Raw genomic sequence first — 56,447 nt, forward strand, 5'->3', positions numbered from 1 at the left:
GCCGTTCAACTGCTCAAGGCGAACGGTTGTAACGTAATTGGTACCGATCTTGATCCTTCACTGGTCGCACGCGCAGAAGGTTACGGCGCTGTTGCCGTTGCTCCTGGTGGGGATGTAGTCGGTATTTGCCATTCGTTGACCTCCGGGCATGGCGTTGATGGCGTATTGGTCTGCGCTGGCACCTCCAGTAATGCCGTTATCGAGATGTGTGGTGCGGTCACCCGTGAAAAAGGTCGGGTCGTGGTGGTCGGTGCTGTGCGCATGGATATTCCACGCGAGGATTACTTCAAAAAAGAAATTAGCGTCGTTATTTCTCGTTCATACGGCCCTGGGCGTTATGACCCTTTCTATGAAGAAAGTGGCAATGACTACCCATATGGCTATGTTCGCTTTACCGAACAACGCAACATGGAAACTTTCCTGACTCTGGTGTCCCAGGGACGGTTGGATATCAAAGGGCTTATCACTCACCGTTTCTCAGTGGATGAAGCAGATCAGGCCTATCAGCTGATTGAAGGCAACAAGACTGAACCGTATCTGGGCATTTTGCTCCAGTACAACCCAGTTGAGCTAAAGCTTGATGAGTCGTCTCGTATCAGCGTTAAACCCGCCGTAGTCAGCTCTGACAAGGTCAAACTGTCCTTTTATGGCGCCGGAAACTACGCCACTGCCAGCCTGCTCCCGCCTTTGCAGCAGAGCAATCAGGTTGTGTTCAGTGGCTTGGTCACTGCCAGTGGCCGTTCTGCCCAGGGCGTTGCCAAACAGTTCGGCTTTAGTTTCTGTGCAGGCAGTTATGAAGAGTTGCTCCAGGGCGATACCGATGCAATTGTGGTCACTACCCGTCATGACACTCACGGTGTAGCCGTTCGCGACGCGCTGAATGCAGGCAAGCATGTTTATGTGGAAAAACCACTGGCCCTGTCTGTGGAGCAACTGGGTGAAATCCACTCGGCTTATCATCGCGCTGGCAAATGCCAAGTCATGGTTGGCTTCAATCGCCGCTTTGCACCTGCCACTCAACGTGTCATTGAGCATTTTGCCTCGGTAAAAAGCCCGCTGGTTGCCAACATCCGCATTAACGCAGGTGCCATCCCAAGCAATCATTGGATTCAAGACCCGCAGGTGGGTGGAGGCCGCATGATTGGCGAAGGCTGCCACTTTATTGATCTGGCGTCGGCTCTGGTTGGCAGCAACGTAAAAACGGTCTATGCCGTAGGCACGAGCAAAGCAGAAAAGTCAGCCATGCTGAATGACAATCTGTGCCTGTCGCTGACCTTTGATAATGGCAGCATTGCCAACATCACCTATACCGCTGATGGTTCCAAGGCGATGGCCAAGGAATATATTGAAGTGTTTGGCGGCGGTTACAGTGCCCAGATCAACGACTTTAAAGAGGTTACGCTCTTCAGTGGCGACTCAAACGCCAAGCAGCACAAGCTGGGCGTTCAGGACAAAGGCCAGAAGAACATGATCGCTGCATGGCTGGAAGGCCTTAAGTCCGGTACTCCATGCGTGGATTACGCCTGTTTGATGGCAACCAGCCTTGCTACCGTGATGGCTGTCGAGTCACTTGCGCTAGGCGTATCCCTGACTGTCGATACCGATGTTCTGACCGCCGCCGAATAATATGGATCAAGGGGCAGTAATGCCCCTGTAGCCGATATGGAAGACCTGATTTCACTAAACTCGAAGCTTCTGCACTCTATTCAAGCTGATGACTTCGCGGGCTACGACCCCTTCGACTCCCTGAATAGTACGTTGCTGCAAGCCACTCCCCTGTACCGCAATGAATGGGTGCGTTTGGCATGGCTGCAAATCGGGAAGCGCTCGCCTATAAACTTTCGCCCGCTTCTGCGAGTGCCTAAAAAGCGCAACCCTAAAGGTGTAGGCCTGTTTATTTCGGGCTTGCTGCAAGATTATCGCCGTACCGGTGCTGCTGAGTATCTACATCAGGCGCAAGAGCTGGCGGCATGGCTGTTGACACAACGTAGCGATCCGCAGCAATGGAAACACAGTTGCTGGGGGTACCATTTTGACTGGCAGGCCCGTGCATTCTATGTGCCTGCTGGCAAACCCAATATCATCACGACCTGCTATGTCGCACGCGCCCTGCACGAGTTAGGGACGCTTACAGCGGATCAGTCACTGATCGATGTTGCACTGGATGCTGCGCGTTTTATTTCAACAGAGCTGTACACCGAAACCGGAGGGCGCAGTTTTTATGCGTACATCCCCGGAGAAAAGGCTTTTGTGCATAACGCCAGCCTGTGGGGTGCTGCCTGGTGCGCAGTTGCCGGCAAACAACTGGGCGATGAAAAACTGGTAGCTCAAGCACTGCAGGTGGCTCGTCAATCGGTTCAGGAACAATCTGCTGATGGCTCCTGGGTTTATGGCGCCCTTCATCACCACCAGTTTATTGACGGATTTCATACAGGCTACAACCTCGAAGCTTTATGCCTGCTGCGTGATGCTACGGCTGACAGCGAGTTTGATCATTGTATTCGAGACGGGTACGCCTATTACGTGAAGACTTTTTTCACTGAAGATGGTACCGCTCGTTATTACAATAACAATGTCTACCCCATTGATATGCACAGCTTTGCTCAAGCCGTTTTCACTTTACTCAAAGTGGGCAGCACTGCTGAAGACTTGAAGCTGTGCGACAAAGTCGTTCAGCGCGCCATTGATTTGCTTTATCTGCCTGACAAAGGCCAGTTTGTTTACCAACAAACTCGCTGGGTAACCAACCGCATCAACTACACACGCTGGACTCAAGCCTGGGCTTATTGCTCCATGGCTTTCTACAACAGATATCGCGCTGAGATTGATCATGCAAAGAATTGAATTTTTGGGCTGCCCTATGGATGTCGCATCCATGGACGACACCGTCGAGACCATTCGTAGTGCGATTACTGCAGGGCAGTTCACCCAGCATGTGGTGGTCAATGTCGCCAAATTGGTCAATATGCGTGACGACCCCCAGCTCAAAGAGTCTGTCCACTCCTGCGACATCATCAATATTGATGGTATGGGCGTAGTACTGGGCGCTCGTTTTCTTGGGCATTCAGTGCCTGAACGGGTGGCCGGTGTAGACCTGTTCCATGAACTGTTGAAAATGAGCAAGACCAATCAATTCTCGGTATTTTTGTTGGGGGCCAAGGACGAGGTGGTGTCCCAGGCCACCAGCAATGTGCTGGCGCTCTACCCTGGCCTTAAAGTAGCGGGCTATCACCATGGCTACTTTTGGGATGATGAGGCGGCTCTGGTTGAGAAAATCCGTGCCTCCGGTGCACAGCTATTGTTCGTTGCCATTACGTCGCCCAAAAAGGAAAACTTCATTAACCGCTGGCGAGACCAGTTGGGTGTCGACTTTGTAATGGGGGTGGGCGGTACATTTGATGTGGTGGCTGGCAAGGTCAAGCGAGCCCCTAGGTGGATGCAACAATACGGTTTGGAATGGCTATACCGTGTGATTCAGGAGCCCGGCCGCATGTGGAAGCGCTACCTCACCACCAACCTTAAATTTGCCTTGCTGCTGATAAAGGAAAAGTGGAAACGTTTGTTCCGTTAGTCCAAAAAACCAACAGCGTTATAAATCGTCAGCTACCCAAGCCGCTCTGCGCGGGTATTCTTGAGCAGATATTGCAAAATAAAATGCCTGTAACGAAACCACTTGAGTGGAATGCATGTCGTATAATGTTGGAATGTTCACGGTTTGAATTGTGGATTTGTAACCGCAGCTACACACTCAAGTACTACAGCAAATACAGACTATTCATCAAAAGGATTTCCCATGACTAAATTTCTCGTTTCTGCACTGACCCTCGCCCTGAGCGCATCTGCTTTTGCTGCTGAGCCTGTTGAAGCCCCAACTGCTGAAGCAGCACCGGCTGAAGCTACATCTGCTGCTGGTGCAACGACTGGCACTTCGCTGGCCGAGACAACCGGCGTATTGGGTGGTGTTAGCACAACAACCGCAGTTGGCTTAGGTGTTGCTGCTGCTGCTGGCGTTGCTGCTGCAGCATCGGGTGGTGGCGGCGGTGGTGGTGGTAATGGCGGTACCACAGGTACAACTGGCACTACAGGCACAACTGGCACTACCGGTACTCGTTAAGTACCTGCCCGACTGCTGGTACCAAACCACCTGGAGCACTCCAGGCATTTGATTTTGATGTGTTTCCTTTACAAGTGTCCTCAATGATGATTCGTAGTTTGTCGCTCGCGGTACTTGCAGGGCTCGCCCTGCAAGGTTGTATGTTTGCGCCCGGTCAGTACCTGGATACCAGTGAGATCGGAACCGAAGACTCACCAGAAAGCAGTCGGGTCGAGCTGATCCCTATCACCCCCAAGCTGATTGCGCAAAACGCGGCGACACACGTCTCAAGCTCGGTGCCAGCAGCTTTGCTGGCATTCAAGCCTGCTGCCTACAGAATCGGCGCCAATGATGTTTTGTACATCACCGTTTGGGATCATCCAGAGTTGACGGCGCCTTCCGGCCCGCAACAACAGATTGATGCCAACGGCCGTTTGGTGCGCCCGGACGGCACGATCTTTTACCCATACATTGGCAACGTCGATGCAGCGGGAAAAACCATTGAAGAGCTGCGATCGACCATTGCTGAGCGTCTTAAGCAATACGTCGACAGCCCCCAGGTTGATTTGAGCGTTTTACGTTTCGCCAGCCAAAAGGCCATTCTTGCCGGTGCTGTATTGAAAGCTGGGCCAATGCCGATCACTACGTCTCCATTAAGCGTGGTCGAGGCTCTTGGGGCGGCCGGTATTGAGCCAGCAAATGCCGACCTATCCGGACTGACACTCACACGCAATGGCCAAGAGTACGTTCTGGATTTTGATAGTCTCAATAGCAGCGGTTCACAGTTGCATGACGTTTTTTTGAAAGACGGCGACCAACTGTTCCTACCTTACAATGACCGTAAAAAGATTTATGTCATGGGCGAGGTATTGGTTCCGCAAGCTATCAAGTTCAAAACAAAGCACATGAACCTGGCTGATGTTGTGGGCTCGGTTGGGGGCTTGAATCAAACCACTTCTAACGGCAATGCACTTTATGTCATTCGCGGTGCAGAGAACCTTGAGACGCAACCGGCCAAGGTTTTTCAACTTGATGCCGAGTCACCGGTAGCCTTCGCAATCGCCAGCCATTTTGAGCTTAAACCTCAGGATATCGTGTACGTGGGCCCTGCCCAAGTCACTCGCTGGAACCGCCTGATCAGCCAATTGCTGCCATCGGCCACCATTCTGGGTACTGGCGCTGCTGCAGGCAATAACCTCAGTGAAGCCAACAGCCGATAAGGTTTGAGCCGTTTTGAAAACTCTTCGTAACCGCTCATGCTTGGTCGCGTGCCTGCTGCTGTGTGGCTGCAGCCCGCTGATGAAAGGCTCCATCGATACCTTCAAGGCTGCCGTCCAAAACGCCGAGCCGCTGCAACTGACAGCGGCAGACGTTGCGGCTGTGCCGTATGCGCAAATACTGGTCACGACCCCTTCCAGCGAAGGGGTTATGGCCAAGCTGCGTCAACAGGGTGATCTGCAGTTCTGGGTTGCATCAGGCAAGCAGGTGCTGTTGATACGCGACGGTCTGGTCGTACGTTCGGTCGGGCTTGAGCCCAGCCTGGATGGCACCCGTTTTGACGGTGATTCACCTTTCAAGCGTGGCTTGCAGCACGTCGTCGATGGTGACACCAGTACGCGCTGGATCGACATCTATAAAGGTGAGCAGGTAGGGTTGGCTGTCAACAGTCGTTTCCGCCGCAAAGGCCTGGAAACCGTGACCATTCTCAACCAGCCCCATGTGCTGCAGCGCATTGATGAGAAATTCGAGATCCCGGCACTGGGTTTTAGCGCAACCAATCACTTCTGGATCAGGCCTGGCGATGGCCAGGTGATACAAAGCGAACAATACCTGACACCGGAGCTTGCGTTGACGATTGTGCATCTGCGTCCAGACTGGGAGGCAACCCGGTGAGCCACTTGAAGAAACTGAGTGCTTGTCTGTTGCTGAGCCTTTCTATATTGAGTGCGACCACCGAGAGCCAGGCGGCCATAACGGTGAGTGGTGATGTTCTCAAGCCAGGAACCCTGGGTTTTACACCCGGGATTCGCCTGCTGGATGCCATTAACCAGGCCCAACCTGACCCTGAAAGCTATTGGATAGCTGCCGCATGGCTGCACACACCTCTGGTTGAGCAGCAGATCCGGCTCAAGGTCGGAGTGTTGTTTGACCTTAAAATGCTGCAGCGTGGCGCGTTGCTGAACAACAATGAAGCCCTCGCTGCACTGGCCGCACGCTTGTTTGATCAGATTAGTCGCCTGCCGGTGACGGGGCGCAAGGTGGCGGTACTTGACCCCGTTGCGCTGGAAGTAGGCTTTGCACGCAACTATGCGCTTAGCGATGGCGACAAACTGATTTATCCGATGCGGACCGATACCGTTACGGTACTGGGGGCGGTGCAACAACCTTGCACCCTGCCTTACCACGCCCAGCAAGAGGCGCGCGATTACCTCGACAATTGCCAGCGCCTGCCCGAAGCCGAGGCGGATTTTTTGTGGCTAATTAACCCTGATGGCCGTTACCAGCGCGTGGCAATCGCTGCCTGGAATCGCCAGGACGGAGTACATGCGGTAGCTGGCAGCACTATTTTGGTGCCCGTACGCAATGACAATGCCGATTTGCCCACACCCGATTTGAATGAGCAGCTGGCCCAGTTTCTAGCCACTCAACCGCTGGCCGAGGTTGCCCCTTGAAGTTACGTTTTGCTGCTGTCGTATTACTGCCTTGCAGCCTGGTACAAGCCGAGCCGCGCTATACCCAAAATGATTTTGGTGGCGTTGGCTTGCTGCAGACTCCGACGGCACGTATGGCCCCTGCGGGCGAATTGAGTCTCAACGCCAACCGCACTGATCCATACTCGCGCTACAGCCTTTCTTTGCAGCCTCTTGACTGGCTTGAGGGCACGTTTCGCTATACCTCCATTAGCGATATAAAATACGGGCCCGAGTCATTTAGCGGTAGTCAAAGCTATAAGGACAAAGCCGTTGATGTTAAAGCCCGACTATGGCAAGAAAGCCATTGGATACCTGAAATTGCTCTGGGCTTTAGGGACGTCGGCGGTACAGGCCTGTTTTCCAGCGAATACTTTGTCGCCAACAAACGTTATAAAAATTTGGACTTTAGCCTTGGGATTGCCTGGGGCTACATCGGCAATCGTGGCGACTTCGATAATCCACTCGGTTACATCGATGATCGTTTTGACTCCCGCCCCGCAAAGACGGGAGCAGGAGACGTCAATACCAGTTCATACTTCCGAGGACCGACGTCGTTATTTGGTGGGGTTTCTTATCAAACACCGTGGTCCCCTCTTAGCTTGAAACTTGAGTACGACGGCAACGATTACAAGAGTGAGTATCAAAGCAATACAGACCGAAATATGCTGCCTCAAGACTCGCCAATCAACATCGGTGCCGTCTACAAGCTTAACGAAAATATTGATCTAACCGCAGGTTGGGAGCGCGGCAACACTGCGTTGTTCGGCATTACTCTGCATACCAACTTTGTCAGCCGCAAGGCACCGGCCAAAACCTACGATCCGCCTGCCCAACCATTGCCAACCAATACGCCAACTGTAGGGCTGGACCAGGTGGAGTGGGCCGAGGTGTCGAAAAAACTGGAAAGCAATGCCGGCTATAAAGTCGAGCGTATCGCCCAGCGAGATTCCGAGCTTTTGGTCTATGGCGAACAATCCAAATACTTCTACTCTGCCAAGGGCGTGGGTCGGGCTAGCCGGATTTTGGACAATAACGCCAATGACGAGATCCAGTGGTTTACCCTGGTGAACAAGCGTTATGACATGCCGGTGGAAGAAACGAGCGTGCCCCGCTCAACCTTCCGCAATGTGATCAACAACGATCAAGATCTCGTGGATCTGCACCGCACAACAGAGGTCAATCGCGCTACGGCCCATGTTGAAAAAACCTTGTATGAGCAAAAGCCAGACCCATTCACCTATGGTTTTGGCTTGGGCTACCAGCAAAACCTGGGCGGTCCCGACGGATTCTTGCTTTACCAGATAAGCGCTTACGCTGAAGGCCAGTACCGCTTCACACCTAGAACTTGGGCGAGCGGTGGTATCAGCGCCAACCTGCTTAACAACTACGACAAGTTCAAATATGACGCTCCAAGCAACCTGCCACGGGTGCGTACTGATTTGCGCCAGTATGTCACTACATCTGAAGTGACCATGCCAGCCTTGCAACTTAACCATGCCAAGCGCCTGGATCAGGACCTGTTTGGCATGGTCTACGGCGGCTATCTAGAACCCATGTATGCGGGTGTGGGTGGCGAGGTGCTGTATCGCCCCATGGGTGAGCGCTGGTCCATCGGTGCAGATTTAAACTATGTGCGACAACGAGCCTTTGACCAGGGCTTTGGTTTGCGCGACTACAGAACCGTGACCGGTCATGTTACCTCCTACACCAAACTACCTTTCGATCTGGATGCCGCAGTCAGTGTGGGGCGCTATCTTGCACGCGACTGGGGTACAACCATCGATATTTCACGCGAGTTTACCAATGGCGTGAAATTCGGTGGCTGGGTGACTCGTACCACTGCCTCATCAGAAGAATATGGCGAAGGTAGCTTCGACAAAGGGATTTACATCTCGATTCCGTTCGACGAGATGATGAGCGTCTCGACCATGAACCGCGCCAATATTGCATGGGCTCCGCTGACACGAGACGGTGGCGCAATGCTTCATCGCCAGTACTCGCTGCATACGATGACCGACGGCCGCAACCGCGATGCGTTTTATGAGAACTTTGAGAAGATCACCGAGTGAGTCGATTGATTCAACGCCTGGTTGACCTGCCCTTCTGGCTGCGCGCACTGCCTTTTTTAGCAGTGTGCGCCGGCCTGCTGTTCGCAGGGTTACGCTCCCAGCCTATTGCGCAGCATTTTACCCAGGAAGACAAACTGCATCATTTTGTCGGTTTTTTCGCCCTGACATTGAGCTGCAGCCTGGCGTTTATGAACGTGAAACTGCGCTGGATAGCCTTCGGTTGCGTGCTGACGGGCGTGCTGATCGAACTCGCTCAAGAACTTGAGCCCCTGCGTAGCGCATCGGTCTACGATGCGCTTTCCAACTCGCTTGGGGTGGCCGCAGGGCTATTACTGACTTGGTATTGCACCCGCAAAGGCAAGTAAACATTGAAAACAGCTCGGCGACATGATAGCCAGCAGTTTAAAAGCCATCATTTAAAGCTTGTATTGCCCGTATCAACATAAAAATCGATCCTCGATACCATCTCCTGGGGAATTACCAGCAAAAACAACACCTCGCGCGACAAATGTTACAAAATGTCGATTTTCGTGTAGGCTTCTATGGCAAAATCCTACAGCCTCTTGGTATTCGGGTTAGGTGATATGCTTTTCGCAGGATGCAAAACCGACATTCAGACCCCAAATGCGCTTCATTTTGTTCAAAGCAAAGCGTTGGTCGACAATATCAATCAACTTATCACCGCCGATGTGAGCCATATCCACGCCTTCGATATCATCGCGAACCTGAGCTGGGACTTTAGCTTGGTCAAAGCTGTTTTTATTGAGGTTGATATCCCGGATAACATGAACGACAGCCTGGAGTTGGTAAAACATATCCGCCAAACTAATCAGGCTGCGTGCATTTTCATATTGGTTACACATAATAAATCATTTACCAGTATTAATTATTACCTCGCAGGGGCTGATCACTGTATTAAGTTACCGGCCGACCCGCAGGAAAAACTGACACTCCTGTCGCGCACTATCGAAGAATCGCACTGGAAGGCATCGGCCCAGCTCACGCTTGACCGTACACGGCTGTTGCTGTGCAGCCCCACGGGCAAACTTGAAATCTCGTATACCGAAATGATAATTATCGACGCCCTGATACAGGCACCACAGCATGTACTGAGCCAAGACAGCATTGCTAAAACCCTGGACCCCAATATCGTTTTTTATGATCCTCGAGCGCTGGAAAAAACCATTAGCCGCTTGAGAACCAAGATTAAGAAAGCTTATAAACTTGAATTGATATTCAGTGTTCGCGCGTTCGGTTATCGGCTTCGCCGGGGCACAATCACAGGATAACTATTGTTGCAACCTGTCGCTTCATGCGCTGCTCAGCAGACAGCTGTAGTTCGCCAATTGGCATCAGACGAATATCGACGAATGGAGACGTTGAAGCATGAAGGTAACACTTAGATTTTCGCGAAACATAAATGCTGTCAATGACCATTACAGCAAGACAAGACTTCGATCTGCAGCTATTGAATTCAATGATACGTGTTGGCACACCCCCCATATCCTCACTCCGGGGAGCTGGTCAAACGCACAGCCCGGCGCACCCAGCCAATACAAGTACGCCACCGACCTCTGCAGTTTGATGATGACAAAGAAGCCTCATCTATTGAAAAAGCATCCCACCCCTACCGGAATCAGTGCCATTCCCACCCTTAAAGCTACCGCCAGCCCAGCAACCCGCTCAGCATCGGTGCAATACTCGAACAGCCCTGAAGTCTGGCTGTTCTGTTCGGCATCACACTATTTGTGCAACAACTCGACTTGCATACAACTTACAGCCATTGAGTCACTGCTCGTTCAGACGCTGTCTCGCAGCGATGAGCGCATATGCAGCAAACAAGAACTTATTCTCGGTATCAATAAAAACGCTCACAGCTATTGCGGCCTGGAAATGTGCCTGAGTCGGTTCCAGAGCAAATTCAAAGGCGCATTTGGCGAGCGTCTTTTTCGCTCGGTGCGCAATCGCGGTTATTGCCTGGTGCAAGATGTACAAATTATTGACTGATAGGCCATCGCACTCTGAAGGCGACCGCGCATAATCAAATAGCCATCATCGAAGTGCTCAATATTCTTTAATCCCACTGAATTCCACCCTTGGGAGCATTGTTATAAAACGTCGAACCCTTGTGACAGATAACCTTTATCATTAGGGTTTCGTGCGCCTTTACAGTGATTGCGCTGCACGACGCCTGCACATGGAAGATAGTGCTGCGACTCAAGCCCGTCAGCAGCTCCCATCATAGTCAAGTACTTATCACAAGGCTGCTACTTTGATACATACACGTCTAGATCGTAAAACCGTGGCCAGAGGGCTTACTTTTTGGGGTCAGTGGTCGATTGCCATGACCTTTGTAATCGCATTGTTATTCGCAATGGTCTATACCAAGTTTGGCGCCATCGATTTCCATTATCGCATGCTGGCCATTCTAACCTTACTTGTCTCCGTACCCGCTTATTCAATCACTCACGTTTATTATAAAAGACACAAGGCCTTCAATGGTTCTATCCGTTTGTTTTTTGGATGGATGCTGACACTGGCCTGCTTGAGTACCATTGGGTTCATTACAAAATCCGGTGAACTTTTTTCCCGCGAAACCCTTATCAGCTGGGGGTTGCTGGGTTACCTGATCCAGGTCCCGCCCTATTTGATACTGCACCGCCTCTCCAAGTTTTATCATCAACGCAACAACCACCACTACAACAGCCTTATTATCGGTTCCGATGGTGTTGCCCTAAAACTGGCCGACAGTTTTATTCAACAAAATCATTTCCCACTGATTGGCGTAGTTAGCGCATCACCCTTTGAAGACTCGACCAACTCTCCGCTGATTGTTGGCGAACTGGCGCAGTTGCGCTCACTGATTGCCGAGCACAATATACGCAGGCTTTACATCTCCTTGTCCCTGCAAGAAGCCCAGCGAATTGAAGCGCTCTACATCGACCTGCTTGACTTGAATGTCGATGTTGTCTGGGTGCCGGACCTGGACAGCATGATGCTGTTGAACCACTCCGTGAGTGAAATTGGTGGCCGCCCGGCCATCCACCTGAATGAAAGCCCACTGACAAGTTATCCAACTGCTGCCATAAGCAAGGCACTCATGGAACGCTCGCTGTCCCTGGCAGCCATTATTTGCCTGAGCCCCTTACTGGCTGCGATCGCACTGGCAGTAAAGCTTTCTTCACCCGGTCCGATTCTGTTCAAACAGCATCGCCATGGCTGGAACGGCAAGGTCATCAAAGTATGGAAGTTTCGCTCCATGCAAGTTCATGACGACAAGCACGTCAAACAAGCCAGCCGCAATGACTCACGGGTAACTGCAGTAGGCCGCTTTATTCGCCGCACTTCGCTGGATGAACTGCCACAACTGTTCAACGTGCTACATGGCGATATGGCACTTGTCGGCCCACGCCCTCACGCAGTGGCTCACAACGACTATTACACCGGAAAAATTCACGCCTATATGGCACGCCACCGTATCAAGCCCGGTATTACTGGCCTGGCACAGATCAGCGGTTGTCGCGGTGAGACCGACACGATTGAGAAGATGCAGAAGCGGGTTGAGATCGACCTCGACTACATCAACAACTGGTCGCTATGGCTCGATATCAAAATCATGATCAAGACCCCGCTTACCTTGATCTCAAAAGATATCTACTAACACTAAAACCCCCTCCCCGGTGATGTCAGTTAGTTAAGGGTAACTGTGGGAGCGGGCTTGCTCGCGATGCAAGCGACACGGTCAGACAGTCAAACCGCGTTGCTCCATCGCGAGCAAGCCCGCTCCCACAAGAGCTAACTTCACACACTAAACAACCTGCATCACCCCCTCCGGTTTTTCTTTTTAGACTTATAAGTCCCCGCCTCTTCCTCCCTCCGACATACTAAATTCAAACTTCCGCAAACTCAGCATTCATCACCCAACAATCAGCAACCTCCGTATCCCCATACAAATATTTCTGCCACCCCTATCCGCAGCCATTTTATTGGCGTCAATATATATCCAACTTAGCACCCACCATCCTTACACCAAAACAACCTGAAATCCTCGACAGAAAATCTATATGGCCATATGATATCATCCGATAAATTTGCCATCACTCGAACAGGATGTTTTGTGTGCCTAAGTTCTTCAATACGGACTGTTTGATATCCGGCCTTAAACCCATCGACTTTCACAGTGACGAGTTCAGTGCGCGCATTAATGGATGCACAGTCAAGCGCCTGGCAATGTCCAATGAGATTTATCACCACCTGACCGGTGCCAACAACACTACAAAAAGTCGAGTCTGGTATTACGATCCTGGCTTCAATAAAGCGCTCACCATTGCGGCCGTACAGCCTGCAGGCACTGGGCACAAAGTGCTGCGCAATCGCTCAATCAGCAGCCCAATCAAATTGATTGCCAGGACTCTGCTGGCCGGTCTGCTGGCCTGGTTTGCCACATGGGTGTTGATGGCGATTCCAGTGCTGTCCTGGTACGGCGCCAATGCGCAAAAAGGCGTACCGCTGCTGGAAACCCTCAGCATTCAAATTGGGGTTGCTGTCGCGGTCTTGTGCTTCAGTTATTTGCTATGGGTCAGGGTCAAAATAAACCAGCTTGAGAAATGGCAATCCGGGGATATATCGCTTTATACCCAGGCGATACCCCCAGAACCGGAGCCAACTCCGCCGACAAAGCCGACAGCTGTCAGAGAGGCAGCACGCGAATTTGTCGAGTGATCAGTGCCAGGTTTTAACGTCTGCTGTTATTTCGTCAGCCGACACCCTTCCAATACGTCCGGGTGCCGAGTTCAGTTAAAACAGTTCATTGGGGACAATGGATGGTAATTCTCTCGTTCCAGATTTTAATTATTTTCACTATTTACCTCGCGAGTATCTTCGGCAAAAAGTCATTGGTTATTGTCTGTGCAGCATGGACTGTATTTACACTCGCGAATGCGTTTATGCCCGGTTTGATCCTGCTCCAGCTGATTACCATCTGGGCATGCTATTGGTTTCTTAAACGGAAAAAAAACACCGCTGTTGAGCCTCACCCCATCGCACCGACCGGTGAAAAGCCCTCAGCCTCCAATTCATCGCCTCAACCCCCTACTTTGGCTTTAAAGCCTGCAGTACTGACGCCCGCTGAAAGCGCGCCTGCGGGTGGCGCTTTTCTTCGTTCCCTCGATTCGCTAAACACTGCCATTACGTCCTTCAGCGACTCGGTATCCTTGAGTCTTGACGTCCAAAAGGCTACTGCCTCACTGGAAGCAGTCATTTTCACGGAGAAGCTCTGGACTGAAAAAGCGTTGGAGCGCGCGCAAAGCGCCTTGAAACTGGACGCCTGGCGCCAGGAACATGGCGAGAAAGCCTGGGCGCACTACCAGCAAGCCCATGCCCAGTTCACAAAGGCGCTTGAATCCAGCACAACAGTCGCCGTGACAGCGCTTTCACCTGTGTGGGCGATTCCGGATTTTTCCTGCGTACTCGTCGCTGGCGATCCCCCTCTGGCGACCGCCTTAGGAGCAAAAAAACGCCAGCTCCAACACGAACGTGACACGTTTTTCAGCGATATCGTTCAGCAGGTCTGGTCGAACGTCCCCCTTCGCACTGCACTGCGTGATGAGCTGTACAAGCTGGGGGGGCATGACACCTGGGACTGCATTTCCCGCAAAGCTGCGCAGGGCAACAAACCGTTGGCGCGGCTTACGTTCGGGGCCGTGCTGGGCAAGATTCAGGCATCAAGTGCTGGCCTCCAGGAGCCGGAGACACAGAATCGCGGGCTCACCGCATACATTCCCGGATTCCTGCGCAAGCAAGAGCTGGAGACACGGGTGCGCGCCCTTGAACTGCCCTATCTGATTCATTTCACACGCGTCGAGAATTTGCCTTCGATCATGCAGCATGGTCTGTGCCCCATCACCACCCTCACCGACCGGAACATCGACTTCAGGTTTAACGACCCTCTGCGCCTCGACGGACACCCAAACGCCACTAGCCTGTCTATCGGCCATCCCAACGACAAGATGTTCGCCAGTTATCGCTGGAAGAGCCCCGAGCAAGGCTGGGCCGTACTGGTGATTGATCGCTGCGTTTTATGGTCACTGGATACGGCGTTCTGTAATCACAATGCGGCAGATAACCGTATTCGCCAACAGCCACTGGCAGACCTGAAGACGGTCGCGGCTTTCGACAACCTGTTCAGCCCCCAGAGCAACTTGCCTTCTCGAGAAGAAAACAGACTTCTGCCATGGGACCCCTCCGATGTTCAAGCCGAAGTCTTAGTGTTCGACACATTACTGCCGACGCTTATCAACAGTGTGATTTTCAGTGACCCGAGCAGCCTGCAAAAGTATAAAGGCTGCGTAGCAGACAAGCCTGTGCACATACACACTGAAAGCCGTGGTTTTCTCGGCGCACGAACTTACGCGCGCAAATCCGGATGGACTTATTGATGGCCAGCAGACCCGTTTTTATCCCTGCCCCTGACGGGCAAGCGCTCGTGAGCACTCAGATCGTAGACTTCCAGTGGTTTGCAGGTCTCTCCGTGTCTCAGAAACAAAAATCCATCACCTCACTTCACCAGGCGGCACATGCATTGCCAGGCATCGGTAAAGTGCTGGAGGTCTCCACAAAATCCCCTGAGCGTCTCGGCGCTGCACTCAGCGCTTTTAATCTTGCCTTTGATAGCTCGATGCTCGGTCACCCTTTGAGTGTCGAATGCGCCTTCCAGGGCAGCAAAGTATTCGAACAAGGCGGCCCTTTTACCGACATTTATGCAGTGACCTCCAGTGAGGCAAAGCGTGACGAACGGCTACGCCTGTCAGGAAGGCTCACAGGCTTTGACTTCGCGAACGTTCAATGGCCACTGGAGCCGCAGACTGCTTTTTACGACTGGCTGTACATCAGCGCCCTAAAATATCGAAGAGATCTGGCGGATCAACTGTCCGAATACTCTGCATTCACTGACATTGAGTTCAGCCCGCAAAAATCCATTAATTGCCAGGCCTACTCGGTTGCGCTTTTCGTGTCCCTGCAAAAAAGAAATTGCCTTGAACAGGCCACCGCATCACCCGCGGCATTTCTAAGTTACCTGGCGTCCAGGCCTGTTGTGAATGCACGCCAGGATGACGTGTCACAAGGTCAGCTGTTCTGAGTGTGCCCGGGACTTCCGTGCGCACGGCTGCGGTCGAGCTATTCAAGGCCGCGAACCAGCAATCCGGAAATCCAGGCTCCCTGCAGGCTTTGGGGGCCTGAGAATCGCCCATCAACAGTGCGCCCCCTGATGATTTAACGTTTGGTTACGTTGACGCGTATCGAAGCTGCTTGAGGTGTGATGAACTCTAGCCCCCTCTGGTGTAGAGCCGTCTTGAGTCGAATACCTCAATGATAAAATTCAGCAGTGTTGTGCGAGACGGATACCCTGACAGGCTCTCCGGATTTGTAGAAAGAATGGTTGAGGATAATGATACTCGCGATGTATTAAGGATCAGGCAATCCTTGCATGTTGAATCCCGCGCGCAGTCATTACCAGAACAACTGAGCCTCAGTGATCTGACGCGTATTGCTGAGTTTGTGAACTTTACAACACTGCATTACTCGGCCAATTGTGCGCTGCTGGCAGCCTGTGTTCATTACAACATAGAGAAAGGCGCCTCCCTTCTTAGTGCCAAAAATACGACATCGCCTTATATGGGCATGGACCCCGATATCGTGGCGAAGGTTATTTTCGGAAAGGCACTCAATCCTTCCCGTAACCTGTACTTGCTCGAGGAAGTCAATAACGAAGTCCTTAGAAGGTTCGATATCAACGGCAATAAATCCTGTATTGTCGGCGCACAGAACTACAGAGTTCCCCTCATTGGCGAGAGTGGTCATGACTTCAATGCTGTTGTGTTACTGGACTCAAACAACAAACCCTATGTTCAATATCTAGATGCCTGGAAAACGTCCAACACCACCCCGGACAGAGCAACGTTTGAGCACCATTTCCCCTTGGGCGCGATCTTTACCGTTCGCTCCTGCACGTAATTCAGCAAATGTTCGAGCTGAGCCACCTAACATCCAAGGTTGTACCAGAAATGATCAACGCCCCCATACTCATGGGCTGTCAAGAACTCCGCCCGGCGCAGCCCAAAAAGAAGAGCGCCGGGTCTGAAAGCTCGTCAACTGCTCACTGAAATTTCAGCCCTGAACATTTATAAGAACACACTAACCCAAGCAGTGTTTGCAGCCGGTCAATAATTTCATTATTTATTTGGCTCTTATATTCAGCGGTTTCAAACCCAACTCAGGGCAGAAATCAGTTTTCGGGGTCGGCCCTATCGGGCGAGTGTCGTGATTAAGCTGAGCCTGGAACAATCTCCACTCACGCGCAATAATGGAGTAAGGGACAAAGATACTCACCCTCTCAGCACCTCTTAAATCGGTCTGAGCAGGTATATCGTGTGGCGTCACCGAGTAGTAGCCTTCATTGATACCTACCACACTTCCGTCAACGCCGATGACCGGCCCACCCGACATCCCTTTAATCACTGGGGCATCGTGGATACCATAAAGATCACCGCTATTTTCTTTTACATTGAGGAAGGGCGTTTGATACACCTTACCCTTGCCCGTGGTCGTCATCATATAGGGGCTTACGCCCACGGCCGTTATGTCTTCACCCAGACACGGCGCTCGCCATGTAGGGTAAGTACCGTCTGCTTTGTGCTTGATGAAGGCCAGGTCACAGCCTGTACTGCAGGAGTATGCAATATCGGGCAAGAATGGAGTATGCCGGGTCGTTACGGCGTATTCATCGTTCCACTGCACTGCCGAGGCCGTATATAGAAACGGTGCCGGAAAGCCTGAGTAGACTACAAAGTATGTGTCATTAAATTGTCCCGACAAATCGGGTTTTACGAAGCCGTTGCATCCTGCAGTGGAAAGTGCTAATAGCACAATACTAATCATCTTGATCATTATAAAATATCGGCTCTTAGAAATCATGTAGTCGAGTGCTATTGTCAGTATTTTGACAGCGTTGGGATAGCGCCTGAATCATCTGCTTTAGTTGTCGCTGCATTACTTATAGTCGAGTTTTAACAATATGAATGTCTAAATTCACCCGGGGCTATCTGAAAAGTTGCTCGCTCTCGGTGTCGACGCCAGGCTATGCGAGGGAGCTTGCGAGATCGAACTAGAGCCCAATCAACCGATGCTCATGTTGGGGCCGTGCTTGGGGGCTCTGAAATGCACCTTGATTCGTTGATATGTTTGATCGGCCGCTTTTGGCCAATAGCTGCCTTTAGTGACGGGCCGCTATTGGCCGATCCTGCTGAAAAAGTCGGTTCGCCCAAACAGCCTGGTCATTGACTGGTTAAAACGCCTTTTTTGCACACTGCTACGTGAAATTTGAGTCCCGAAGCGGGCGCTGGTGATTTCCACTGTTACGGATTGGTTATGCCTTCAAGGTATCAACCTAACTAAAGCCGACTCAAGAACGCATGGGGCAACTCAACTTGTGCAACGAGCCCGCCGCCACAGCGGTTTCTCAACAGCAACTCTCCCCCGTGCTGGCGTGCCATGGCCCGAGCCGAGGACAAGCCCAGGCCAACGCCACCGGAGTTACGGTTACGAGAGGGTTCAAGTCGGACGAATGGGGCAAAAACGTTTTCCAGCTCCGTTTCAGGAATCCCTGGCCCTTTATCGCTCACCTCGATGCGGACCGAGCACGTGTCACTGCTCAATTGTATGCACGGCAGCTGCGCATACTTCACGGCATTTTCCAGCAAATTAGCAGTGATCCTTTTAATACCTACCGGGCGACCGAAAAACACCAGATGGGGCGGGCCTGCAAAATCGACGACGATACCCTGATCACTGTAATCATCGATCACGGTTTGCAGCAGCTCTGAGAGATCAAAACTGGTGGCTTGTTCCTGTAGTGCCTCGTCGCAAAAAAAACCCAGAGCCGAGTTGATCATCGATTGCATTTCATCAGTGTCACGGATCAGCTTGCGTTGCTGCTCAATGTCTTCAATAAACTCACAACGAAGCCGTACACGTGTGAGAGGCGCGCGCAGGTCGTGCGAGATCGACGCTAGCATGTGCGTGCGTTCGGCGATGAACTGCTGAATTTTCGCCTGCATGGTGTTGTAAGCAATGATCGCTTGGCGAATTTCGTACGGCCCTTCGATATCAATGGGAGGAGCGTGCAGGTCCCCACCAAAGCGTTGTGCAGCGCTGGTGAAGCGTTGCAGTGGGTTAGCCAGTTGGCGTGTGGCGAACCAGGCGACCAACCAAGTCGCAACCAGGCCGAGGGCAATGACGATGGCAAAACGCAGCGCGGCACTCACTCCCCAACTGCGTTGCGGTGGCGTAAACGACAACCAGCTATCGTCGCTCAGTTGTACCAACATGACATAGCGAGCTTGCGGGCTATCCGCGGGCCAATTGGCGGGCTGCAAGACTTCAATTTTGTGATGTGTCTCCCCCAGTAACTCACGCAAAACCGGCGCGCTGTCAGGGCCTAACAAGGTACCAGACACAGGCAGTTCGAAGCCGCTTCGGCGCTCGCGCCATTGCACCTCAAGTGTCGGATTGCTCGCTGCGCCCGCCAACTGCGCACGCATTGCCGGGGGGGCCGCCTGGATGACTCGCGTAGTAGCAGCGACCTGGTCCAGCAACCCGATCTGATCCACCGGGGGTTTGGCCCAGACCCCGGCGACCTGAACAAACAGGGCATAGAGTACGAGCGAGGACAGCATCGCCGCGACTATGGTCAATGCAATCCGGCGTCGAAGCGTATCTATGTGCGGAATCAGGCGGATCACGTCCGCGTCACCTTGGCGTTGAACATATACCCACCATTTCGCACGGTACGAATCAGATCTGGACGTTTGCTGTCTGGCTCTATTTTTCGTCGCAGGCGGCTGACTTGCACGTCAATGCTTCGATCAAAGGCTTCATGATTCTGCCCACGCGTCAGATCGATCAATTGCTCACGGGTAAGGATACGTTCAGGGTGCTCAAGAAAGACCACCAGTAGATCGAATTCACCGCCAGAGAGCGGAATCATTACATCTGCGGACGAACGCAGTTCGCGGCGCGTAACGTCCAGATGCCAGCCAGCGAAGCGGATAACCAGCCGTGCGTCTTCGATACGCGGGTGTACAGGATCATTGGCGCGGCGCAGCACCGCGCGTAACCGGGCAAGTAACTCTCTAGGGTCGAAAGGCTTGGTCAGGTAGTCATCGGCACCCAACTCCAGTCCGACAATACGGTCACTCAATTCGCCCATAGCGGTCAGCATTACCACCGGAATACGAGTATTGAGCCTCAACTTTTGACACAGGCTTAAACCACCCTCACCCGCAAGCATCAGATCGAGAATGATGAGGTCCGGACGATTGCGGTCGATTGCCGCCCACATGGCTTTGCCATCGGTGGCCAGCTCCACTTCATAGGCATGCATGAGAAAGAACTTCTCTAACAGCAATAGGATTTCCACATCGTCGTCGACGATCAGTAACCTGCTCACATTCAGTGATCCATGGCGCAAAAAGGAAGGTATCTAAAACTATTCTGGCGTGACGGTCATTTATTTCAATCGTGAAACATTTCTACTTTGCGGACATAAATCAGACATCTTCAGGCAAAAACACTCAGGCAAGCTGCGCGCAATCTATTCCGGAGCGCCCTCCATGCAGACACTGAGCAGCAAAGACACATGCACCGACGCTTTGATCCTGAAGCAGCTCACCAGCAAGGCCTGGAACAACGATCCAGTACTTTTTCAAGAGTCGCGCATGACACTTTCAAGCGATCGTGAACGTATCGTCCTGATCCGTTACATCGAGCACTACAGTCCCGGAAGCGGCCAATGGGTGGAGTACTCCTACTCGGTGCCAGTCTGCCAATTCACCCAATGGATCATGGCTAATGGCGTACTGAACATCGAGGACTCAGAGAGCCGCCCGGGCATCTGAGCGCTGCAAGTACCATTAATTTAAAATCGATTCAGGAACGCAAAAAATGGGAAGAAGTATCTCGCTACCGCTAGTGGCGACCCTAACCATTTCACTCACTGCTTGTACCAGCCAAACCATCAGACCCGAAGAGTATTCGGGCTTCTTGCATGACTACAGCCAACTGACGAAAAAAAAGCTTCCATCCGGAAAAAAGGTGCTGGCTTGGGTGAGTCCGACACTGCATACCCACCCTTACACCCGTGTGTATATCGAACCGAGTCTTTTCTATCCAGAAATGCTACCGACCGAACGCGCTCCGCAATCAACGCTTTCGGCCGTAACCCATTACTACGATACCGCCCTCAAACACGAACTGGGCAAAGTCATGACTGTCGTCGAAACCCCTGGCCCCGACACACTAATCATCAGGTCCTCCATCATCTCTGTCGCGGCCAGGACGCAGAGCTTGCGATTTTATGAGTGGCTTCCCGTAACACTGCTTGCTGCTGGCGTCAGCACTGCTACCGGCATCCGCGACCAGGACAGTGAAATCACTACCGAAGTGGCTGTTCTGGATGCCGTCGACCAAGACGTTGTGGCGCAAATAGTGCGCAAAGAGACTGGCCGGCCACTGGACAATAATAAGCAGGTCATGACCCTGGATGATTTCAAGCCGGTGCTCGATGGCTGGGCCTTCGATATGCGGCAGGCATATTCATCCGGCGGGAAATAAGTACTCATACGTGGGCGCGCAACACTGTATGTCCCTTGGAGTTCGGCAGCCGCCAGGGAATTCGCCACCCTTAGATAGCAAATGAACGTACTAAATAGCCTGCTCAATGTGAAACCGCTATCGCGTAGGCCTGACTGGCCTGCAGCGCGCGGGTCAACCCGTCGCTACCGCTGTGGTCTCGCCGATTTGCGACTCTTCAAGCCAGTTCAGGATCGGGCCCTACCACTTATCCACAATGTCGGGTCGCTGATGGGGTGGCCCATCGGGTGGACAGCGCTAAAGCCCTTGGGAATGGGCAAGTTCCAGTCGTGGCAGCAACAGCATTCAGGCTTTTGGCTGGATAGAGGCATTGGGGCAAACCCGCATGCCCACTTTCAAGGGAAAGCAAAACACCTCGCAAAGCACTCCATCCACTCACCGAAAAAGCCAGGTTGCGGAACTGATCCAAAAAATTGCGGAACTGATCCTCAAATCGCAGGCAATAAAAAACCCCGTAGACCTTGATCTACGGGGCTTTCGAATGTGGAGGCCGAAGCCGGAATCGAACCGGCGTGGGCGGATTTGCAAGCCGGGTCTGAAGTCCTTTATAACCGTAGCCTGTAGGCCATTTGGTGTTCCATTAGTAGGATATTTCCCATGACTTGCAGGCCGCATTCCGCCTAGGCTCGGTCTTAGGTTATGGACCCAAAAAATCATCAATGTTACAGCGCTCTGCTGGTTGAATAATACCCAGCGCAATGTACCTACCCACCTAGCACCCCATTCAAACTTGTATCTCTACAGGCCTCTAAATTCAAGGCTTCGCCCTTGGCGCTCACTGCAACGATGCCCAGCAGTGCTTAACCGTGATTGGCAAAATAACTCGAAAAATCACCAGACCCTCCTGGCCCACCACCCACCTGCAGACATAACACTAATGGCATGGAACCCGATCAAGCGGCTTCAACACTCCCTCGGTGACGGGTTCAAATAACTTCTCTTCCTCTATTTTTCATTACATATAACACCGAATGCACGAGAATCATTTTGACATCACGCTGAAAGTTTGATAGTTAACTATCTAAGAGCGATGTTCGATTGCCCAAAAACCAAACCTCTCATCAATATGTCATGAGTACTAGCCTTGAAAATAGAACTTCTTATATTAATATCAGGCGATGATACATTTTGCAATACTGCCAAGTCTTTCAGCGACTTTCTAAAAATTGATTCACTAATAACTATTGCACAAAAAAAAATTAGTTACAGAAGATCAACACATGATCCGGATCTAGTGAGTGCCGAACTCAATATTCAAACCAACAAAGTCAAGTCGATTAATGAACGTTTCTTCTTAGTTATTGTTGAGTGTGAAAATGCAAGCCTCATTGATGAATTTTCTGAGCTAATCGACCGTCTGAGGAGTATTGCAGAACGAATATCCCCGGGGAAGTGCACGATTAACACTCTTTGGGATGATGTAGGTAGCACCTATGCAAAGCGTGCTTATCCGCTCATCAATGAAATCGAAAATCTGATGCGAAGACTCATAGCCCGTTTTATGCTAATCACTGTGGGTATGAAATGGTCAAAAGACGCTATGCATCCCGAATTATTCTCGCAAATAGAAAATTTTGAAGAGGAAGACCCATATACAGATGACCTTCAAAAACTTGACTTCATCCAACTAAGCGATGTTCTATTCAAGAAAAAAAGAGATATAAGCCTGGACGATCTAGATAGGATTCTTCTAATAACAAAATTCACTCAAGAAGACAACGAAAAAATACTAAAATACATACCCAAATCAAACTGGGAAAAATATTTCTCATCTATAATCGAAGAAAAAGACACCAGCCTAGCAAAAAAATGGGAATTACTTTATAGACTGCGAAACAAAGTTGCACATAATCGCAGCATTAAAAAAAACGAGTATGAGACGATCAAAGGACTCACCTCTTCAATCAAAGAAATAATTAGCAAAGCTACCGAAAAACTTAGCGAGATAAATATAAACGAAGAAGATCGCGAACAAATAATAAACTTTTACCAGCCAGACTCCATTACTGCCAGAGGCTATTTTAGCGAGAAGGCGGTTGGCGAGCACTACATAGAGTCAGGCTACTACTTAAAATCTCAAGACAAAGACATACCTTTTGATTTCATTGCAACTAAAGGCGAAGATTCAATAGGAGTCGAAATCAAAATAGCAAATATACCCACACTCCGATACACCATTATTAAAACACTATCAAAACTCACAGCAATATGGGGCGATTACCTGAGAAATAACAACTTAACTCGAGTACACCTAGTTGTCGTTATATCAGGCCCCAACTCAGAAAATACGCCTACGAGTTTTTTAGAAATCCTTGAGAACTACAGCATAAAACTTTCTGGACGCCTTGACATACATATCGGCAAGCTAGACGAAGACCATAAATACATTCCAATTTTTGAGCTTGTTATAGACAACAAAACCCATACAGCTCTTACACCAACCAACAAGAGCATGCAGACATAAAAGTGCTCCATTTACACCTTGAAAAGGTCTGACACAAATAGGTAAGTAGTGATTAATTAAGTTTGTCGCACCAGAAACACCCTGAAGCCCTTATTTAATTAGGGACTCAGGGCTTTAAGCTTTTTGACTGTTTATCTAGATCCACTACTGCGCCCCTTTCGCTTTCTGGATTTACCGTAGTGCGCACCTCATCAGATGCGCTATGCTGTTGGCCGATACGCTGATTCATTAATGCAATTTAGACGTGGACAGCTTAACGTCAATTAACTCCGCTAAAACTGCTTTTCACTCTTCCTTCGTCGTCCTGCCGATCAGATACAATCCATTTTTCACAAACATGGCCAGCCTATCCTCCAAGCGCTCCACTTCAACTAGAGTTACTAAGCCACAGCCTTAATATAATTGATTGGCCAGGTTAGGAATAAAGCCCCTTACAAAAATATCCTCTGATTGACTGACACGATACAACTTGAAAGTAGCTCCACGACAGAAAAAAAGCTTTGGCTCCGTTTCACTGTCTGAAATCAAACCTTGCCAGCTCGATTCGATGAACGCACCAAGACACTTCGTGTGCTCTCCTTTATGGAAAAGCTTTGGGTTATCAGTAATAAAACCATTAAAAACTTCTGAATGCTGATCACGTATAAGATTTTCTTTATGGATAACTACAGTTGCACCATCGGGACTTATCACATCCGTAATGTTTACCGCTACAATCCCCCGCGAAGTACTTGAGGAATCTTGAGCTAATCTTTTCTTCAGTTGCTTATTAGCCTCAGAAACTCTGGAGGCAAGCTTTCCAGATGATTTTATTCGCTTTGCTTCAATGTAAATTCTTCGTCCATTTACTTGTGCGACAACGTCTGCTATCTGGTTCAGATCCACCTCATGACCAGCATTTAGCAAGCGAGATGCAATTGACATCTCGAAAAGATAATCTCGTCCTGGATCGCTTTCAGCATGATGCCGAAATGGCTGCCCCTGTGAAATACGCTTGAGCGTATCCAAATAACTTTGAGAGTCTACTTTCAGGAGAGTGGTGCGAACTCTATTTAACTCATACAATTCAGCATTAGCATTAACGAAGCTATCAAAATTTTTTATGATCGCAGACTCATCACCCTTAAGCTCCCCAAAGGATTCAATAGCCCGTAAATAGCTGTGATAACGATCTGCTGGCTTCGACACCCCTAGAGTTCGAAGCCACTCTACAGACTCCCTTCCCTGTCTGGCCATCTCCTCTGCATCTTTTACCAATGTGGAATGTGGAAACGCTTCCAACCTCAAGACTTCTTGCACAGAAAATTACCCCCTCATTGAGGAAAAAAGTGTTTTTCTCTCTAGGGTGGTACCATACTGCAGTATGATGGCAAAATAGAATCATTAGTGTGCAACTATCACCCAAAGCGCCGAGTGCTATTGATCTTGATCTTGATCTTGATCTTGATCTTGAAATATAACGCTCTAGCACCCCATGCTTGCATAGCTCCTAAAAGCCCAATTAAATCAGGGCTTTGCATCTAGCGCTCGCTGCAACGACGCCCCACGATGCTCTACCATAATGAGCTATTCCCCGAATTTCCCCCGACGCACTATTCTCCCTTACCCGGCCTCCTGCCAAAGTTCACCTATCCCTTTTTGCGAAAAAAGAAACATCGTCGGGATCATTAAAATGATCCAGAAATAGCCCGACGCCGTCAGCCTCCTCCCACTCAACTAATCCCCAAAGCCTAGCTGCGTCAGCAAGCTCGAGCATTTCAGATAGCTCATCACTGCGCACCTGGTGCCGCTCATATGCGAGCATCGCCAGATCAACAAGCTTGCGCCAATACCCCTCAGGGTCAGTGACCAAGTCAAAGCGCTGCTTGCTCGCAGCCTGCCATTCTGCAAGCGGGTCTTCTACGTAAGGAGTCATTGCAAATAACTGTATTAATAAACAGTATTTTTACCAGCTCGGAGCGCATGGATAAAGCGCCGCTCGGCCGGAAAGACAGCTGACCTCATCTTGATGATCGACCACACGCAAGATTGCCTCGCGCAAATTAGTCGAGAGAAGCACGTATAATCCACGCTGATGCCTCAAACGCCTCTCTCAATTTTGTCGGATCCTAAGGAGCTGATCATGAATAAATATGTGCTTGTGTCTCAACAAGATGAATGGGGCTGCGGAGCAGCATGCGTCGCCTCCCTTTTGGGAGTTTCGTATGAGGAGGCAAAGAAGCGGGTGGAGAAAATTAAGGGCTTATCGATCAATGAAGGTCAAGATAGGCCAGGTCCAGGACCCGGTCTCGAACTTCACCACATTGCAATTGCTCTCTATAAATCTGGTGTGAAAGTAATCGCCGATTGGTATCCAGATTTAGCCAAAATTCCCATGGGCACAATTGCTTGTTTCGGAGATCAAGAAAAATACATCGATGAGCATTACATGCTAATGACGCCAGAGGGGTGGATGGACCCGTGGTTTAACCTCGATGAAAATAATATGTCGGCCCGTTATCGCGACGACTACCCAGGCAGCACTGAACTGCTTGTAGCGCTAGTGCCGGTTAGCGCCTAGTCATTACTTAAGCAGGCGTACATAGCTCTGACACGCCTGCAGTGCGATCAGTCCCTGATCGCCGTCGCTGGTGATTCCGATAATTCGTTGAGCATGCGCTGGGTCAAGTTGGGCTCGTGTGGCTCCATGAACCAGGCCGCCGGCGCAGGTGGTGGCTTGCACTCCGTCACAACCAGTTGCGGCTGCGTCGAGGTGGACTGACAACCGCAGGTCAGCAGTAGCAAGGCGATCGCGCAGGCGTGCTTGTTTAGTTTTCTCATCGGTCAGGGCTCTGTAATGGGATTGGTCGCTGGCTGCCAACCATTGCTCTAGGGCGAGGCGCTTGCCCTGCTCAGCCAGAATTAGCGCGGAGTTGGCATTGGCCAGTTGGGTGAGCGTGGTTTGGTGTGTCGTTTCCTTGGCGGCCAGTTGCTGGCCGTAGGCGTTGGCCTGCCACACCCATGCGGCCCGGGCGCTGCCCGCCATTAGGGCGAGCATCAGCAGCAATGCCCCGCCCCACTTCACAGCATCGAGCTTCACGCCAGCACCTTCTGCGACCGGACATACAGCGCCTGACGATCTGCCGCGCCGGTCTGGCCACCATTGATGCGCTGAGTGATGGCGTCGAACTTCCCGGAATCGGCCAGCGTATTCAGCCCCCTGCTCGCCCAGAACCAAGCCGCCGACATACAGGCGTGCTGCGGTTTCTCCAGCAACTCCGGGTGATTGATCAGGTCGAGTGCCAGAGCCTCACCGCACGCAGCGTAGTTGGCACGGCCGGTGATCTGGATCAGGCCCCGTCCACGGTACTTGGAGCCGTCCCCCGCCACGGTATTGCCCAGGTCTGCCCTGCGCTCATAACGAGCCTGTGCTTTGGTTGGGCCCCAGATCTCTTTCACATACTTGAGCTGGCCAGACTCATGACCGATCTGGGCTATGAATGCCGCCACGCGCTTCAAACCAACGATCTGGTAGTGGTTCATGGCCGTGTTTAGTGCGGACACAAAAACGCCGGCTGATTGGCCGGCGTTCGGGAGGATCTGCAGCAGTTGCTGCGTGGTGATGGGCATGAGTTTCTCCAGAAAAAAAATCCGCATGAGCAGGGGCACGAGCGGCTCTACGATAATTCGGGCGGAATAATCGGCCCACTCTATGGGGACCGCGCACCTTAGATAGCCCCTAAAGACTGAAAGGTTATAAATTTGCCAATTTTTGATAGGGGCATTTTGCTATGATCCCGAAAAATACAAACACTTAAGGCTTTCGAATGAGTCTGTCGCCTAACAAAAATATCAAGTACCGGGGATGGGGATGGGCCTACAAGAAAATCAGAGGATATGGATGTACTCGAATGAGGGCACTTTACCGAGCAAGCCTCTATTGGTTTCGAGGTGACTCTGGTGTCTTTTCGAGCGATCTGAGCATGCAGAAATTCCGACTGCGGCGTTAACCTCTTTGTGAAAAATCAGGGTAAGTATTCGTGAACGACCTTTCTAAATCGTATCCAAATGAGTCAATACAACGCAAAAACGAGACCAAGCCAAAGATCCCATATCGCAAAGATATTAATGGGTTAAGGGCTTGGGCTGTTCTGGCTGTGTTGCTATATCACTTCAAAATACCTGGTCTTGAAGCGGGATTTGTTGGAGTCGATGTTTTTTTTGTAATATCCGGCTTCCTGATGACGGCAATAATAACCAAAGGCCTAGATGCGAATACTTTTTCAATTTCAAAATTCTATCTGGATCGTGCGCGGCGCATCCTTCCCGCACTACTAACAGTAATCATAGTCCTACTTGTAGTTGGATGGTTCTTTTTACCAGACCAAGACTATAAATTGCTAGCCACACAATCTATATATTCAACCCTATCAATATCCAATTTTTACTTTTGGAGAGAGGCTGACTATTTTGGAACTGGCGCACACGAAAAGTGGCTGTTGCACACATGGTCTTTAGCAGTAGAGGCGCACTTTTATATTCTATTTCCTATTTTCCTGACCATTCTATGGAAAATCAAGCCACATAAGAAAACCATATATCTTGGTCTTATGTCATTGACCGCTTTGTCTTTACTTCTAAGCATCGCAGTATCGAAATGGCAACCTCAGGCAGCATTTTACCTACTCCCCACTCGAGCTTGGGAGTTATGCTTTGGCGGTTTAGTCTTCCTAGCGGGTAGAGACTTCCCATCATTACACAGCTTCAAAAAACCATTTCTATGGGCAGGATTTTGCTTCTTAATAGCCTCAATTGTTATCTTAACTAACAAGTTTCCTTGGCCATCAGGCTGGGCGCTGCTCCCTGTGCTTGGTGCTGCGCTCATTCTTCTTAGCAACACATCAACCTCAAGGCTAACATCTAATTATTTTGCGCAATGGGTAGGCGACCGATCTTACTCCATGTATTTGTGGCACTGGCCTATAATGGTCAGCTTGTATTTTTTAAACATTATCGATAGCACCGTATGGAAAGTTGCTGGCATCGCTCTCAGCTTTTTGTTCGCCCATTTGTCATATCATTTTGTCGAGCGGCCAACTCACCACTACCTAGTTAAAAAGAAACCAACCATACAGGCTAGGAGTATTGGTATAGCATGCTCGCTATTGATTGCCTGCTTAGGAATAATAATAGTTTCAGATCACGGAAACCGAATTCCTAAAAAGATAAATTTAGTAGCGGCTGAAGCAAACAACCGAAACTCAAAAGCATATGAATGCAGGTACCGGCTCTACAACAACAGCATACCTGGCTGTATATTTGGGGAGCAGAAGACGAACCTGATTCTGGCAGGTGATAGCCATAGCGAAGCAATCGCCAGTGCCCTAGAGGCTTCCGCCATTCAAAACCAGCGCGGTTTTATTTACTACGGCGGCGCTCATGGCTGCCCAACCCTGAACAACGCGGACCAAGCAAAGGACAAATGCAAGAACTACAACGAACTGATCAACGACAAAATAGCTGATATCCCGACAGATATACCACTCCTTATAATCAACACTTCATGGATCAAGCTGTTTCAGAATGATGAATATTCTAAATCGCTGGTGGAAACCGTTTGCAACTACACCAAGAATGGCCGCACGGTATATATAAACCGTCCAATTCCAGGCATGAAGGTGAACGTACCAAACACGTTGAGCAGGGCAATGATTTTCGATAAAAAAGTAGATCCCATTAGAATTAGCAAAGAGGACTACTTTCAAGCAAATAAAAAGGTTTGGGACGCACAAGATGAGGCAGTCAAACAATGTGGAGCAAAAATCCTTGATCCCCTACCCTACCTTTGCGACGACCAATACTGTTATGGCGAAAAAGATAATTTTCCCCTTTACTTTGACACCGACCACCTGAGCGAGCACGGCAACAAATATCTTGTACCCATGTTCAATGAGGTATTCCAGAGCCTGTAAACCCTGTTCAGCCTATCAGGCCAGTTCCGTCACCTCGCTCGCGGCGTGACGGAACTGGCACCGATCATAGTAAAGAGCGGATCAGCAATCTAACGCTCCCTCAAAGGCTGGCAAGGACTTTAAATATGTGTACGCCTGAATGTAAACATTCTCGCCATCCAAGTTGTACGGTGCCGTATCGAGACTACTCATAAATGGTTCTTGGCTCGCTTCAGCCCTGTACCAAATATCAAAGTTTATATATCTCTTATTCAATGAAATTGAAGGTCTAACAACGGTTACATAGGCAGATGGAACTGGTATTCCTTTGAAATCCGAATCAATTTTAAGTGCCATGAATAATCCTCAAAGTTTTGTTATTCGCTGTACGCTTCGCCGATTTTGCTGACTAGCCACAAGTCAGCTGTATAAACCAGCGAGTAAAGACCGGACGCGATCACGCCAGCCCCAGCTGTGGTGGCCCCGGTAGATTTCTTGATCGTCAGAGGGCTAGATGCGTTGTAGGACGAGACATTCAGCAAGATTGCACAGCCAGCATTTTCCATCCCGCTATCCATTTTCAGGGTCAGCGGTGAGTCCGCAATGCCTAATGACACCATCACTAGAGTCGTCCCAGGCAGCACCGACACCGACTGGGTACCAAGGGGCACCACCTGATCCGTTTTCTTTTTCTTAACCTCAATGTAGCCGTCGTTCCCGTTCACGTCCTTCACATTGAGACGCATCGGATGGCCGCCGCCAGGTGGTTGAATCCGCAAATCTATGGAGTTTGGATAGGCTGCACCCGCCCACGCCCCCAGGGTTTCATACGACCATCCACCGTCAGCGCCCTGCTGTGCGGATACCGCCCGAGTAGCCCCGTTAGCGTCAATGATCTGTGCCTCGAACCTCGAAAGTATTCCGCTCAACCTTAGTTTCGTGTCTACCACCGCCCAAGAACCCCGGTAGACGTTACGAGAGCATTCCTCATCTTCGCTAAACGCCACGACTCCTGTCGCACCCTCAATCCGCCAGTCTTCAGTGGTCGTGCGTGTGGCGAACTCCAGAGCCTGACATGTTCCAGATATCTGCTCGTACCCTGGCTTGATAATTTTGTTCCCATCAAACCTTGATGTTTGCCCAACACCTTTTTTAAGGTGAACTCCATTAGTACCGTAGAAAGAAGCAATTTCTATCTTGTTCTCGTTAAACCAGCCATCAAGCTCCGTCGTTCCAAGGAAACATGTCCCAGCAACATTAATCGAACTTGCTTCAAACTTAAGCCAACCAATACCATTGATACCAAAGTGGCCACGCTCCCCAACACCCAATGCGCCCTGCGCGAACTTGTCGACGAAACCAAGGCTGACTTCAGCCCCGAACGTTGAACGTATCTCCATAGGGCGACCTGTGCGAGCGCCCCCCAACCGGGTCATTCCCAAAGTTCGAAATTTATAGCGTTGCCCAGAAATCTTTACAGGGGTGAAGTCCCCTTCAGCGGCATATATCATGCCTAAAATGGTTATTAGAGAGAGGGTATCCGCTGGCAAGCCTAGAAGATTCCATGTCCCGCTCAGCAGTATGTCGCCGGACGCCATCAAATTAAGCCCCTGTTTAACTAGCACAGCCGCTGCTGTTAAAGCGGGCAAGGCGTCAACGGTCTTGCCGTAAACCACACCGAACCATGAAGCGTCCATGTCGCCGGTGAATATCCTACGGAACGCACCATTAACCCCCGTTGGCGCATCGAGAGGTGCGGCGTATAACCCTCGCAGCGGATCGGACGCGACCAGCGCGCTACAATCGGAAAAATCCCAGAACCATTGCCCGCCGCCAAGACCTGTCCCGACTGCGTACTCAGCGTTGAGATAGCGCAAATCCGAACGGCGTGCGGCAGCCGGTATAGCCATCAGATCCGCAATAGTTGCTATTGCTACCACCCCACGACCGAGCTTTGACGAGCCATTCTCAGGACTAATAGGGTCTGCCAGTTTTTGGCTTAGTGAATCGTCTCCGATTAGCTTGAGCTTCGACTCATCTGTCGACCAGTTACTGGTAGTGAACGGAATGAATGAGCCACGGGCCCGGTATTCGTTGCCAAGGTAGGTAACTGTTTTGGTTGCTCGATCAAGCAGGATTCCTGCCGCATAAGGAATCGGCGGCTCGTAGCCACTAGCGTCCATGAACGTGTTGAACTGGATTACGCGGGTATTCTGGGCCGCGTCAAACTCAGTGCCTTTTTCCGCCTGATCGTGCGCGAATTCGACATCACGCTTTACCTTGTCGCCAGCGTATTCAGATTCGCGTCGAGCCTGGTCTGTGTCGAACTCAGATTCACGGCGTGCCTGATCAGTCGCGTGCTCGTGTTCCATCCCCTTCCACGACTTGCGCGGCACACCCTTACGGTCTGGGTATGACGGATCATCCCCGAGCAGCAACAGATCCAGGTTCCGGGCGTTATCGGAAAGGTCTTTTGGGGAGGTCGACCCGATTGGGTTGCCAGTGTTGTGAGCCATGGGCATTTTTCTCGCAGGCGCGCCCATGCCGCCGCGAAGAGTGCGGAGGCGTGAATGCTGTTTTAAGTTCCCGGCGAGCTGCCGGTGGATAAGTCGTAGACGTGCGGTAGCCAAGGCTGGCCGTTAAATGGTTGGTTCAGCCTTCGGTGTGTTTTGGCCACTTCTGATTCATGGCTATGTCGAAGATGTCTGCCCCGAGGATGTAGTCAGGCGCATCTACAATCCATTCCTTATCAATCAGTGGTCGCTTGAAAAGGCTGAGCTGGGCGCTAAACCGCCAGAGATCAACGCCCACCAATACAGGGCCACTGTAGATGTCGACGAAGTTGGCGCGGTACGGCTCCATCCCCATCGGGGTCAGGAGTGGGCATTCAAACGGTAATGATCCAGAGAGTAGGACGTATTCAAACCACCCTTCAAACAACTGCGCCTCGGACGGTGTCAGCAACCAGGTGACAGTCGCCACAGTCGGCGTGCTGACAAAGGCCCGACGACGCTCCGAGCGCCCGCTCACCAGTTTTGTGCTGGTCATCGGGCTGACAGGATCAAAGCCGTAGCCCTCCCGCTGCGGCGTTGGCAGACCTTCAGGGTATGCAAGCATGGTTAGCAGATCCTTTATCAGTCAGGCGCCGTGGCGTGGTCGTAGGTGTAAACACGGGCGTCATAGGGCATTCCCTTCATTGAGACGTTGCCACCGGAAGGATCGGCCGAGGTCACCAGTACCGGGTAAGCCCATTTATCAGCAGGCCCAAACAGTAGGCGTGGTGAATTCAAGGCTGGATCGTTGCTGGGCACGAAGTCCAAGTCATCGACTCTGACGTGGAACTCATCGATTTGAGTGGCTGGATAAGGCCCGGACAACGTGCCATCCAAGCGACTGATTCCGATCTTGTGGGCGCCGCCGGCAGACCAATCCAGTGGCTCTGACGACTCCAGTACCAGCCCACCAATGACCGGCTGAACACCAAATAACAGCGCACTCTGGCAAAGCCCCGGCGTATCACTGGCACGGTGCGGGATGACGTGGTCAACCACACTGGCCGCTGTCACCCGGTCATCACGCTCGCAGTAGACGCACAGGGGATGGGCATTGAGGTGCACCAGTCGCGCCTGTTGCCATGCGTAACCGTAACCGCGCTGGGTCGAGGTGGCCTTGTCACTGCGCCATGACCCAGGCACTGCGGTTGCGATGCGATTGGCTTGGGGTTGCAGGCGTGTGGCCAGTGTCTTGAGGCGGCTCATGCTGGATGGCGCGGTGCGCCGCTCATGTAGGTCAGTGGCTCTGACTCTGGGTCCTGCTCAATCCCCTCTTCCGCCAAGGCTGTGATCAATTGGGTCTGCTGGGTCGCCATCCGTTCGAGGATCGCTGTCTGCTTGATCTGTTCGGCCAGTACCTGGCTGAGCAGGCCAGCCAAAGAGCTCTGCTGCTCGCTCATATGCAATCGCCTTCCACTTGTTGAGTTGTTCGCGCCGGGCAGCGCATCCACTGCAGGCCATCACTCGGATCGCCGTGGCAGCTTGAAGTCAGCGAAGCGGTCAGCCAGGTCGGCGATCTTCTTCACACCCAAGAAACCAATCCAGATACCTACCGGTGTAGCCAGGCTGGACGGCAGGCCGAAGTACTCCAGCACCGCGATCAGGCTGGTGGTGAGCAGCATGCAGATGGTTGCTTCGAGGATCGCCTGCCGCCGAGTGCCGCCGCCATAGATGATTCGCAGCGCCGCCATTACAAAGGACAGCGTGGCGGCATAGATCGTCGGCGAGTGCTGACTCAGCCACGCGAGCGCTATCACCCAGGTGTCTGGCTTATCAGGCATATGAGGCATCCGGTGTCCTCCCTAGCTGGGAGCAGAATGGGTTCGGCCCCGACAGCACTCCCAGCTTGAGGCGATGGGTGTGGCGGGGCCGAAAACGAAAAAGCCCAGCGCGATGGCTGGGCCTTGTATATTTATCAATCACCAAAGGGAGATTGATATGTTCAAGCGTACTGAGTTCGATCGTTTGCTAGTTACTGCTAAAAACCACCTTGATCTGTCCGAAGATAATCCTGTTGAGCTTCGAAATTCGCTCATCATGATGATGCACGCGATGAAGGCGTTAGCGGATAGCTGCGAAAATGACTTTAACGATCAATTGAAAGCACTGGAAGCACACTCAGCAACAGGTGTAGCCCGATAAGGCAAAAAGCCCGACTCAATGGTCGGGCTTTCTCTGTGGTGTCCCGCTGTAACAGCTAAACACGGTGCTATGAAAACAGAGCTATTCCATATGGACAACTCTTTTTACGCAGCTTCGCGCAGGGTCTCCAGAACGCAGTCGATCCATGCCACGCCCGCCTTGATCAGCTCTCGCGCCTTCATTTCGCTCACCTTGTAGTGGCGACCTACCCGCACTGCCGGCCATTTGGATCCGTAGTACAACCACACCATATCGCCCATCTGCTGGTCACGCTTGCACAGCTTGGCCAACGCCCCGTCAACGGCGCAGGCCAGCTCATCAGTGATGGTGTAAGACTTCGTACTGGAAGGCAGCGCGTCACGCATCAAGGCCAGCATTGGCGAGGCATAGCTGGGAATCCCCATCCCGTCCATTCGCCACCAGCCCCATTGCTCAAGCATGTGTTCGGTATCACCCAAAGGTCGGTGCAGCGTTTTGCGAATCATCATTTTTAATCCTCACCTATGGTTGTTTTCTGAATAGCGCTGCACGCCCCGCCGTTAGAGGCCTCCAGCGTATTACCGGATTCTCCGAATCTAACGCCTGTCTGCCCGTGGATCAGGCTGAAACCCTTCTGGTCTAGATGGCCGTGCCACTTATCCAGCGCGTCACGCTTGCGGCCCATCACGTCCGACTGGATGTACACCTTCACGTTGTGACCCATCGCGTGATTGATCAGCAGTTCACCGATCAGGTGGTCGATGCCGAGGTCTGCCCAGCCGGTACGGGCCACCTTGCGCAGGTCGTGACTGGTCCACTCGCCCTTGCCCAACCGGGTGAACACGGCACTGGCCTGCCCTTCACTCAGTGCCTTGCCATTGCGCGCCGGGAACAGGTACTGACCGTCATAGCCGCGGGCGGTTTGTGTTTCGCGGTACTGGATCAACAGGCCGCGCACCTGGTCAGTCAGCGGCAGGTGATGTTCCACGCCGGTCTTGGTGTGCTCGGCGGGAATAAACCACTCGCGTTCGGCCAGGCTGATATGTGGCCAGCGCGCTTGCCGGGTCTCCCCTATTCGCGTGCCGTGGCACAGCATCATCAGGGCCAGCATGGCGTCAGCCGGTTCGCTGTCCATGACCTGCTCCAGCTCGGCCATCAGATCCTGTAGTTGCACACCACGCAGGCGCGACGGCTTGATCCCAACCTTGGCTTTGGAGAAGTCACTGAACTTGATGCCCGCCATTGGATTGGACGTGATCAGGCCCAGCTTCAACGCCTGCCGAAATGCCAGGGCCAGCAACTGGAACGCCAGGCGCACGTAATCGATTGAAAGGGCTTCCTGCAGCGGCCACATGAACAGGTTGTCGAGTGTCGCCTTGTTGACCTCCACCAGCGGCAAGTCACCCAGACGCGGCAGCAGGTGGCACTTCATGGCCGAGGCGCCGGTGTTCTTGCGCTTGGCCGACAAGCTGCGGTCGCGGGCCATGCGATCGGCGTACCAGGTGAGCAGCTCACCCGTGGTGGCCCATTGGGAAATGGTCGAACCCGCATCTGCAGATACGCGCAGGCGCACGGCTGGCAGCTCGGCCAGAACCTGCTTGGCGCTCAAGTCCGGAAAGGCTCCGATGCGGTGCCAGCGGCGCTTGCTGAGCAAGTACCAGGAGCCACGGGTGCGATTCTTGGAGAAGCGAAAGTGCAACGCCGGGTGGCCGGCATCGCGCAGGTCGCGCACATGCTCAAGCTTGGCATTGCGGCCAATCTCCGCGTCGGACAGCTTCACGGTCAGGGTTTTAATTTTGGTGTTCAACGGCCACCTTCCTGCGGGGGGTGCCGGCCGACAACCTCGTAAGTGGTTGGCCACATCAGGCGACCAAACGTGTGTGCCGCACTTTCATGCTCAAACAGAGCCACGGCCCGGTCGGGCTTATGGCTCAAATCGAGCTTGTAGGAGCAGCAGTGAACAGCCCAGCGATAGGCGCTCGGCTCCACCGGGGCCAGATGAGGGTTAGGCATGCGCTGCACCTCCCGAACGCATGGCCCGCAGCGCCGCCAGGGCCTTGTTTCCCACTTCCGGCGCGCTGCGCTCAATGGCCCGTGGCGGCAAAGCCAGCGGCATTTTCTGCAACGGAAGGCCCGCCAGAATGCGGCGCACCGTGATCGTGTAGTTGCGCTCAAACAGCTTGATGCTCAGGTCGTGGGACAGCCGGTTGAGGTTTTCAAAACCGCACTCCTTGGCCGTGTGCCACACCGCGTCATGGGTCCATTTGGCCTGGCCGGCCATCGACGGATGTGCGTTACGGCAAGCCTCGCGGTGAGCCGCAGCCAGCCTCGGCAGGCCGAGCATTTCCGCTGTTGGCGTACACCAGCCGATAAACACCCCCACGTTCGGCACAAAGTCCTTGGCGGCTTGGCGTGCCTGCATCAGGCCGAAGCGCAGTTGCTCAGTGCTGCAGATCCCGGCCTCGAGAAAACCGCGCATCCACTGCTGCTTGGCGGCTTTGTAGGTCGCCATATCCGGCCAAGCCTGCTTCCACGCCGGGAAGATCGAACGCAGTTCGCGAAACAGACCGTTGATAACCTTGGCCGTGGCCTGGGACAGCTCGGCGGCGGGCTGGATGTTTTCGCTTTCACCGGCAGCGATGAACTGGCCGGTCTGCACCTTGGCCCACAGGCCGGTGGCGATGACTGAAACTTGATTCATTGGGTGGCCTCCTGATGCAGCCAGTCGGTGTTTTCATCGTCAAAGGGTTCGTCAGAACGGGGCTTGCCCGGGAAGCGGCTGACGTTGGTTCCGGCGCTCTTGACCTGATCACGCTGCACCCACTTGACCAGCATGCTCACCCACTCGGCCTGGGTGTTGATCACACCCTTCGGCTCGTAGTGGCAGGTGAATAGGGCAATCACGGCTGGAGTGAACAGAGCCCCAGGCAGGCCAACGTGAACGGCATAGGTTTTTAGGGTTTCTGGATCGGGCAACCAATCCAGGGTCATGGTGACCATTTCGCGAGGGTCGAACGTCTCGTGCGCGTTGGGTGGGTTTTCTCCCTTATATTCCCCTTCCCTTCCGGGGGTGAGGGCTCGTCTAGGCTCTGGCGGCTCTTCGGCGAGGGCTCGTCGAGCATTCTCCGAGTCAGCGTCGATAGTCAGTCGATATACAGGGTGTTTAATCGTCGGTCGGTCGATTTTCTGATGCTTCCAGCCGTTGACGTGCAGGTACTCTTTGCCCGACACCTCGTAGAGGTCGATCAGCCCATTCGTTGACAACTCGGCGAGCAGTTCACCGACCTTTGCCGAGGTGATGTCGTCGCCTGGGAAAACCAGTGCCTTCAGGGTTTTGGCCGACATGGGGTGGTTGCCCGCGTCGTCACAGAAATTCCACACGCCGATAAACAACAGGCGCGCCAAAGGGCTGCATTCCATGACCTGTTCACTGGTCCAGAACTCGGGTTTTATCGTGCGGATGCGGGCCATTACACGGCCTCCTGTGCGGTGGTCGTGGCATGTAAGGGTGCAAGGCGAGGTATCACGTCAGCGGTGTTGCGTGATGAACAAATGGTGCACATAATGGCCCCCGAAAGAAGTTGTGAAGAAGCCGGTCTAGCCACCGGCTTTTTTTTGCCTGCGATTTGGTAACTGGATGGATTAACAGCTAATCCGAGGTGCTGTTGGGTGAGTTCGGAAGGATTGATAATTGCCAGGCACGCAAAGCTGGCCGTCTTGATTTCTCAGACGGCGACAGCTTCAGGTGATTGGTTTTTTGCTGGATTCTGCGAAGGAAATGAACGCACCTCCTCCGCCGTGTACGAGCCATCCGCGTGCTTGGTGACGTATACGTCCCGGCCACGGCGTATGGCTTTGCTGAGCGCGCCTTGAGTCATTTTGAGCAAGGCTGCCGCCTCACATTGCCCAAACTCCTGAGCAAAATGAGTGATGTGGGTTCTCTTCACAGGAGTTCTCTCCATGGTTTTCATGGCGAGATATTACCTATGGCATTTTTAAATGTAAATGCCAATGGCATTTGATGCTTTATTACCGATGGGAATAGGATTCGGCCATGAGCAAAAAGCCGCTACCCCCCGAAAAGAAAGAAGAGTGCCAGCGTCTCAAGGCCATCTTTAACGCGAAGAAAAATGAGCTTGGTTTAACCCAGGAGAAGCTTGCTCATGCTTTGGAAATGAACCAGAGCTCCGTAAGCCATTACCTGAACGGTATTAACCCGCTCAATGCTGCAGTGGCCGCGAGCTTTGCGAAAATTCTCGGCGTCGATGTTTCTGCATTTAGTGAGCGACTCGCCGAAGAAATGACCAAAATCGCCCAGGCTATCGGCCCGCAGACCTTCAAAGAAGACAACGTAATCACTGTCGACTTCACCAGAAAGCCCGATAGCGAGGGATACGTGACCATCCCCCGTCTGGATGTCTCCGCATCCATGGGCCGAGGTATAGCAGCGCCAGACGGACACATTGATGTGATCCGTGACATTACGGTGCATTTGGACTGGCTCGCACGCCGGGGAGTCCATTATTCAAAACTCGAGAATCTGGCAATCATTACTGGCGACGGCGACAGCATGGAAGGCACTTTCAGCGATGGTGCGTCCCTTCTGATTGATCGCGGCATTACTGAAATCAAAACAGATGCCATTTATGTTTTCACCCTCGACGGCGACCTGTTTATCAAGCGTTTGCAGCGAATCACCGGTAAGTCCTTGTCGATGATTTCTGACAATCCTATCTATCGCCCGATTGATCTACATGGCGAACAGCTGGAACGCATGCACGTCCACGCCCGCGTCCTCTTGGCCTGGGATGTGAAGAAGCTCTAACAAAGAATCTGCAGGATGGACCCTTGGATGACCCAGATTGAATCAATTGAGACAAACCGACTAATTCAGCGATCCCATGCAGAACCGGCAAGGTCAAACCTCAGCTGGCACGAAACTTGGTTAGGCCCAGATTCTGGACTGATAAAAAACTGGGAAATTGGTCGAAAGCTTGCCATCCAGAACCCTGACTTGGCCTCGCGAACGCTGGCCGGAGAGCTCCCTCCCCTGAACTGGAAAGGTGGGAGCGATCGCACTCTGGTTAAGCGCGAAAAATTCGGCTCCTTGCGCTATCTGGCTCAATGGCAGGGACTACGCGGGGAAGATCTGAGCATTGCCTTGGATTCAGAAGTAACTATCAAATGTGTAAAAACGCAGATGATCGTGACCTTCACTCCAGACATTCGCAAAATCCTGAATGAGTCCGAAACTAACAACATTGAAGAAGGAGCTTTAAATGGTGGACCTGCATCAGGAGTTTCAGAACAGTCGCTTTTTCCATGAAGACCGCATTGATAGGCGCTCTGCTGACGCCCTTGTAGGCTTGGCAGCCGGCATTGTTTCGGACGGTGTCGTCACCTTGAAAGAAGCCATTTTTCTTGAAGAATGGATCGCCAAAAATCTTCTGCATCTAGAAGATCCTGTCGTCAATATCCTCTATCGCCGTCTATCAAACATGCTTTCCGATGGGATTTTGGATGCTGAGGAGTCGAGAGAGCTTTTGGCAATGCTGCAAAATTTCTCAGGCCTGAGCCTTGGCCAAGGTAAAGCCGAGAGCAAAACCACCGAAACCAACTTTACCGCCCCGAACGACCTCCCCTTCAACATGCCAATTCCAGAAATAATCTGGCAAGAACGCCTGTTCGTCTTCACGGGTGTTATGGCTTACGGGCCGCGCAAAGACTGCCAGGCGCTTATTGAGGAACGCGGCGGATTGATTGGTGGCGGGATCAATAAGAAGACTCACTACCTGGTGGTAGGTAGTGTCGGGAACGATCAGTGGCGCCATAGCAGCTATGGCTTAAAGATCATGAGAGCCGTTGAGTTGCGCGAATCGGGAAGCCCGGTAGCCATCATTGGTGAGCATGCCTGGCAAGAAGCTCTTTTCGGACAATCTGCTCCCACCTAACGTCAGGCGCTGCACCTGACAGCTCTCATTTGCCCCAGATAGAAACCCGCCAAGCGCGGGTTTTTTCATGCCCATTGAAAATATTATTGCCATTGGCATTTACAATTAATATTACCATTGGTATTGTTTCTCCATCGCCGGATCACATCGGCAACAAGCCGGAGACTCACCGGCTACCACGGCCAGGGGGAATCCTGACCCCAGCCCCCTCACGGGGATCGACTGGCTCAGTAATGAGAGCTCTTTTAAGAACGGACACTTTCACTGCTGCACCTGGCTTGCCGGGTGCATCGGGAAAACAACCGAGTAGACATCATGGAATCGACAATCGTAGACGGTGCATGGAAAGGCCACCTCGGCCGAGGCCTTGCGCCGCGGGAACTGCAATTCGTTCTGTCAGTTGCCCAGGGACTGACAGCCAAAGAGATTGCGAGAGCGTTCGACATTGCGCCGGGCACCGTGGTCAAGCGACTGGCCTGCGCGATGTACAAGCTTGGCGTTCACCGCCAGGGCGCGATGGTCGCCGAAGCGATGCGCCGGCAGATCATCACCCCGCTCTGCCTGCTACTGGCCGGGCTGATCGCAATGCACGCAGCTACAGACAGCGAAATATCACGCCGAGACCGCCGCCCCTCAGAACGACGCTTCGCCGAGATGCGTCTGGTGCGCCGTGCCGAAGCGCTAGAGCTCACCGTGTAACCCGAATCAACCAGCGCCACGACAGCCTGTCGCTAACTGCCCGACCCCCTGGTACTCCCCAGCACCAGGCCGTATCGGTCTGATCTTCGGCATATTCCGGCCAGAGTACAGACCGATGCGGACGCCAACCCAGCAGACGCTGGACACCTGCATCACCCCTGCCCTGCTGACGACCAACATGGAGGATTCAGCCATGCACAAGTAAACAAAGACGGGCACGCCCGCACAGCCAGGCTCTTACATACGGTGGCGTTTTAAGAGAGCAACACGGCCCGGTTTCGACTGGGCTTTTTATTACCTGCGTTTATCCGTCAGCACTCCATTGCGCGCCCATCGGCAAACAGCGCGATGCCTGACTGCTGACGAATAAACGTACCCTGTCGAGGATCGACCCATGCATACATCTTTCGCCAAGCGCTGCGCAATTCTTGAGGGGTTGCGCGAACGCACACGCCAGGCCACTGCCGAGTTTTACCAAAAGCCCGGCGTCATGCCGCCGCCACTGGCGCCGCTGATCATCGTGCGCCCAAGCGGCAACAACACCTTCTCGCTGATCAATCGGGCTACAGGTGTGGTCGTAGCCGAGCGCTTCGGCCACAACAATGCCACCAGCCATGCGAGGGTGCTGGAAGCCAAAGCGGCGCAGTTCGGAATCAAGCAGTTCGGGAAATATTTTCGCAGCTGGACATTACGCATCGGCGCATTGCTGGCCGTGTTTGTCTTCTTCGGCAGTGATCTGTGAGGCGTATCAACACCTCGGCGCAGCGCCGCCTTCGCCAGATCCAACACCACTTACCGCCCAGCGGGCTTGAAGAGACAGTTCATGGCCAAATCTGCAACCGAGCGCAAGCGCGAACAGCGCGTGCGGGACAAACTGAGCACGAAGGAAAAAGAAGCGCTCCTGCTGTCACGCAAGATTGTCACGGCCCTGTATCACAACGATGACGCCGCGCTAAAGCGAACTATGGCGCGCACCGGGATCGATGAGGAACAGGATCTGATATCCCGCTTCATTCGCGGCGCCGACCGCATGACTGATCAGCAATTGGCGGACTTAATCCGCCTTCTGTGACTGTCACGCCTGCACGCCACTAGCGACAAATAGTTGCGCTGCTTCCGATCAGAAAAGGCGGCGTGTGATTGTATAGAAATGCTAGGTAAGAGCACAAAGATCCATATGAGGCACCCGGACGGTTTCACCTTCAAGCCCTGCCAGCCTTCGTACACGCAATTGCTAATCAACAATACTTAGAAACACAGTCAAATGACTCGACGACTCAAGCCAATAGATATAGGAGCAGCTAAAAGGGATGCATATAATAAAAACCAATCACTTCGCCAGGCACGAACGGCTTCGAAATCGTAGAGCGAACAAGTCCCGAAGAGAAAATCGACAAACACATTAAAGACATATAATAAATAGCTACCGACGACAAAATTTTAGTGCAAGTAGAGTATCAGAATTAGCAAAAGCACTTACAATAGAATTAATAAGACTTTACAAAGCCCTGCCCCAGAGCTCTCTATGGATCAACAACATAACAAAACAAAACAAAAAGCTCATCTCAAAAAACAAAAAAGAGGCAGGCAACTCCGCATAACTACTACCCACCTCTCCTCTAAGCCTCCATATAAACAACTGACATAATACCGTCAATCGTTTTTCACCTACAAAGAGCAATTAGAACCCCTGCCGAAGCTGGTGGCTTTTTCAGCAACATCAAAAGAGAGCGGAAGACACATATCCAAACACAACATATGCAGGTCCGACTCCCGCCAACCTAATAAATCAAGACCGACTTCCGCCACCATTAAGAAGCGTGCTTACTCGTTTTTCGAATATCAAGATAGCTCGATAGAGTAATATCAATAACAGGGGCTGCAGGAGAAATATTATTTATAATAGGATCCGCATTTATTCTCATAGCAAGTGCTCGCTGCACTACCATAAACTCCTCTGGAGTCTGCTCATTCGCAGAAAGAACATTACTAACAAAAGTACTTTTTAAAGCATGAATCACACCTTCCTTCTCGGACACTTTAGCTTCTAACCTAGCAATATCCGCATCTTTAACTTTAAGCTTATCATTCCATTCTACTTCGCTAATTTTGTCCTTGAAAAAACTAATCAGAAAGGCCAAAAAAACAACTATCGCACAGAGTACGGGGAGAGCAATGGTCTTTTCCTCGTACAACTTGTTAGCATTCGTAACTAAGTAAAAATATGCAATCGAAGTCGCAAAAACATACACGGCCGACCAGAACTTAATCATGGTTACCCCTTCAAGGCGAGTGTTATTCCGTGCCGCCCAAAAGTACCTTTAAGTAAACTACCACTTGAAGAAAGCACCTTAACCAGAGATTCCACCATAGAAAGACCTATAAGCTCATCCGAACAAATAAACTCCATACTGAAATTAACACTAAACCCTTTGTCGCCACTAGACTTTAACACCGACTTTAGAGCCGGCCTGGCATCATTAAAAGAGTTTAACGCCTCCAATATCTTTATTTTCTGTTGCTTCTTACCTGTAGGATACATAAACGAAACATTCAGCATATTCATTGTAATGCTAGGACTCAATATCTGCTGAAATGCCAACACCAAACCCCTAAACTTTAACGTGCCGCTAAAAGCAATAACACCCTCATTGTTTTTTTCAACAGCCGGAGTGTTGGACATTTCAAAATTCGTCACACCCTCAAGCGCTTTCAATTGATTAGTAAAATTTGATCCCATTATTGAATTCGCCTTAATTTGACTAGTTACAGATTACGGACTCAGCTTCAACAATTTATGTTAACCGCCAGAGCTTCTCCTCATCTTACCTTAGGCTCTGCACGAAATCAGCCGAAACCAATTTGAAACCCATAAACATCGCGATTCAGTAAAGTCCGCGACCATCTATGGCATGAGCCCACGATGGCCAAACGGCTAGTACTCCCCCGACGCAGCCTGGGATTTGGTTGCAGACCTCTTTATGGACCTCGCCGCAGCGGGCGGCGCCCACAGGCAGATCATCGCTTGATGCTAAACTGAGCACTATGGGCGCTCTGTTCTGGCGCTGCCTGGCGCGATATGCCTGAGCGCTTTGGCCCATGGTCGACTGTTCATCAACGCTTTCGTGATTGGCGCAATCGCGGAACGTTTGAGCAGATACTCAAGCGGCTTCACATCAAGCCCAACGAGCAAGGGTTAATTGATCTGGAGACCTGGATGATAGATTCCACCTCAGATTGATGCGCTAAGGGTGTCCTCATGACCCATAAGTGCTAGCGACGCGACCTCGCCGTAAAAGCCATCACCGACCTTGTGACAGACGAACAGATGCAGGCCTCGTTCAAAAACACCAACTTTGGCCACACTGATTATCGCGGCCTACTAGCCCAAAGCTGTATCAAGGCGTTGGCACCATGGGGTGACACGCTAACGACCATCCTGCAAGAGCTTCGCCTGATCAGTTGGAACAAGCAGACGGGCAAGATAAAAGTCACCGCCAAAGGGTGTCATTACATTTTGCTTGCTTTCAAAACCGTCTTGGGGTGGAGGCAATAAAGCGTCTCATCCGCCGCAAAATCGAGGCCTGGCTGATCCTGCTGGCAGCCGAGATCCTAATAGGCCGCAATGTCCAGCGCTCAGCCGTGGTTTCTCGCCGCAACAACAACAACAACAACAACAACAACAACAACAACAACAACAACATATGGGCTATGGCCGAACGAAACGAAGCGATGTTCTGTACATCCGCTGGCAAAGGCAATCAGCTGAAGTACTCGAGGAAATGCAAAAAGAAAATCGGGCGCTCGATGGTCTTGATTTCAAAGAGCGCGATCGGGTCGCTGTTAGGTTCAACGAATCGAAAGACGCGGCTTAAAAATTGCGCCTTCTTGAGCTGATGCAGCCCTATAACAAGGCAATGCAAGATCACATCAAGCGATCCCAGGCTATCGACAGGAAAAGCAAAAGGGTCGATGCCCTCTATGAGCAGATCGATGTAGAGCGCCAGAAAGAGCGCAGTTTCTGATCCGCACGCGACAAACCATCCCACTAGATAACTCACCTTCTGCCGCCAAGCGCGGCGGCATGGAGATACGCGCATGGAAACTGAAATCCTCTCAGAGGAAGAGCTGGCCGACCTGACGGGCTACAAACACCGTGGCTACCAGCGTCAATGGCTAAAGGCTCGCAACTGGGTCTTTATCGAAAGTCGCGGTGGTCGCCCTCTTGTTGGCCGGATGTTCGCCCGCATGAAGCTCGGAATAATTTCGCCAATATTGGCAGCCCAACCCCCACCACCAGCCCCTACCTGGACCCCTGACTTTTCTAGAGTAAGTTGAAATGCGCCCTCGCAAAACCGAAAACCAACACCTGCCGCCAAGGATGTATCAGCGCACGCGCCTGCGTAAAAACGGGAAAGTGTGGACGGCTTACTATTACCGCGATGCAACGGGCCATGACATTCCGCTGGGTAAGGATATTAACCAGGCCCGTATGAAGTGGGCCGAACTGGAGTCGAAAGAAAAACCTTTAGACCTGCTTGTAATGAGAGGCATATTTGATCGATACGCCAGAGACATCATTCCCAAGAAAGCCCCAAGGACGCAAAAAGACAATGCCGCCGAACTTCGCCAGCTGAGAGCGGTATTTGATGATGCGCCTATTGATGCGATATCGCCGTCTATGGTCGCCCAATACCGCGATGCCCGATCTGCCAAGACTCGAGCCAATAGAGAGCTCGCTTTGCTCTCGCATGTATTCAACATTGCCAGGGAGTGGGGATTAACTCGACAGGAGAATCCGTGCCTTGGTGTTCGCAAGAACAAAGAGAAGCCCAGGGACTATTACGCCAATGACGAAGTATGGGCAGCCGTTTATGGCTGCGCACCACAAGAAGTTCAGGATGCAATGGACTTGGCCTATTTGACAGGGCAACGCCCGGCAGATGTTTTGGCGATGCGCCGCGACGACATGGCCGGGGATTTTCTGCTGGTACGCCAAGGCAAGACGGGCAAGCGCCTGCGCATTCACTTGAACACCAGTATCGGCCGCAGCAGTCTCGGGCTGTTGCTTGACCAAATCATGCAGCGCAATGCTGCTCACACCTCGCCTTATTTCATTCTCAGCAAAAGCGGTGTGCGGGTGTCCTGGCAAATGATGCGCAACCGCTGGGACGCCACTCGCTTGCTTGCCGCTGACAGGGCAAGAGCATCGGGATCAGTAGAGGAAGCAAAGCGGATCATGCAATTTCAATTTCGAGACATCAGGCCAAAGGCTGCGTCGGAAATTGCAGATATTTCGGAGGCGAGCGCACTTCTTGGGCACTCAAAAGAAGGGATTACGGAACGGGTTTACCGGCGTATCGGAGCCATCGCCAAGCCCACAAAGTGAATTAGTTATGGAACACCATGCCCAAAGTAATGGAACACTTCACTTTCCTGCGCCCAATAAAAAACCCCGTAGACCAAGGTCTACGGGGCTTTCGAATGTGGAGGCCGAAGCCGGAATCGAACCGGCGTGGGCGGATTTGCAATCCGCTGCATAACCATTTTGCTATTCGGCCAATTGTGCTTGAAGCTTCGTCAGAAACATCAAAAACAAGAGTTTGTAACTGCGACTTGTCGCTACAACCATTTGATTCTTCAGCACTTCAGGTAGTTGCCCCCGGGCTGATGGCGCGCATTATGTACTAGAAGGCTGAAGCTGGCAACCCCCTGAATTCTAATAATTTTTAGTTATTTTTCTGCCACGGGTTTTCAGATCACGACATTGCGTACAAACCGCAATGTCCCCTCGCCTTCGTTGCGGTAGGCATGGGGTCGGTTGCTGGCGTACATATAGAACTCTCCCGCGCTAAATCGCAGTACCTGTTCGTCCATGACCAGGGTCAAACAGCCTTCGAATACGTAGAGCTGTTCGCTCCAGCCTTCGGCATCTGCCTGGGAGAGGTATTCCTCTCCCGGCTCCAGGGTCCATTCCCACAACTCGACTTCGCGGGTGGCGGTGGCTTTGGACAGCAGGACGGCTTTGCTCCCCGCCTTCGCACCCGTCCAGGCCACTTCGTTGATGCGACTCGGGTCAGGCGAGCCCGGAGCCTGAATCAAATCACTGAAGGCTACGTTCAATGCCTCTGCAACTCGGTCAAGGGTGCTCAGGCTGACGTTCTTTTCGCCAGCCTCTATAGCCACCAGCATTCGCCGACTCACACCGGACAGTTCGGCCAAGGTGCTCTGGCTCAGGTGCGCCAGCAATCTGAGGCGCCGTACGTTCTGACTGACGTGCTGCAAAACCGACGCACGTTGTGAATTTTCTTTGGGCACTATATTGCTCACCTTGTGGGACTGCGCAGTATACTGCCCAGCTTTGACGCATTGTGCGTCTCCATTCCTGTAGCACGCAAGGTTGCGACGCCAATGAAATTTACCCGATTGCTGCCTTTGACCTCTCGCTTCAGTAAAGCGGAGTGCGTGCTGATTCTGATTACGATGGTGTGGGGCATCACCTTTCTGCTGGTGCAGCATGCACTGACAGCGAGCGGGCCTATGTTTTTTGTGGGGCTGCGCTTTGCCGCGGCGGCCGGCATTGTCGCTCTTTTTTCCATTCGCAACCTGCGCGGCATCACGCTGTTCGAGCTCAAGGCGGGCATGTTTATCGGTGTCTCGATCATGCTCGGCTACGGCTTGCAAACCATTGGCCTGCAAACCATACCAAGTAGCCAGTCCGCCTTCATTACCGCGCTTTACGTACCCTTTGTACCGCTGCTGCAGTGGCTGGTGCTGGGACGCAGGCCCGGTTTGATGCCGAGCCTGGGGATCATGCTGGCCTTTACCGGACTGATGTTGTTGTCCGGCCCAAGCGGCGCGTCCCTGGATTTCAGCCCCGGAGAGATCGCCACGCTGATCAGCGCCATTGCTATCGCTGCCGAAATCATTCTGATCAGTGCTTACGCAGGCAAAGTCGATGTGCGCCGGGTAACTGTCGTTCAACTCAGCACGGCGTCAATTCTGGCGTTTTTGATGATTGTGCCGACACAAGAAGCCATTCCTGACTTTTCATGGCTATTGTTAGCCAGTGCGGTTGGCTTGGGCGCTGCCAGTGCGGCGATTCAGGTCGCGATGAATTGGGCCCAGAAAAGCGTTTCGCCTACCCGCGCCACACTTATCTATGCAGGTGAACCGGTCTGGGCTGGCATTGCGGGGCGTCTTGCAGGTGAGCGCTTGCCCGGCATTGCGCTGCTTGGCGCGGCATTGATTGTTGCAGCGGTGATCGTGAGTGAGTTAAAAACAAAGGGTAAGAAGCTCGAAGAGCTTGAGCAAAAGCAAGGCGACCAAGCCTGCGATTAAAACTGCAAGCCTAAGACGCAGTACGATTTTTTACTTAGAAGCGCTTACACGAGGAGAGAACTGTAGGAAACCCAACCGGTTATCGACAGACTTTGTAGGATTCAGCCACAGGTTCACTGTTGGTGATCTGCAACTCGCCACGTATGATCGCTTACAAACTCCTGCAGATTAGAAGCCTATGTCCCTGATAGTTCTACTGCTTCTGCCCTTCGTCGGCAGCTGTCTGGCGGCTGTTTTGCCGCACAACGCACGTAACAGTGAATCACTGCTGGCCGGTCTTATTGCTTTGATCGGCACTGTTCAAGTAGCCATGCTCTATCCACAAATCGCCCACGGTGGCGTCATTCGTGAAGAGTTCATGTGGCTGCCCAGTCTCGGCTTGAATTTTGTCCTGCGTCTGGACGGATTCGCCTGGCTGTTCTCGATTCTGGTGCTTGGCATCGGCACGCTGGTGTCGCTGTACGCCCGTTATTACATGTCCCCCGAAGACCCGGTTCCGCGCTTCTTTGCGTTTTTCCTGGCGTTTATGGGGGCCATGCTCGGCCTGGTACTGTCGGGCAATCTGATTCAGATCGTGTTTTTCTGGGAGCTCACCAGCCTCTTTTCATTCTTGCTGATTGGTTATTGGCACCACCGCTCGGATGCCCGACGCGGCGCTTATATGGCGCTGATGGTCACGGGCGCCGGGGGGTTGTGTCTGCTGGCGGGGGTCATGCTGCTTGGCCATGTCGTCGGCAGCTATGATCTGGATGCCGTGCTCGCGGCGGGCGACAAGATCCGCGCCCACAGCCTGTATCCAATCCTGCTACCCCTCATCCTGATCGGCGCCCTGAGCAAGAGTGCGCAATTCCCGTTTCACTTCTGGCTGCCCCATGCAATGGCGGCGCCAACCCCTGTATCGGCTTATCTGCACTCGGCAACGATGGTCAAGGCCGGGGTCTTTCTCCTGGCTCGTCTCTGGCCTTCCCTGTCGGGCAGCGAAGAATGGTTCTGGATTGTCAGCGGCGCCGGTGCCTGCACCCTGGTGCTGGGCGCTTACTGCGCGATGTTTCAAAATGACCTTAAAGGCCTGCTGGCCTATTCGACCATCAGCCACCTGGGGCTGATTACCCTGCTGCTGGGCCTCAACAGCCCGCTGGCCGCCGTGGCTGCGGTGTTTCACATCCTCAACCATGCAACGTTCAAAGCGTCTCTGTTCATGGCTGCCGGGATCATTGACCACGAGAGCGGCACACGGGACATTCGCAAGCTCAGCGGCCTGTTCAAGCTCATGCCCTACACCGCGACCCTGGCCATGGTGGCCAGTGCCTCGATGGCCGGGGTGCCGCTGCTGAACGGGTTCCTGTCCAAAGAAATGTTCTTTGCCGAAACCGTGTTCATCAATTCCACGGCCTGGGTAGAAATCGCCCTGCCGGTCATTGCGACCATCGCCGGCACGTTCAGCGTGGCCTACGCCCTTCGCTTTACCGTGGATGTATTCTTCGGCCCGCCTGCGACCAACCTGCCACACACCCCGCACGAGCCTCCACGCTGGATGCGCGCCCCGGTCGAGCTGCTGGTGTTCACCTGCCTGATGGTGGGGATTTTCCCGGCACAAACCGTCGGCCCGCTGCTCGCCGCCGCTGCACAGCCGGTCGTGGGCGGCGAGTTGCCCGAGTACAGCCTGGCCATCTGGCACGGGCTCAATGCGCCGATGATCATGAGCCTGATCGCCATGTCCGGCGGTATCCTGCTGTATGTGCTGTTGCGCAAACAGCTCAAGCTCGATCGTTTCCCGTACCCGCCGCTGATCAAGTACTTCAATGGCAAACGCTTCTTCGAGCGCAGCCTGGTGGTGATCATGCGCGGCGCGCGCCGGCTTGAACGACGCATCAGTACCCAGCGCCTGCAAACCCAGCTGTTCCTGTTGATTCTGGTTGCCGTTATCGCCGGGCTGATCCCGATGTTCTACAGCGGCCTGAGCTGGGGCGATCGACCGAAAATACCGGGCTCGATTGTCTTTATCACCCTGTGGCTGCTGGCGATTGCCTGCGCACTCGGCGCCGCCTGGCAAGCCAAGTACCACCGTCTTGCAGCCCTGACGATGGTCAGCGTGTGCGGCCTGATGACCTGCGTCACCTTTGTATGGTTCTCGGCGCCGGACCTGGCCTTGACCCAACTGGTGGTCGAAGTCGTGACCACCGTGCTGATCCTGCTTGGCCTGCGCTGGCTGCCACGGCGTATCGAAGAAGTCTCGCCACTGCCGGGTACCTTGCGCAAGGCGCAGATCCGTCGTTTGCGCGACTTGCTGCTCTCCACGGCAGTGGGTGGCGGCATGGCATTGCTGTCTTACGCGATGCTGACACGCCAGACCCCCAACGACATTTCTTCGTTCTACCTCAGCCGGGCATTGCCGGAAGGCGGCGGCAGCAATGTGGTGAATGTGATGCTGGTGGATTTCCGGGGCTTCGACACCCTGGGTGAAATCACTGTTCTGGCCGCCGTTGCGCTGACCGTGTTTGCCCTGCTGCGTCGCTTCCGCCCCTCCAAGGAAAGCATGCAGCTACCTGCCCAGCAGCGACTACTGGCCAAGGACGTGATGACCGATCTGGTCAACCCGCGTAGCGCCAGCGATACCGCATTGGGCTTTATGATGGTGCCGGCCGTGCTGGTGCGCTTGCTGCTGCCGATTGCCTTTGTAGTGTCCATGTACCTGTTCATGCGCGGCCATAACCAGCCGGGCGGCGGCTTCGTCGCAGGCCTGGTGATGTCGGTGGCGTTTATCCTGCAATACATGGTTGCCGGCACACAGTGGGTCGAGGCACAGATGAGCCTGCGGCCGTTGCGCTGGATGGGCACCGGGCTGTTGTTTGCAACATTGACCGGGCTGGGCGCAATCCCCTTGGGCTACCCGTTTCTGACCACCCACACCTTCCATTTCAGCGTGCCGCTGTTGGGCGATATCCATGTGGCCAGCGCCCTGTTCTTCGATATCGGCGTCTATGCGGTGGTCGTCGGCGCAACCCTGCTGATCCTCACGGCACTGGCTCACCAGTCCGTACGGGCCCATCGCCCGAGCAATCAGCTTGCCCCGCTGCCTGCCCTTCAATCCGCGCTTGCCACCAAAGAAGGAGCCGCCTGATGGAAGAAGTCATCGCCATTGCTATCGGAGTATTGGCCGCATCGGGCACCTGGCTGGTTCTGCGTCCGCGAACCTTCCAGGTGGTCATGGGCCTGTGCCTGCTGTCCTACGGTGTCAACCTGTTCATCTTCAGCATGGGCAGCCTGTTTATCGGCAAGGAGCCGGTGATCAAGAACGGCGTCCCCCAGGACTTGCTCAACTACACAGACCCATTGCCCCAGGCTCTGGTGCTGACCGCTATCGTCATCAGTTTCGCCATGACCGCGCTGTTTCTGGTGGTCTTGCTGGCCTCTCGGGGCCTGACCGGTACCGACCACGTAGATGGCCGGGAGCCTAAAGAATGAATTTGATGCCGCACCTGATCGTCGCCCCCATTTTGCTGCCACTGCTCACCGCAGCCTGCATGTTGATGCTGGGCGAGAAACACCGACCGCTCAAGGCACGGATCAATCTGATTTCGACCCTGCTCGGCCTGGGCATCTCCGTGATGTTGTTGCTTTGGACCCGCCAGCAAGCCATTCCGGCTTCGATTGGCGTTTACCTGCCCAGCAACTGGGAAGTGCCCTTCGGGATAGCCTTGGTGGTTGATCACTTGAGCGCCTTGATGCTGGTGCTGACCGGCATCATCGCCATCAGCGCCCTGCTGTTCGCCATGGCCCGCTGGGACCGCGCAGGAGCCAGTTTCCACGCGCTGTTCCAGATCCAGCTGATGGGCCTGTACGGGGCCTTCCTGACCGCCGACCTGTTCAACCTGTTCGTGTTTTTCGAAGTGCTGCTGGCCGCTTCGTACGGCTTGATGCTCCACGGCTCGGGCAAAACCCGGGTGTCTGCGGGGCTGCATTACATCTCGATCAACTTGCTGGCTTCTTCCCTGTTCCTGATCGGCGCGGCCTTGATCTATGGCGTCACCGGCACGTTGAACATGGCCGATCTGGCGCTGAAGATTCCCCTGGTGCCTGAAGCGGATCGCGGATTGCTGCATGCGGGCGCTGCCATTCTGGCTGTGGCCTTTTTGGCCAAGGCGGGCATGTGGCCGCTGAATTTCTGGCTGGTGCCTGCTTATTCCTCGGCCAGTGCGCCGGTGGCAGCCCTGTTCGCAATCATGACCAAAGTCGGGATCTACACCGTATTGCGCTTGTGGACCCTGCTGTTTTCCGGTCAGGCAGGAGCATCGGCGTACTTTGCCGGCGACTGGCTGATCTACGGCGGCATGGCGACCATTGTCTGCGCAGCCATTGCCATCCTCGCCGCCCAGCGACTGGAGCGCATGGCCAGCCTGAGCATCCTGGTTTCTGCCGGTATCCTGTTGTCGGCCGTGGGTTTCGCCCAGCCCAACCTGACCGCCGCCGCGCTGTTCTATCTGATCAGCTCCACCCTGGCCCTGAGTGCGCTGTTCCTGCTGGCCGAGCTGATCGAACGTTCGCGCTCCTCGGCCGATCTGGTGCTCGAAGACGATGCCGAACCACAACCGAGTCTGACCGCCACCCCGCCGCCGCGCGGCAGTAACCTGGACGATGAGCAAAAAGTCGTTGTCGGCCAGATCATTCCCTGGACCATGGCCTTCTTGGGGCTGAGTTTCATTGCCTGCGCCCTGCTGATTATCGGCATGCCGCCGCTGTCCGGGTTTATCGGCAAACTCGGCTTGCTCAACGCCCTGCTCAACCCCCTGGGCCTGGGCAACTCATCGGACGCGCCCATTTCGACGGCGGCCTGGAGCCTGCTGGCGTTGTTGATTCTCTCGGGGCTGGCGTCATTGATTGCCTTTTCGCGCATGGGTATCCAGCGCTTCTGGACGCCCCTTGAGCGTGAGTCACCGATACTGCGCCGCATCGAGTGCCTGCCCATCGTGTTGCTGCTCGGGCTGTGTGTTGTGCTGACGTTCAAGGCCGAGCCGGTCATGCGTTATACCCAGGCCGCCGCCGACACCCTGAACAACCCGGAGCGTTACGTGATGGCCGTGATCGGCACCCGTCCGGTGCCAAGCCCGCAAGCCAAGGCGGCAGCACAGGAGGTACAACCATGAAGCGTCTGTTCCCTGCTCCCTGGCTGTCCCTGGCGCTGTTGGCGCTGTGGCTGCTGCTCAACCTGTCCCTGAGCGCTGGCAACCTGCTGCTGGGGGCCGCGCTGGCCATTCTGGCACCACTGATGTTTGCGCCGTTGCGACCGTTGCCTGTGCGCATTCGTCACCCACGGGTGATCATCAAGCTGTTCTTTCTGGTGGGCCGTGATGTGGTGCTGTCCAACATTGCCGTGGCCTGGGGCGTACTGCGGGCTGGCAAACAACCGCCACGCTCACGGTTTGTGAAAATCCCTCTGGATCTGCGTGATGCCAACGGCCTGGCGGCCTTGTCGATGATCACCACCGTAGTGCCCGGCACCATCTGGTCGGAACTGGCGCTGGATCGCAGCGTGCTGTTGCTGCACGTGTTCGACCTGGAGGACGAAGCGCAGTTTATCGAGCACTTCAAGACGGCCTACGAACGCCCATTGATGGAGATCTTTGAATGAGTGCCCTGCTCTCCAATGCCATCCTGCTCAGCCTGTTTATCTTCAGCCTGGCAATGGTCCTGACCGTGATCCGCCTGTTCAAGGGCCCGTCGGCCCAGGACCGGGTTCTGGCACTGGACTACCTGTACATCCTGGCCATGTTGATGATGCTGGTGCTGGGTATCCGTTATGCCAGTGACACTTACTTTGAAGGCGCGCTGCTGATTGCCCTGTTTGGCTTTGTCGGCTCTTTTGCGCTGGCCAAATTCCTGCTGCGTGGCGAGGTGATCGAATGAATAGCGTCAGCGAGTTGTCGCTCTGGATCGAAATACCGGTGGCCCTGCTGCTGGTGCTCAGCAGTCTGTTTGCCTTGTGCGGGGCCATCGGGCTGCTGCGCCTCAAGGAGTTTTTCCAGCGCATGCACCCACCGGCTCTGGCTTCGACCATTGGCGCATGGGGTGTTGCACTGGCATCGATCCTGTACTTCTCCGCACTTAAATCGACCCCGGTCTTGCATGCCTGGCTGATGCCGATCCTGCTGTCCATCACGGTTCCGGTGACGACCCTGCTTCTGGCCCGGACCTCGTTGTTCCGCAAACGCATGGCGGGTGAAGACGTACCGGCTGAAGTCAGCAGCGGCGGGCGCAGCGAAAACGGCAGCTGACGGTGTGGGAGCGGGCTTGCTCGCGATTCAGGCGACGCGATTCGTCAGGTGAACCGCGTTGATCCCATCGCGAGCAAGCCCGCTCCCACACACTTACATCCAGCCCAACCAGCTCCAGTACGTTGCGGCAAACAGCAGCATCAGCAAGTACCCCACCGCCGTCACTATCAACCCGACCTTGGCAAACTGCTTGGCCGTGAAAGTCTGGGTGCCCAGGCACACCATGTTCTGCGGCGCGTTGATCGGCAGGATAAACCCGTAGCTGACCACAAAGCCCAGCAACATGGTCATGCCCAGGCGGTTGAATTCACCCGGCAAGGTTTGCAGCACGGCGATCAAGATCGGCAATAGCGCCGAGGTCAACGCCGTTGCACTGGCAAAACCCAAGTGAATGAGGATCAGGAATGCCCCCAGGATCGCAAAGATCCCCACCGGACCGACCTGATCCAGACCGGTGTTCGCCACCACCTGCGTGCCCAGCCATTGCCCGGCCTGGGTGGTTAGCAGCGCGGTCCCCAGGCTGATCCCGACCCCGAACACGATCACCGTACCCCACGGAATACGTGACTGCACATCTTTCCAGGTCATGACGCCAAATCGCGGCAACAGCAAAAACACCAGGCCGGCGTAGGTGGTCGACGTGGTATCAAAACTGTGCAGTTTGCCCTCGGTGGCCCAGGCCAGCAGCAATGCAATCGAGACCCCCATCAGGCGCTTTTGCGGCCCGGTCATTGGGCCCAGCTCTGCCAGTGATTGTTCGACCGCCTCCTTGCCGCCGGGAATGCTGTCGCTTTCCGGTGGCAGCAGTTTAAGCACCACAAACAGCAACACTGCCGACATGATGATGGCCCACGGCGCACCGGCGATCAGCCAGTCGAGCCAGTTCACCCGGGCGCCCAGCATTTTGTCCATAAACCCCACGGTCAGCAGGTTTTGCGCGGCGGCCGTTTGAATCCCCACGTTCCAGATACTGGTGCCCTGGGCCACGACAATCATGATCCCGGCCGCAATGTTGGAGCGCTTGTCCACGCCAAACGCCAGGATGACCCCCATCATGATCGGTACCACGCATGCACTGCGGGCCGTGGCGCTGGGCACCACCAGGCTGAGCAGAATGGTGACCGCAATCGCGCCCAACAGAATGCGCCGGGTGCTGGTGCCGATGCGCGACAGCGTCACCAGGGCAATGCGCCGGTCCAGGCCGGTATGGGTCATGGCTGCGGCGATAAACAACGCGCCCGCTACCAACGCCAGGGCGGCATTGGAAAAACCGGTCAGGGCCATGGTGATACCGGCCGATGTGCCGTAGAGCTTTGAGGGGTCTGCCAGGGTGGGCGCCATGCCGATCAAAAACGCCATCAAGGACGTGATCATGATGGCGCTGGCTTCGTACGACACCGCTTCGGTGATCCACACCACCACGGCAAACGCCAGAATAGCCAGCATGCGATGGCCGGCCACCGGTAAGTCGGCGGGCAATGGCAGCAGCAAAATGCCGATCATCACCAGGACCGCAATCACCAGGCCTATGGGCAGTTTGGCTTTTGCCGTAGC

Annotated in this window: 60 protein-coding genes, 1 tRNA gene and 2 pseudogenes (2 of these 63 cut by a window edge); 38 read left to right on the top strand and 25 right to left on the bottom strand. The window is 53.2% G+C overall.

From position 1 onward, the window contains the following. The 16 genes from AACY07_RS21615 to AACY07_RS21690 form a co-directional block, all read left to right on the top strand. A protein-coding gene (locus tag AACY07_RS21615; RefSeq protein WP_339477466.1) for a bi-domain-containing oxidoreductase crosses the window boundary here: on the top strand, nt 1–1,626 show its 3' portion. The gene continues 555 nt to the left of window position 1, outside the view; only the last 1,626 of its 2,181 coding nucleotides appear in the window; its start codon lies beyond the left edge, outside the window; the stop codon is at nt 1,624–1,626. A 36-nt stretch (nt 1,627–1,662) separates the two neighbouring features. Continuing rightward, nucleotides 1,663–2,844: a hypothetical protein gene (locus tag AACY07_RS21620; RefSeq protein WP_339477469.1), complete on the top strand. Its 1,182-nt coding sequence runs from the start codon at nt 1,663–1,665 to the stop codon at nt 2,842–2,844. Between the two features lie 31 nt (nt 2,845–2,875). Then, nucleotides 2,876–3,571 (top strand): WecB/TagA/CpsF family glycosyltransferase, encoded by a 696-nt coding sequence (locus AACY07_RS21625; RefSeq protein WP_339477471.1) that lies wholly within the window; start codon nt 2,876–2,878, stop codon nt 3,569–3,571. A gap of 222 nt (nt 3,572–3,793) precedes the next feature. Further along, nucleotides 3,794–4,114: a hypothetical protein gene (locus AACY07_RS21630; protein ID WP_339477473.1), complete on the top strand. Its 321-nt coding sequence runs from the start codon at nt 3,794–3,796 to the stop codon at nt 4,112–4,114. 86 nt (nt 4,115–4,200) lie between these two features. Further along, nucleotides 4,201–5,313, top strand: coding sequence for a polysaccharide biosynthesis/export family protein (locus AACY07_RS21635; RefSeq protein ID WP_339477663.1), 1,113 nt, complete (start codon nt 4,201–4,203; stop codon nt 5,311–5,313). A gap of 13 nt (nt 5,314–5,326) precedes the next feature. Then, entirely contained in the window at nt 5,327–5,986 is a 660-nt protein-coding gene (locus tag AACY07_RS21640; RefSeq protein WP_339477475.1) for a YjbF family lipoprotein, read from the top strand. Then, nucleotides 5,983–6,765 (top strand): capsule biosynthesis GfcC family protein, encoded by a 783-nt coding sequence (locus AACY07_RS21645; protein WP_445261395.1) that lies wholly within the window; start codon nt 5,983–5,985, stop codon nt 6,763–6,765. Before AACY07_RS21640 ends, AACY07_RS21645 begins: the two co-directional genes overlap by 4 nt. Then, a complete protein-coding gene (locus tag AACY07_RS21650) occupies nt 6,762–8,855 on the top strand; it encodes a YjbH domain-containing protein (protein WP_339477477.1) in 2,094 nt (697 codons plus the stop codon). The genes AACY07_RS21645 and AACY07_RS21650 overlap by 4 nt, the downstream gene beginning before the upstream one ends. Next, nucleotides 8,852–9,220 carry a VanZ family protein gene (locus AACY07_RS21655; protein WP_339477479.1) on the top strand — a complete coding sequence of 123 codons (369 nt, stop codon included), beginning with the start codon at nt 8,852–8,854 and terminating at the stop codon, nt 9,218–9,220. Before AACY07_RS21650 ends, AACY07_RS21655 begins: the two co-directional genes overlap by 4 nt. 177 nt (nt 9,221–9,397) lie before the next feature. Further along, nucleotides 9,398–10,144 carry a winged helix-turn-helix domain-containing protein gene (locus AACY07_RS21660; RefSeq protein ID WP_339477481.1) on the top strand — a complete coding sequence of 249 codons (747 nt, stop codon included), beginning with the start codon at nt 9,398–9,400 and terminating at the stop codon, nt 10,142–10,144. A gap of 97 nt (nt 10,145–10,241) precedes the next feature. Continuing rightward, on the top strand, nt 10,242–10,862 hold the full coding sequence (locus AACY07_RS21665) for a helix-turn-helix domain-containing protein (protein ID WP_339477483.1): 621 nt from the start codon (nt 10,242–10,244) through the stop codon (nt 10,860–10,862). A gap of 337 nt (nt 10,863–11,199) precedes the next feature. Further along, a complete protein-coding gene (locus AACY07_RS21670; protein ID WP_254925343.1) occupies nt 11,200–12,516 on the top strand; it encodes an undecaprenyl-phosphate glucose phosphotransferase in 1,317 nt (438 codons plus the stop codon). 458 nt (nt 12,517–12,974) lie between these two features. Next, complete coding sequence (locus tag AACY07_RS21675; RefSeq protein ID WP_339477487.1) at nt 12,975–13,577, top strand: hypothetical protein; 603 nt, start codon at nt 12,975–12,977, stop codon at nt 13,575–13,577. A gap of 101 nt (nt 13,578–13,678) precedes the next feature. Continuing rightward, a complete protein-coding gene (locus AACY07_RS21680; RefSeq protein ID WP_339477489.1) occupies nt 13,679–15,292 on the top strand; it encodes a DarT ssDNA thymidine ADP-ribosyltransferase family protein in 1,614 nt (537 codons plus the stop codon). Beyond that, on the top strand, nt 15,292–15,993 hold the full coding sequence (locus tag AACY07_RS21685; protein ID WP_339477492.1) for a DarT1-associated NADAR antitoxin family protein: 702 nt from the start codon (nt 15,292–15,294) through the stop codon (nt 15,991–15,993). The genes AACY07_RS21680 and AACY07_RS21685 overlap by 1 nt, the downstream gene beginning before the upstream one ends. A gap of 230 nt (nt 15,994–16,223) precedes the next feature. Continuing rightward, nucleotides 16,224–16,868 (top strand): T3SS effector cysteine hydrolase SpvD family protein, encoded by a 645-nt coding sequence (locus AACY07_RS21690; protein WP_339477495.1) that lies wholly within the window; start codon nt 16,224–16,226, stop codon nt 16,866–16,868. 222 nt (nt 16,869–17,090) lie between these two features. Here AACY07_RS21690 and AACY07_RS21695 read toward each other — a convergent pair whose 3' ends face one another. The 3 genes from AACY07_RS21695 to AACY07_RS21705 all read right to left on the bottom strand — a co-directional run bounded on the left by AACY07_RS21695 (nt 17,091) and on the right by AACY07_RS21705 (nt 20,361). Then, nucleotides 17,091–17,801, bottom strand: coding sequence for a serine protease (locus tag AACY07_RS21695; RefSeq protein WP_339477498.1), 711 nt, complete (start codon nt 17,799–17,801; stop codon nt 17,091–17,093). 503 nt (nt 17,802–18,304) lie between these two features. Further along, the gene (locus tag AACY07_RS21700) at nt 18,305–19,654 is read right to left on the bottom strand and encodes an ATP-binding protein (protein WP_339477500.1); all 1,350 of its coding nucleotides are present in this window, start codon (nt 19,652–19,654) and stop codon (nt 18,305–18,307) included. After that, the gene (locus AACY07_RS21705) at nt 19,651–20,361 is read right to left on the bottom strand and encodes a response regulator (RefSeq protein ID WP_133078338.1); all 711 of its coding nucleotides are present in this window, start codon (nt 20,359–20,361) and stop codon (nt 19,651–19,653) included. The genes AACY07_RS21700 and AACY07_RS21705 overlap by 4 nt, the downstream gene beginning before the upstream one ends. Nucleotides 20,362–20,524: 163 nt before the next feature. Here AACY07_RS21705 and AACY07_RS21710 point away from each other — a divergent pair, with 163 nt between their 5' ends. From AACY07_RS21710 to AACY07_RS21720, 3 genes are all read left to right on the top strand, one after another. Next, nucleotides 20,525–20,809, top strand: a complete 285-nt coding sequence (locus AACY07_RS21710; protein WP_339477503.1) for a hypothetical protein — start codon at nt 20,525–20,527, stop codon at nt 20,807–20,809. A gap of 46 nt (nt 20,810–20,855) precedes the next feature. Beyond that, a complete protein-coding gene (locus tag AACY07_RS21715) occupies nt 20,856–21,524 on the top strand; it encodes a DUF3313 domain-containing protein (protein ID WP_339477506.1) in 669 nt (222 codons plus the stop codon). Between the two features lie 1,123 nt (nt 21,525–22,647). After that, nucleotides 22,648–24,027, top strand: coding sequence for a hypothetical protein (locus AACY07_RS21720; protein WP_339477508.1), 1,380 nt, complete (start codon nt 22,648–22,650; stop codon nt 24,025–24,027). 393 nt (nt 24,028–24,420) lie between these two features. Here AACY07_RS21720 and AACY07_RS21725 read toward each other — a convergent pair whose 3' ends face one another. After that, nucleotides 24,421–25,326: a hypothetical protein gene (locus AACY07_RS21725; RefSeq protein ID WP_339477510.1), complete on the bottom strand. Its 906-nt coding sequence runs from the start codon at nt 25,324–25,326 to the stop codon at nt 24,421–24,423. A 325-nt stretch (nt 25,327–25,651) separates the two neighbouring features. Then, nucleotides 25,652–25,942, bottom strand: a complete 291-nt coding sequence (locus AACY07_RS21730) for a hypothetical protein (protein ID WP_339477511.1) — start codon at nt 25,940–25,942, stop codon at nt 25,652–25,654. Between the two features lie 207 nt (nt 25,943–26,149). On the opposite strand from AACY07_RS21730, the gene AACY07_RS21735 reads away from it, so the two are divergent. Further along, nucleotides 26,150–26,587, top strand: coding sequence for a hypothetical protein (locus AACY07_RS21735; protein WP_339477513.1), 438 nt, complete (start codon nt 26,150–26,152; stop codon nt 26,585–26,587). Between the two features lie 3 nt (nt 26,588–26,590). Here the strand turns inward: AACY07_RS21735 and AACY07_RS21740 are convergent, their stop codons facing one another. After that, nucleotides 26,591–27,106 carry a lysis system i-spanin subunit Rz gene (locus tag AACY07_RS21740; protein WP_339477516.1) on the bottom strand — a complete coding sequence of 172 codons (516 nt, stop codon included), beginning with the start codon at nt 27,104–27,106 and terminating at the stop codon, nt 26,591–26,593. Next, nucleotides 27,103–27,636: a glycoside hydrolase family 19 protein gene (locus AACY07_RS21745; protein ID WP_339477518.1), complete on the bottom strand. Its 534-nt coding sequence runs from the start codon at nt 27,634–27,636 to the stop codon at nt 27,103–27,105. Before AACY07_RS21745 ends, AACY07_RS21740 begins: the two co-directional genes overlap by 4 nt. 410 nt (nt 27,637–28,046) lie before the next feature. Here AACY07_RS21745 and AACY07_RS21750 point away from each other — a divergent pair, with 410 nt between their 5' ends. Beyond that, on the top strand, nt 28,047–29,978 hold the full coding sequence (locus AACY07_RS21750; RefSeq protein WP_339477519.1) for an acyltransferase family protein: 1,932 nt from the start codon (nt 28,047–28,049) through the stop codon (nt 29,976–29,978). Nucleotides 29,979–30,059: 81 nt separating this feature from the next. Here AACY07_RS21750 and AACY07_RS21755 read toward each other — a convergent pair whose 3' ends face one another. The 6 genes and pseudogenes from AACY07_RS21755 to AACY07_RS21785 form a co-directional block, all read right to left on the bottom strand. Beyond that, a complete protein-coding gene (locus AACY07_RS21755) occupies nt 30,060–30,314 on the bottom strand; it encodes a hypothetical protein (protein WP_339477520.1) in 255 nt (84 codons plus the stop codon). 20 nt (nt 30,315–30,334) lie between these two features. After that, nucleotides 30,335–32,473: a hypothetical protein gene (locus tag AACY07_RS21760; RefSeq protein WP_339477522.1), complete on the bottom strand. Its 2,139-nt coding sequence runs from the start codon at nt 32,471–32,473 to the stop codon at nt 30,335–30,337. A gap of 136 nt (nt 32,474–32,609) precedes the next feature. Beyond that, on the bottom strand, nt 32,610–33,074 hold the full coding sequence (locus AACY07_RS21765; protein WP_339477524.1) for a hypothetical protein: 465 nt from the start codon (nt 33,072–33,074) through the stop codon (nt 32,610–32,612). Between the two features lie 17 nt (nt 33,075–33,091). After that, nucleotides 33,092–33,481 (bottom strand): annotated as a pseudogene (locus tag AACY07_RS21770) (host specificity factor TipJ family phage tail protein); the annotation flags it as partial. A gap of 230 nt (nt 33,482–33,711) precedes the next feature. Continuing rightward, on the bottom strand, nt 33,712–33,909 hold the full coding sequence (locus AACY07_RS21780; RefSeq protein ID WP_086797720.1) for a hypothetical protein: 198 nt from the start codon (nt 33,907–33,909) through the stop codon (nt 33,712–33,714). A 60-nt stretch (nt 33,910–33,969) separates the two neighbouring features. Then, nucleotides 33,970–34,299 carry a phage holin, lambda family gene (locus AACY07_RS21785; RefSeq protein ID WP_169883044.1) on the bottom strand — a complete coding sequence of 110 codons (330 nt, stop codon included), beginning with the start codon at nt 34,297–34,299 and terminating at the stop codon, nt 33,970–33,972. 148 nt (nt 34,300–34,447) lie between these two features. Here AACY07_RS21785 and AACY07_RS21790 point away from each other — a divergent pair, with 148 nt between their 5' ends. Further along, nucleotides 34,448–34,651, top strand: coding sequence for a hypothetical protein (locus AACY07_RS21790; RefSeq protein ID WP_139272542.1), 204 nt, complete (start codon nt 34,448–34,450; stop codon nt 34,649–34,651). Between the two features lie 104 nt (nt 34,652–34,755). Here AACY07_RS21790 and AACY07_RS21795 read toward each other — a convergent pair whose 3' ends face one another. From AACY07_RS21795 to AACY07_RS21820, 6 genes are all read right to left on the bottom strand, one after another. Next, nucleotides 34,756–35,139: an antiterminator Q family protein gene (locus AACY07_RS21795; RefSeq protein WP_169883045.1), complete on the bottom strand. Its 384-nt coding sequence runs from the start codon at nt 35,137–35,139 to the stop codon at nt 34,756–34,758. Nucleotides 35,140–35,141: 2 nt separating this feature from the next. Further along, entirely contained in the window at nt 35,142–36,437 is a 1,296-nt protein-coding gene (locus AACY07_RS21800; RefSeq protein ID WP_339477546.1) for a tyrosine-type recombinase/integrase, read from the bottom strand. Beyond that, nucleotides 36,434–36,643: a hypothetical protein gene (locus AACY07_RS21805; protein ID WP_339477548.1), complete on the bottom strand. Its 210-nt coding sequence runs from the start codon at nt 36,641–36,643 to the stop codon at nt 36,434–36,436. Before AACY07_RS21805 ends, AACY07_RS21800 begins: the two co-directional genes overlap by 4 nt. Next, on the bottom strand, nt 36,636–37,331 hold the full coding sequence (locus AACY07_RS21810) for a replication protein P (protein ID WP_019829107.1): 696 nt from the start codon (nt 37,329–37,331) through the stop codon (nt 36,636–36,638). The genes AACY07_RS21805 and AACY07_RS21810 overlap by 8 nt, the downstream gene beginning before the upstream one ends. Next, nucleotides 37,328–38,101 carry a DnaT-like ssDNA-binding domain-containing protein gene (locus AACY07_RS21815; protein ID WP_339477551.1) on the bottom strand — a complete coding sequence of 258 codons (774 nt, stop codon included), beginning with the start codon at nt 38,099–38,101 and terminating at the stop codon, nt 37,328–37,330. The genes AACY07_RS21810 and AACY07_RS21815 overlap by 4 nt, the downstream gene beginning before the upstream one ends. 254 nt (nt 38,102–38,355) lie before the next feature. Continuing rightward, on the bottom strand, nt 38,356–38,601 hold the full coding sequence (locus AACY07_RS21820) for a Cro/CI family transcriptional regulator (protein WP_237149546.1): 246 nt from the start codon (nt 38,599–38,601) through the stop codon (nt 38,356–38,358). 83 nt (nt 38,602–38,684) lie between these two features. Here AACY07_RS21820 and AACY07_RS21825 point away from each other — a divergent pair, with 83 nt between their 5' ends. The 6 genes from AACY07_RS21825 to AACY07_RS21850 all read left to right on the top strand — a co-directional run bounded on the left by AACY07_RS21825 (nt 38,685) and on the right by AACY07_RS21850 (nt 42,352). Further along, nucleotides 38,685–39,455, top strand: a complete 771-nt coding sequence (locus tag AACY07_RS21825; RefSeq protein WP_237149545.1) for a LexA family transcriptional regulator — start codon at nt 38,685–38,687, stop codon at nt 39,453–39,455. 27 nt (nt 39,456–39,482) lie between these two features. Further along, nucleotides 39,483–39,956 carry a hypothetical protein gene (locus tag AACY07_RS21830; protein ID WP_271350856.1) on the top strand — a complete coding sequence of 158 codons (474 nt, stop codon included), beginning with the start codon at nt 39,483–39,485 and terminating at the stop codon, nt 39,954–39,956. Continuing rightward, nucleotides 39,910–40,581 (top strand): BRCT domain-containing protein, encoded by a 672-nt coding sequence (locus AACY07_RS21835; RefSeq protein ID WP_339477585.1) that lies wholly within the window; start codon nt 39,910–39,912, stop codon nt 40,579–40,581. The genes AACY07_RS21830 and AACY07_RS21835 overlap by 47 nt, the downstream gene beginning before the upstream one ends. Nucleotides 40,582–40,896: 315 nt before the next feature. After that, nucleotides 40,897–41,280 (top strand): LuxR C-terminal-related transcriptional regulator, encoded by a 384-nt coding sequence (locus tag AACY07_RS21840; RefSeq protein ID WP_339477588.1) that lies wholly within the window; start codon nt 40,897–40,899, stop codon nt 41,278–41,280. 394 nt (nt 41,281–41,674) lie between these two features. Continuing rightward, a complete protein-coding gene (locus AACY07_RS21845; RefSeq protein ID WP_339477590.1) occupies nt 41,675–42,022 on the top strand; it encodes a hypothetical protein in 348 nt (115 codons plus the stop codon). Between the two features lie 81 nt (nt 42,023–42,103). Beyond that, nucleotides 42,104–42,352, top strand: coding sequence for a hypothetical protein (locus AACY07_RS21850; RefSeq protein ID WP_237149092.1), 249 nt, complete (start codon nt 42,104–42,106; stop codon nt 42,350–42,352). 739 nt (nt 42,353–43,091) lie between these two features. Here the strand turns inward: AACY07_RS21850 and AACY07_RS21855 are convergent. Then, complete coding sequence (locus tag AACY07_RS21855) at nt 43,092–43,553, bottom strand: hypothetical protein (protein WP_237149093.1); 462 nt, start codon at nt 43,551–43,553, stop codon at nt 43,092–43,094. A 2-nt stretch (nt 43,554–43,555) separates the two neighbouring features. Then, nucleotides 43,556–44,020, bottom strand: coding sequence for a hypothetical protein (locus AACY07_RS21860; protein WP_237149094.1), 465 nt, complete (start codon nt 44,018–44,020; stop codon nt 43,556–43,558). 183 nt (nt 44,021–44,203) lie between these two features. Between AACY07_RS21860 and AACY07_RS21865 the strand changes: the two are divergent. Continuing rightward, nucleotides 44,204–44,515 (top strand): annotated as a pseudogene (locus tag AACY07_RS21865) (transposase); the annotation flags it as partial. Between the two features lie 526 nt (nt 44,516–45,041). Here AACY07_RS21865 and AACY07_RS21875 read toward each other — a convergent pair. Further along, entirely contained in the window at nt 45,042–45,380 is a 339-nt protein-coding gene (locus tag AACY07_RS21875; RefSeq protein WP_339477671.1) for a hypothetical protein, read from the bottom strand. On the opposite strand from AACY07_RS21875, the gene AACY07_RS21880 reads away from it, so the two are divergent. Next, nucleotides 45,379–45,618 carry a DUF4224 domain-containing protein gene (locus AACY07_RS21880; RefSeq protein ID WP_237149096.1) on the top strand — a complete coding sequence of 80 codons (240 nt, stop codon included), beginning with the start codon at nt 45,379–45,381 and terminating at the stop codon, nt 45,616–45,618. The genes AACY07_RS21875 and AACY07_RS21880 overlap by 2 nt on opposite strands. 1 nt (nt 45,619) lies before the next feature. Further along, a complete protein-coding gene (locus AACY07_RS21885; RefSeq protein ID WP_339477597.1) occupies nt 45,620–46,669 on the top strand; it encodes a tyrosine-type recombinase/integrase in 1,050 nt (349 codons plus the stop codon). A 98-nt stretch (nt 46,670–46,767) separates the two neighbouring features. Here the strand turns inward: AACY07_RS21885 and AACY07_RS21890 are convergent. Continuing rightward, nucleotides 46,768–46,841: transfer RNA gene (locus AACY07_RS21890), tRNA-Cys, on the bottom strand. Between the two features lie 193 nt (nt 46,842–47,034). After that, entirely contained in the window at nt 47,035–47,598 is a 564-nt protein-coding gene (locus tag AACY07_RS21895) for a helix-turn-helix domain-containing protein (RefSeq protein ID WP_169917130.1), read from the bottom strand. A gap of 93 nt (nt 47,599–47,691) precedes the next feature. On the opposite strand from AACY07_RS21895, the gene AACY07_RS21900 reads away from it, so the two are divergent. From AACY07_RS21900 to AACY07_RS21930, 7 genes are all read left to right on the top strand, one after another. Next, nucleotides 47,692–48,621 (top strand): DMT family transporter, encoded by a 930-nt coding sequence (locus tag AACY07_RS21900; protein WP_317757737.1) that lies wholly within the window; start codon nt 47,692–47,694, stop codon nt 48,619–48,621. A gap of 178 nt (nt 48,622–48,799) precedes the next feature. Beyond that, the gene (locus AACY07_RS21905) at nt 48,800–51,742 is read left to right on the top strand and encodes a monovalent cation/H+ antiporter subunit A (protein WP_095024535.1); all 2,943 of its coding nucleotides are present in this window, start codon (nt 48,800–48,802) and stop codon (nt 51,740–51,742) included. Then, the gene (locus AACY07_RS21910; protein WP_019829081.1) at nt 51,742–52,086 is read left to right on the top strand and encodes a Na+/H+ antiporter subunit C; all 345 of its coding nucleotides are present in this window, start codon (nt 51,742–51,744) and stop codon (nt 52,084–52,086) included. The genes AACY07_RS21905 and AACY07_RS21910 overlap by 1 nt, the downstream gene beginning before the upstream one ends. After that, nucleotides 52,083–53,765 (top strand): monovalent cation/H+ antiporter subunit D, encoded by a 1,683-nt coding sequence (locus AACY07_RS21915; RefSeq protein WP_095024534.1) that lies wholly within the window; start codon nt 52,083–52,085, stop codon nt 53,763–53,765. The genes AACY07_RS21910 and AACY07_RS21915 overlap by 4 nt, the downstream gene beginning before the upstream one ends. After that, nucleotides 53,762–54,250: a Na+/H+ antiporter subunit E gene (locus AACY07_RS21920; protein WP_095024533.1), complete on the top strand. Its 489-nt coding sequence runs from the start codon at nt 53,762–53,764 to the stop codon at nt 54,248–54,250. The genes AACY07_RS21915 and AACY07_RS21920 overlap by 4 nt, the downstream gene beginning before the upstream one ends. Further along, entirely contained in the window at nt 54,247–54,525 is a 279-nt protein-coding gene (locus AACY07_RS21925) for a K+/H+ antiporter subunit F (RefSeq protein WP_016780538.1), read from the top strand. The genes AACY07_RS21920 and AACY07_RS21925 overlap by 4 nt, the downstream gene beginning before the upstream one ends. Beyond that, nucleotides 54,522–54,893, top strand: a complete 372-nt coding sequence (locus tag AACY07_RS21930; RefSeq protein WP_095024532.1) for a Na+/H+ antiporter subunit G — start codon at nt 54,522–54,524, stop codon at nt 54,891–54,893. Before AACY07_RS21925 ends, AACY07_RS21930 begins: the two co-directional genes overlap by 4 nt. Before the next feature lie 93 nt (nt 54,894–54,986). Here the strand turns inward: AACY07_RS21930 and AACY07_RS21935 are convergent, their stop codons facing one another. Beyond that, a protein-coding gene (locus tag AACY07_RS21935; RefSeq protein ID WP_133079386.1) for a DASS family sodium-coupled anion symporter crosses the window boundary here: on the bottom strand, nt 54,987–56,447 show its 3' portion. Its footprint extends 30 nt past the window's final position; the window shows 1,461 of its 1,491 coding nt (coding positions 31–1,491); its start codon lies beyond the right edge, outside the window — the gene reads right to left on this strand; its stop codon occupies nt 54,987–54,989.

Source organism: Pseudomonas sp. RL_5y_Pfl2_69 (genome assembly GCF_963970465.1).
GTDB lineage: Bacteria > Pseudomonadota > Gammaproteobacteria > Pseudomonadales > Pseudomonadaceae > Aquipseudomonas.

Excerpts from the sequence above, each read along its gene's own strand:
- AACY07_RS21915 (WP_095024534.1), top strand. The coding sequence starts at position 52,083 with ATGAATTTGATGCCGCACCTGATCGTCGCCCCCATTTTGCTGCCACTG.
- AACY07_RS21625 (WP_339477471.1), top strand. The coding sequence starts at position 2,876 with ATGGACGACACCGTCGAGACCATTCGTAGTGCGATTACTGCAGGGCAG.
- AACY07_RS21830 (WP_271350856.1), top strand. The coding sequence starts at position 39,483 with ATGACCCAGATTGAATCAATTGAGACAAACCGACTAATTCAGCGATCC.
- AACY07_RS21665 (WP_339477483.1), top strand. The coding sequence starts at position 10,242 with ATGAAGGTAACACTTAGATTTTCGCGAAACATAAATGCTGTCAATGAC.
- AACY07_RS21920 (WP_095024533.1), top strand. The coding sequence starts at position 53,762 with ATGAAGCGTCTGTTCCCTGCTCCCTGGCTGTCCCTGGCGCTGTTGGCG.
- AACY07_RS21620 (WP_339477469.1), top strand. The coding sequence starts at position 1,663 with ATGGAAGACCTGATTTCACTAAACTCGAAGCTTCTGCACTCTATTCAA.
- AACY07_RS21795 (WP_169883045.1), bottom strand. The coding sequence starts at position 35,139 with ATGATGATTCGCAAAACGCTGCACCGACCTTTGGGTGATACCGAACAC.
- AACY07_RS21755 (WP_339477520.1), bottom strand. The coding sequence starts at position 30,314 with ATGGCACTTAAAATTGATTCGGATTTCAAAGGAATACCAGTTCCATCT.
- AACY07_RS21930 (WP_095024532.1), top strand. The coding sequence starts at position 54,522 with ATGAATAGCGTCAGCGAGTTGTCGCTCTGGATCGAAATACCGGTGGCC.
- AACY07_RS21860 (WP_237149094.1), bottom strand. The coding sequence starts at position 44,020 with ATGGGATCAAATTTTACTAATCAATTGAAAGCGCTTGAGGGTGTGACG.
- AACY07_RS21810 (WP_019829107.1), bottom strand. The coding sequence starts at position 37,331 with ATGAATCAAGTTTCAGTCATCGCCACCGGCCTGTGGGCCAAGGTGCAG.
- AACY07_RS21765 (WP_339477524.1), bottom strand. The coding sequence starts at position 33,074 with ATGCTTGCATACCCTGAAGGTCTGCCAACGCCGCAGCGGGAGGGCTAC.
- AACY07_RS21790 (WP_139272542.1), top strand. The coding sequence starts at position 34,448 with ATGTTCAAGCGTACTGAGTTCGATCGTTTGCTAGTTACTGCTAAAAAC.
- AACY07_RS21680 (WP_339477489.1), top strand. The coding sequence starts at position 13,679 with ATGGTAATTCTCTCGTTCCAGATTTTAATTATTTTCACTATTTACCTC.
- AACY07_RS21745 (WP_339477518.1), bottom strand. The coding sequence starts at position 27,636 with ATGCCCATCACCACGCAGCAACTGCTGCAGATCCTCCCGAACGCCGGC.
- AACY07_RS21840 (WP_339477588.1), top strand. The coding sequence starts at position 40,897 with ATGGAATCGACAATCGTAGACGGTGCATGGAAAGGCCACCTCGGCCGA.
- AACY07_RS21635 (WP_339477663.1), top strand. The coding sequence starts at position 4,201 with ATGATTCGTAGTTTGTCGCTCGCGGTACTTGCAGGGCTCGCCCTGCAA.
- AACY07_RS21630 (WP_339477473.1), top strand. The coding sequence starts at position 3,794 with ATGACTAAATTTCTCGTTTCTGCACTGACCCTCGCCCTGAGCGCATCT.
- AACY07_RS21905 (WP_095024535.1), top strand. The coding sequence starts at position 48,800 with ATGTCCCTGATAGTTCTACTGCTTCTGCCCTTCGTCGGCAGCTGTCTG.
- AACY07_RS21855 (WP_237149093.1), bottom strand. The coding sequence starts at position 43,553 with ATGATTAAGTTCTGGTCGGCCGTGTATGTTTTTGCGACTTCGATTGCA.
- AACY07_RS21820 (WP_237149546.1), bottom strand. The coding sequence starts at position 38,601 with ATGAAAACCATGGAGAGAACTCCTGTGAAGAGAACCCACATCACTCAT.
- AACY07_RS21835 (WP_339477585.1), top strand. The coding sequence starts at position 39,910 with ATGGTGGACCTGCATCAGGAGTTTCAGAACAGTCGCTTTTTCCATGAA.
- AACY07_RS21670 (WP_254925343.1), top strand. The coding sequence starts at position 11,200 with ATGACCTTTGTAATCGCATTGTTATTCGCAATGGTCTATACCAAGTTT.
- AACY07_RS21885 (WP_339477597.1), top strand. The coding sequence starts at position 45,620 with ATGCGCCCTCGCAAAACCGAAAACCAACACCTGCCGCCAAGGATGTAT.
- AACY07_RS21900 (WP_317757737.1), top strand. The coding sequence starts at position 47,692 with ATGAAATTTACCCGATTGCTGCCTTTGACCTCTCGCTTCAGTAAAGCG.
- AACY07_RS21715 (WP_339477506.1), top strand. The coding sequence starts at position 20,856 with ATGGGAAGAAGTATCTCGCTACCGCTAGTGGCGACCCTAACCATTTCA.
- AACY07_RS21785 (WP_169883044.1), bottom strand. The coding sequence starts at position 34,299 with ATGCCTCATATGCCTGATAAGCCAGACACCTGGGTGATAGCGCTCGCG.
- AACY07_RS21925 (WP_016780538.1), top strand. The coding sequence starts at position 54,247 with ATGAGTGCCCTGCTCTCCAATGCCATCCTGCTCAGCCTGTTTATCTTC.
- AACY07_RS21815 (WP_339477551.1), bottom strand. The coding sequence starts at position 38,101 with ATGGCCCGCATCCGCACGATAAAACCCGAGTTCTGGACCAGTGAACAG.
- AACY07_RS21760 (WP_339477522.1), bottom strand. The coding sequence starts at position 32,473 with ATGGCTCACAACACTGGCAACCCAATCGGGTCGACCTCCCCAAAAGAC.
- AACY07_RS21845 (WP_339477590.1), top strand. The coding sequence starts at position 41,675 with ATGCATACATCTTTCGCCAAGCGCTGCGCAATTCTTGAGGGGTTGCGC.
- AACY07_RS21910 (WP_019829081.1), top strand. The coding sequence starts at position 51,742 with ATGGAAGAAGTCATCGCCATTGCTATCGGAGTATTGGCCGCATCGGGC.
- AACY07_RS21710 (WP_339477503.1), top strand. The coding sequence starts at position 20,525 with ATGCAGACACTGAGCAGCAAAGACACATGCACCGACGCTTTGATCCTG.
- AACY07_RS21695 (WP_339477498.1), bottom strand. The coding sequence starts at position 17,801 with ATGATCAAGATGATTAGTATTGTGCTATTAGCACTTTCCACTGCAGGA.
- AACY07_RS21780 (WP_086797720.1), bottom strand. The coding sequence starts at position 33,909 with ATGAGCGAGCAGCAGAGCTCTTTGGCTGGCCTGCTCAGCCAGGTACTG.
- AACY07_RS21875 (WP_339477671.1), bottom strand. The coding sequence starts at position 45,380 with ATGCGCGTATCTCCATGCCGCCGCGCTTGGCGGCAGAAGGTGAGTTAT.
- AACY07_RS21805 (WP_339477548.1), bottom strand. The coding sequence starts at position 36,643 with ATGCCTAACCCTCATCTGGCCCCGGTGGAGCCGAGCGCCTATCGCTGG.
- AACY07_RS21690 (WP_339477495.1), top strand. The coding sequence starts at position 16,224 with ATGATAAAATTCAGCAGTGTTGTGCGAGACGGATACCCTGACAGGCTC.
- AACY07_RS21735 (WP_339477513.1), top strand. The coding sequence starts at position 26,150 with ATGAATAAATATGTGCTTGTGTCTCAACAAGATGAATGGGGCTGCGGA.
- AACY07_RS21880 (WP_237149096.1), top strand. The coding sequence starts at position 45,379 with ATGGAAACTGAAATCCTCTCAGAGGAAGAGCTGGCCGACCTGACGGGC.
- AACY07_RS21685 (WP_339477492.1), top strand. The coding sequence starts at position 15,292 with ATGGCCAGCAGACCCGTTTTTATCCCTGCCCCTGACGGGCAAGCGCTC.
- AACY07_RS21825 (WP_237149545.1), top strand. The coding sequence starts at position 38,685 with ATGAGCAAAAAGCCGCTACCCCCCGAAAAGAAAGAAGAGTGCCAGCGT.
- AACY07_RS21660 (WP_339477481.1), top strand. The coding sequence starts at position 9,398 with ATGGCAAAATCCTACAGCCTCTTGGTATTCGGGTTAGGTGATATGCTT.
- AACY07_RS21730 (WP_339477511.1), bottom strand. The coding sequence starts at position 25,942 with ATGACTCCTTACGTAGAAGACCCGCTTGCAGAATGGCAGGCTGCGAGC.
- AACY07_RS21850 (WP_237149092.1), top strand. The coding sequence starts at position 42,104 with ATGGCCAAATCTGCAACCGAGCGCAAGCGCGAACAGCGCGTGCGGGAC.